The following is a 54,932-nucleotide window of genomic DNA, read 5'->3' on the forward strand; positions in this document are numbered from 1 at the left end:
GCCCAATCCCCCATTGTATTGTATATTCAAAAAATTGCATTAAGTAGAGAGGAATTTTTCATATATTATGAAGCCCGTAATGGCACTAAATAGTAAAAACCAACCCCTTTTTGGACAGCTATGAGCTAAATTTGATTATTTCCAGTATCTTTTTCATAATAACACCCTCATCTGCCTTTTTCTCAAATGAGACCAAAAGTAGCAGGTGAGAATCAATTGGAATGGTTGCTCTTTTTACATTTTCATATGATGTGATAGAGTACTCTGGCTTTCCGAGATTTCCTTCTGGATCCAAACGTGTGGCATGTCTTATGGATGACTTCATTACTGAAAATTGTAATCCAGAATCAGAAAGAAGTGGTGATATTCCATTTCTGTATTTTGCATCCAAGAGTTGTCCATGAGTTGTACATATTCCAACAAATCTTATAGAATCAGAGCACTCAAAGATCAAATCAAAATCTAAATCATGAACTAGTTGTTTTTTTGTCTGCTGTGCCATATGGTAGATAGTTTTTTTGCTAATTTAAGGAATTGCTTCCAAAAATGGAAACTATTACCACTAGAAAAAATATATTCAAAAAAAATTTTCTATATAGTGGTACACCGACAGAAGTATTATTCAAAAAATAATAAAAAAATTAGTTGCTTCCGATAATGAATACAACTGTTGCAGTTGTAGATACATCTTGATCGGAAGAGAACACAGGTGTTGGTGCAGACTTCATTGCCATTCCTTCAGCCATGTCAAATGCTGCATACATTGGCATTGGTGAAGGCATACCAAATTCAGAGAGACTCACATACTTTACACCAATGATGTGGTGTTCAAGTGGTGAAAGTGCCTTTTCTGCCTTTGATTTTGCATTTAGAACTGCTTTTGCCAAAAGATCATCTTTTACTTGTAGATGTTTTGCAGGAGACAAAGTAAAGTATACGCTATCAACTCTGTTGACACCGGATGACACAGCACTATCAATGATATCTGCTGCTAATCCAAGTTTTTTTGTATCAACATTTAGTATGTTTGATACTTTGTAGCCTACCAACTCTTGCTTGTAATGACCTGTAAGCTTTTCTTGATAGCTCTCATAGACAGGATAAATGTTCAAAGATGACGTACTAATTTCATCTTCTGAGATTCCTGCAGACTTGATTGCAGTAACTACAGCATTCATCAATGAAGAGTTTGCTTCAAGTGCTTCTTTGGCAGTTTTTTCTTGAGTCTCTACTCCAAATGATAGGTGAAGTAGATCAGGTTCTACCTGTGTTGCTGCAGTACCAGTAACTGAGATTGTCTTTTCACGTGAAGGAAAAGGAGTAACCTCCTGTGCACTAGCTTCTGTTGGATATACAACGCTTAGTGTAACAGCTATTACAAGTACCGCAGTTATTGTTGCGATGAGTTGTTTGCTTTTCATCGATTAAGAGTAGATAGTTTTGAAGATAAGGTTTGATTAAAGTTCGATTTAATCAAAATCCTTAATAAGACATCGGGGTTTTCCACTGGTTTAATGGCCTCAGAAGTAAAAGACGAAACAATGTCTATTTCAGACAAAGTAGAGATTCTCACCACAGAGGATGAAAAGATAAAGGCCATAGGCGAGATACTAAGTTCTGATCCCAGCAGACAAATTCTCAAACTTCTCTTCAATGATTCATTGACTGCAAATCAACTTTCACAAAAGACAGGCTCCTCCTTACCGCTAACAATCTACCACCTTAAAAAAATGCAAGAGGCAGGTGTTGTAAAGATTACAAATGTTGGTAAAAACACAAAATCCCATGACATGAAATTTTACACAATTGACAAGCTTGCAATAGTGATTTTGCCAACAGAGATGAAGGATCCTGCAAAGAAAAGCAAGTCATTGTTTAACTCATTTAATAGAATTCATAGGTTAGCTACTTTGGGTGCTGCCTGTGTTGCAGCATGGTTCTCATCTCAGTTCATTCAGAGCACAAAGACTGTTTCTGTAGATACAATTTCAGATGAAACCATGCAGTTTTCTGCACCAGAGATGGCTCAAAGAGGCATGGAGGAGACTGCAATTGCAGGCTCTGAGATGGCAATTGAGAGCACCGAGATGGCAAGTGCTAAAATGGCACCAGCAGCTCCTGCACCACCAACAACAGGCGAACCAGTAATCGATATCTTTTGGTCCGTAATTGTTGTGCTATCCATTGTAATTATCGGACTGACAATTGAGATCGGAATAAAAAGTAGAAAATAATGTTTCCAGTTTTTGGTATCTGTTGTGAAATTTAGTTAATTCATCTCTGTTTTATCCCAGTAATTTGCTTACGGAAAGAATGGCAGCAAAGAAAAAAGCAGCAGCAACCAAGAAAAAAGCAGCAGCAAAGAAAAAATAAACGAGATCATAAAACTTAGATCTCAGTTTTCCTTTTTTCAATAATTATTTTTCAATTTACAATCCAAATAATTTTCCACATAGTCCAGTAATCTCAGAAACACTACTATCAGGCTCTGCTGAAATTATGATGAGGTGCTCACCCATTGGGATGCTGATCATGAGAACCTTTTCTCTTTTTGAGGCAATAAAGGAAATTGAACCCAAAATTTCATCATCCTCTTTTCTCATAGAATGCTCTAAAACCAATTCGTTAAATCGCATCTTTCTTCGGGCATCAGTATCATACAGCTTTATTCCAGTCTTAATATCACCTGCAACCATATTTCCACGATCATTTATGACTCCTGCAAATCTTACTTTTGGATGTTCAACAAGCTTATCACATGCTTCATCTAATTTTTTTACTTCTTCGGCAGACAGCACAGTATAAGAAAATTCGTTTTAAGATTAAAGTATTTTTCAAAATATCAAGAAAAAGAATTAGATAAATTATTCTGATGCATCTTTCATGCAATCTGATGAGCAATAATTTTCATCATAACCCAAATCATACTTTTGTCCACAAAACTGGCATGTTTTTTGCATTTTATTTTTAAAATAATTTCCAAATAATTAAGCAAAATCTTCCAAAAATGGAAATTGCTTCCTAGAAAAATGAATTATCCAGAAGATACTTAACCAGAAAGAAAAAACCTCCATCATGACACAATTAAAGCTCAAAGGTTCCGGAGGTTATGTCATAGCTGATGTAACTGAGATTCAGGCAAAGAAGGCAGATCTAGGCGTTGGAGAGTTATTTTTGGCACCGCTTGGAAGAATAGAAGAGAGTAAAATTTCAAAATATTTTTGCAAGAATTGTGACGCTGAATTTGATAATTCACCAAAAATTGAATTTGAGAATCCGAATGAGACTGTTGCAGAAGGAATGATTCTAAAAGAAAGAGGACATTATGCATGTGAAAAATGCAATGGTGTGATTGGTGAGTATAGAGAGTTTTCAAAGACAGAATGAAAAGCTAGTTGAAAATTTTATTTTGTATTAAAAATTCCAAAGACTGTGTAAACTCTTCATCAGTGATTAATCCTTGCGACCACCAACCTGCAGAATTTTTGAACCATTTTGGAATTTTAAAATCTTGATCAGATTCTGTGTTAATGAAATCTTCTTCAATTAAAAAGTCGACACCATTGATGAAACTTTTTTCATCAATCATTCCAGAGGACCAGGCAGCAGCTCTATCTTTTACCCATAGTGGGATAACTGTGTTGTCAAACTCATAGTTTTCACTGAACCCATTTATTTTTAAAACTCCGTTTGAGTATGGTTCAACAGTATATGCCACATGCCAGTTTCCCATCTCATCAATACTTTGTAGAAATTCAACTTGCTCACCATTTAGTGTAACATCGAATTTTTCATCCACAGATGAGACTGGAAACTCAAAATTTGCATATGTCTCAATTGGGTAGCTATTCTGCATTCTCATCGTTAGTTCTGTTCCTTTATCGTTAAACTCTGCATAAGCATACCAAGCACCAGAGTCATATCGGAAAAAGAAGCGCTCATCATTACGAGTTGTGGATACAGGAATTATTGTATCATCAGCTGGAGCAAAGCAACTGTAGTACAAAACTTGAGATGATACAGATGGGTCAGGATACATGGCAAATTCAGCAATTTCACCAGGCCCAAGATTTGTTATCGGTACTGCATTTTGTCCTACATCTAGAACAACGTTTCCTTTACCATGAATTACAGCAAGCAGTTTTACATCAGAAATTGTTTTTTCACTAGTGTTAATCACTCTCCCTGTTACGTGACCATCATCATGCACAACAAGGGTATTATCATAAATTACTTCTAACCCAGGGGCTTCATTGAAACCTACAATAAAATCAATTTCAGCCTCGTTTAGGATAGGATTAGCTGTTTTTACCTCAGGAAATTTGAATTTGAAAGGCAAGTCTTTTGATGGCATGATATTGACATATGGAAAATCCCTTTTGATAATTTCATCACCATCAAGAATTGTAATAGATATTGTTGGAATCACAGGATATGATTCCCAGTTTCTAATAGCCCCAACAACAGTGTAGATTCCATCACTATCAAAATAACCAACATATTCTTTTTCAGGAATGAATACCTCTGCATATGCAAATTGCGAAAAAAAGAATATGCCAAATACAAAAACGATAATGATTGAAAGTGATGTCACAGTGTTATTTGTTATAACGCGTTAATAATATCTTCCAGTCCGGTTGCAGGCTTATCTAATAGTCCAGGCTGATAATCTTCGATAAGCTTATCTACAGATTCCCTGTCATTGATAAGAAAAATTTTCTTTCTATCCTGTAATGACAATGATAAGATTCCCTCATCAACTAGCTGTGATACATAAAATGATACCGTAGATGGTGCCTTGTTTACTTTATCTACAATTTCATTAAATGACAAACCCTCTTTGTTAATCATCAAGCTGTGAATAATTTTTCTTGTAGTGGTACGTCTTAGATTTTTGATAATCTTGGAATCTGTTTCAGATACTTCTAATGGATAGAATCTAGTCTGTCTTGGTTCACGAACAACCTGCACTAGTCCAGATTTTACAAGTTTGTCCAAATAGTGACTCAGTACACCGTTTTTTAGACCAGTAAAACGCATAATCTCTCTGTACTTTATTCCAGGGTTTTTTTCTATAACCTGAATCAAATGTGTGGTTCTTTCATTAGTCATTTCTAAATACACCCATAGCCAACAAGCCCAAGCTCATTATCATTAAAAGGTGGCCAACCTCTAATAAAGCTAGATCACCCAAGTTATACACATTTGGCCATGTTGCATCAAGCAAAGTAACTATTTCTGCCACAATAAAAGTGGAGAATGCAAAAATTGTTATCAATAGTCTTTTTGAGTGAAGCCTGACATATGCCATGACACTTAGTATTGTAAGAAAAGTAGCCAAAGTTATTCCGCCAACGTGCAAGAGAATGTGTGCAATATGGAAACCATGAAAGATATGAGGCAAGATTACAGGTGCTGCAAGAATTCCTACCACTCCTGCAACCACAATACTAAACAGGGTTGATTTTCTCTCTAAGATCTGACTGGGCCTAAACAAGTAATTACAATGACTCTTCTAGGAATTTAAAAAAACTGGTTCAAATATCGAAAAATCTGGCTTATTGACTAGCTTCCTACCCTTATGATCCCGTTTGTTATCATCCATTCAACCCCCTGCAAAAATTCAGAATTTGACAAAGTTCCATCAGACCACCATTTAGCGTTTGTTCGAAGCCAGCTAGGAATTGTAGTTTCAGTGCTTTCTTGTGTAGTAACAGATGCAGGAACGTTGATAATTTTTTCATTTATCAAATATTCTAATCCAGTTGCAAAGTCTTTGTCTGAGATTTGTTCATCAGACCACCATTTAGCATTATTCTTAACCCATTGTGGGATATCATCTGATGCATTCTTTACAGAAACACTTCCAATCATCCAAGGATGTAATGTACAGAAATAATCAAAACTACCTGCAGATGAAAACTTGTATGAAAAACTTTGTTTGCTTGCGATGATTTCACTATCAAAAACACCTGAAGGTCCAGATGACGGAATTCCGGATGTTACAGTATGAGCAGCATTATCATTGTTTTTCCAAACTACAATTTGATTTTGTTGAACTGTTAATGATGTTGGCTCATAACATGAATCATTTCTTTCACATCCAGGAGATGAGGATCCAGATCTGATTGAGACTTCGTGATCTCCTGTTGTAGTAGTTTTAGCTTCGGATACCCTAAATGAAAATTCTCCAGAGGTATCAAAATTGTTTACATTAGAAATTTTTACTATAGCTGCACCTGTAGTGTCAAAATTTACCTTAATGGAATCCTTGCCATCGGGTGTCTCTCTTTGTGTTTGAGATTTTACAGTTTTACCATTTAGTAACACATCTAGATCGTATGATATCTGTGGTATCAATGCATTAGATACAGGATCATGAAATTCAATGTTCAATGTAACATCATTATTTGGATTGATTTTCCCCTTTGGATTCAACCAAAAATGAAACTTCCAGTCTTCTTGAGATGATAGTTTGATTGATTTTTCTCCTTCTTCTAGAATTGCATCGCTCTTTTCTACTTCTCGTGGATTCCCAGATTCAATTCCAAAGACTATTCTGTCACGCTGATTTGCAGGGATTTGGTCATAGAGTTTGAGTAATTTTTGAGTAGGAATCAAAAAATGAACTACTATTTCTTCATCACCTGAACGATCTATTGTTCCTAGAATCGAAATATCATTTACAGTCATCAAGATATCGTGATTGTTAAATTCAGTAATTGACTTTGGGATGTAATACTCTGCATGAACAAAGGGTATCTTTTCAATGAATTTTTTGTCCCAATTAAAGGGCATGAGTGCAGTTAATTTTTTATTTTTCTCATCAAAGGAAAATTCTTCAATCTTATCAAAATATGTGGCAAACATTAGGTGATATTTTTTATTTTTAATGTCAATCTCGAATGGAATATACTCACCAATCGTAAGTAAAGTTTCAAAAGTTCTATCATTACCAGAGATAGTTTTTCCGTTAATTGAGAGAATTGTGACTTTAACGTTTACTAATCCTCCTTCTAGAAATAATGGGCCGTTAATCACAAGCGGATTTGCATTTGTTCCAATCAATTTTCCGTTAGGGGTTTTTTCTCCAGAATAATTTAGCTTTGAATCTGGAATGATCTTTATTGGTAATTGTTGTTCTGGTGAGAATGCATCAAATGATGCAATTATGTCATTTGACTGTCCATCATGTATTTCTATGTTATACTCTATGGATGAGATAGAATTCATAGAGTTTACATTGATAGTAGTAACAGAAAAATCGATCTCATCCTCATCTCCCTTTAGTACATCGGGATTAGTTTCAACTTTGACTTTGAGATAGTCATTTCCTATCTTTATTGATTCACTCTCAACACTTCCCAACCCATGTCCATATACCTCACTGGTTCCAGCTATCAGAATTAATGAAATAATTCCAAGAAGAAAGTAATTTTTCAAAGTTATCAATTTAGAATGATTTCAAGCTCACAAAAAGGTTTAGACTTTGATTAAACCAGATGAAATCAGAAACTGGATTCCATTTGTAAACTCAACATCAGAGATTTGACCTTCTGACCACCATACTGCATTGTTTCGTACCCAATCAGGGATTGATGTTTCAGTGATTACTTCTTCATCTGTTACTTCTTCTGATGTTGGAATTTCGATTATTCGTTGCTGAATTAGATACTCGATTCCACTTGCAAACTCTTTGTCATCAATTTTAACATCGCCCCACCAAGCTGCATTCTTCTTTACCCAATCAGGTATGATTATATCAGTAGCGACTGGAGTAATTAGAACTTTGTTTGGTTTTGTTTCTTGAGTAGGAGTAATAGAGGATTCTTCAGATGGAGATGTCAAGTCTGCATTTCCATTGATTATTCCATTGCTGTATGGTAAATCATAGATTATTGCTTTGGAAGTAACATCCACTTGATCTAGACGTGAGAATGGTTTTGGTAATGTCAAGTCAGTATACTCGATGTAGATAGTGTCTTGATCAGATACACGTAATCTGTCTAATTTTTGTGATGAGTCATCCGTAGTAACACGAAATTCTCCTTTAAGGACATCAATATAGTGTCCGTGTGCACGACCTTCAAACTCTGGTGTTTGTCCTGCCTTTTTGAAAGCACTGTGTTTGCCAACTACTTGTTGCAATACAGCCTCAGGAGCAACTTGGAAAGAAAAGTCCTCACCTAAACCAGAATTAAACACGTTCTTGACTACAACTTTAACAGAACCACGTTCATCAAATCTGATTGGCTCAATGCCGTGTCCATCATCAAAGTATCGATTATTTCTTGTTTCGATGAGCTCGCCGTTAAAGTAAATTTCCATATCATAGCTTAGCTTCTGTTGATGAATGTCGGTCTTGCCGGTGTGCACCATTAGATTTAGATTGTAATCTTGGTCAACACCAATTACTCCTCCTGGTTCCCACCAAAAGTAGATCTTCCATTTTCCATCAGGAGTGTATTTTGTAAGTGATGATGCAGCTGGCTCTGATAATGGTTCGCTGATTCCTTCATATGCAGTGGGTGAACCGTGATCATGATTTGGAATGAATTGTACTGGGACGTAAATTCCGGCTTCATCGGATTCAGACCATGCGCGAATCCAATATGTGAAGAATTCTGCATGATGCACCCATAAATCTGCATCATGTAAGGTAAACGTAACTGGTTCATCAGTGGTAAAGGTATCTTTGTCAAATGATATCTCACCCATTCTCCATGTCCATGTTGCAGTCTTTGAAACTACGATGTTATCATTAGCCTCCCATGATACTGTAACAGCACCGTTTTGGAAGTTTGTTGTAAGTCTAGCTGCAACATCATATGCACTACCAATAATATCATCAGAACATGCTGGTTTGTGCATCATATGTTGAGCATAGGCAGAAGGTAGGAAAGTATCAAGTAATCCAGTAAATAGTAATGAATGTAATTTTATCAGTGGGAAAATGAATCCGTGACCATGTCCGCCACTAGTAGAAGGCCTACAATTATCAAATATGTCTTCACCGTAATTGGATGATGTGTGACCATGTGCCTTTACAGTTTGTCCATTTTCATTATGAACGATAAAATGTTGGCCATTAAGTTTCACAACACCAAAGAAGAGTCCTGTATCAGGACCAGTTTCTGAAAAGACAGCAGTTGTTACCTTGTAATCTCTAGTTGCAATGGTTAGTTTACTTCCATATGCTTCACCAATATGATCAATTAAGAGTTCATCCTCATTCCAGCCAGGTGCATAAATTAAGACGTTTACTCTGTCAGTCCATGTGTATCCTTCGTATTTTTCATCACATTCCTGCATGGTCATTGCCTGATTTGAGCAAAATTTTATGATTACACCAGTTGCTTTTTTAGTATTAGAAAATCCAGATTCAGAAAATGCGCTTTGCACTGGAATAGACACCACCAAAGTTGTCATTAGAACAAATACCATTAGTTGTAATGCCTTTACCATTGTACTATTTTTTTAGAAAAAAAATTTATTAAAAGTAGAATGGTTCATTCGAAGAATGTACCAATTATCTATTAATTTTTTTTTAAAATAAAAAATTATGACATATGATGAATTATTTTTAATTATTTTCAGCATGCTGATTGTTTTTCCACCTGCATCATCTGTATTTGGTGAAGAGGAATCAATTTTTCCAGATTGGATTAAACAAGTAATAGAACTGTGGGTCAATGAAAAAATTTCTGACCAAGAATTTATCGATTTGATTGAGAATGTTCTAAATAGTCAGATTATTCCTTCCGAAGTTACTTTAGATGAATCATCGGTTTTGCTTGTTCCAAAAAGTGAAATCAATGAAAAGACGGGTGTATTTGTAGGAAAAGACAATCACAGTATCCCTACTTGGGCAAAAGAGAGAGCTGCATGGTGGGTTGAAGGAAAGATTACTGATGAACAGTTTCTCCGAACACTTCATTATTTGAGAAACATGGGAATTATGGAATACAATCCTGAAATCAGTATATTTTCAGAAGAAGATACGCATGACTCTAGTCTAGAAAAATATCTCTTGACCCAAGAGGAAATATCTAGATTCACTCAAGGTACAATTTGGAGATTTGTTTCAACCGAATATGAATTTGAAGAAAAAGAAGGAGTTGTTGATTCTGTGAAAATTATTCTAAAAGACATTAAGCGTATGCATGATCCAATATTCAACAAATACAAAGTTCCATCAATGATGATGCAGATTACAGAATTTAATAACAAAAAGGATTTGGAAAATTATTGGAATTCTTTTGAAAAAGATAGTGAAGGAAGTGTTTTTTCAAGAGCATACATGGTAGGATCACCAAGTGACAACTCGGATTGTTTTTTTAGTTATACATATGAGGGCGCAGTATCATCATGCACTTATGATAGCATGGTAATTCAAGTTGTGATTTATGATGAGTATAACGAACATTATGAGTACAGCAAAAAGGATCTCCTACTAGATAGAAGTGAACCTACAACAAGATTCATGGGGGAAATTCTACAAAAGATTGGTAAATACAAAGATCAAAAAGTAAATGACAGATTAGATTATGTCTTGCAAAAAAATTCATCTGATGAAACTCAAAAAATAATCAATTCAGAGCCAGAAAAATCAAAGATTTATGGAATAAAGAATTTTTCATGCCAACGTGATGATTTTGGATTGGTAAAGATTACAGGACAATACAACAATGATGAAAGGCAAAAACAAAACGTTGATTTGCAGATTACATTTTTTGATGGAAATAATTTACCAGTAGGAAAAAACACTGTTAGTCTTCATGATGTAAAAGAATTTGAAAGTAGGAAATTCATAGGATACACAAAGTGGACTGGTCAATTTTTATCCTGTGATGCATCTGTATTGGACTCAAAAAATCCTACTTGATCAAATGGGCAAAGTTTGACGTAATATCGTTAAATCTAGTTGTACTAGGCTCTAATTTTGCAAATTCCACACTAGCACAATGCATTAACCATTGTTTTACAGTGCCAGATTCTGCAATGTTGGATTTTCGAATAATTGAGATTAGCTCAATACTAGTCATTTCATAAGTAATACCTAATCTGTTGCAATAGTAGTATCTTATTGCCTGACTGAGTTTTTCATATGCATCCTTTCTTAGTCCACCGTTGAATAGCGACATAGACTCACCAAGCATCACTGCTGTTTGCTTTTTGTAATCAACTGGAATTGAAACGGTTTGCAGTAATGGTGCCTCTAATTTTCTTATCCAAGGTTTTTTGTGCATTAAATAACCTAATGCAATCAGTGCAACGACTACGGGTATCATGATCAGTATCACATAGTAATCAATTGATGTTGGTGGCTGTAGCTCAAAGATTGGTTTTTCTTTTAGCACATCTCTGATATGCTTTGTATTTTCAAATTGCGGTCTTTCCAATTTGAGATTATCAAATATGTTGCTATCAGAGTCTTGTGGTGTGGAAACCATTACCTCTAATTCTTTTAGTGAACCATCAGGTTGAAGTTTCTTACCAGTAAGTAGTTCTTCAAATATTTGCTGACTCTGAGCAGTTAGATCCTCAATCATGCGTTCACGCATTTGGTTTTGATCTAATCTCAAGTAGTTAGGTGACAATTCATTTAGATCAAACTCTCCACCGTACTTTTGGCTGTTTGCAATAATCTCTCTTGCCTTGTCTAGTGCAGCAGGTGAGAAGACCCCATTTGGAATTGCTTCCAGGTCATCAAGATCATAACCACGTTCAAGCAAAAATAATTCCAAGTTAGAATTTGGATAATAATCAAATGCAACTCCACGAATAATGTAACGTTGTTCCCCTACTGGATCTAAAAGTGCTTCGGCAACTTCAACATAACCATCCGAATATCTATCATGATATTTTATTTTGTGTAACCAGTTTTCGTCACTCAGGTCTCTTTGATCAATTAAGACTTTGTTTAGTATCTGGCCTTCTTCGGATTCTATAGTAATCACATGATCACCAATGCTGTAACCATTTCCTGTGACAAATTTATCATAGTATACTTTTTCAGATTCTTTTTTTTGCTCCTCTATGATGTTTTCATAATTTGAGATGATTTGATTAGAAGATGTTTGTAATCCAGAATCCAGCTGTCCCTCTATCATCCAGTCAATTTGGATATCAGGATGCTCTGCATAGATTGGATTTGCATAAAGTAACAATGGTAGTAAAAGCAGGCAAAGTAGTAATTTTTTGAATTGAATAATTTGTTGCATGATAAATCACTAAAATCAAGTTCCCACGTGTGAATCATGAAAAATGGACAAAAATGATTCCCGTATAGTCAATTCCAAAATTTCAAAGACAAAAAACCACTATAATGAAAATTGGTACATTCTTCGAATGAACCACTTTGCTATTAATTCAAAAACCCAGAAAATACATCATTGGCACTAAGAGAGTATGAACCCGATTTTCAAATATCAAACAAGGACATTGAAAATCTAAATCAGAAATCACAAGAATATGCTCAAAAATTATCCACTGTACTAGAAGAGTCCCAGAAGGTAATAGTTGGACAACAGGATGTAATAAGAAAAATTCTCATTTCAGTTATTTCAAATGGTCATGTACTGCTTGAAAGCGTACCAGGTTTAGCAAAAACACTCATGGTAAAGACAATGGCAGATATATTCAATGTAGAAGATGTCAGAATACAGTTTACACCAGATCTATTGCCTGCAGACATACTTGGAACAAAAATTTACAAAAATGTTTCAGGAAACTTTGTAACACAGAAAGGACCAATCTTTCATAATTTTGTTTTAGCCGATGAGATTAATCGTGCACCACCAAAGGTTCAATCAGCATTGTTAGAGGCAATGCAGGAAAGACAAGTAAGCATTCATGGTGATACATACAAGCTACCAAAACCGTTTCTAGTTCTTGCAACACAAAACCCAATAGAGAATGAAGGAACATACAAACTTCCAGAAGCACAAGTAGATAGATTTGCACTAAAGATTTTGATTGGATACCCCTCAAAAGAAGAAGAAGTATCAATAATTGAAAGAAATTCAAACGGTGGTGAAGTCTCAGTCAAGTCATTAATTCAACCAGAAGAGATTATAGATATTCAGAAATTTAATGAAAGCATCTATGCTGACAAAGTAATTACAGAATACATTGCAGACATAGTAAACGCAACAAGGAATCCAAAAGAGTATGAACTTGATCTAGCTAGCATGATAGAGTTTGGAGCATCGCCAAGAGCATCTATCTGGTTAATGAGAGCTGCAAAGGCAAATGCATTACTCAATGGAAGAGGATTTGTAATTCCTGAAGATGTTAAGGAAGTTGCACATGATGTACTCAGACACAGAGTCGTTCTGACATTTGAAGCAGAAGCAAATGGAATCAACACAGATAAGATAATCGACTTTGTTTTGGAAAAGATTACCACGCCGTAGCAATGACTCAATTATCTGAGCTCCTAAAGAAGATAAAAAATCTTGAAATCAATACAAAGACCCTAGTTGAAGGAATGGAGTCAGGAGGGTATCGCTCCCGATTTCGTGGAGGAGGAATAGAGTTCTCAGAAGTGCGTGGTTACATTCCGGGAGATGATGCCAGGAGAATAGACTGGAATGTTTCTGCTCGATACGATAACCTCTTTGTCAAGGAATTTGTTGAAGAAAAGGAGCTCAATGTCTATGTAATAGTGGATTTGTCTGCTAGTAACGATTTTGGCTTTGAGAAGAGCAAAAAAGAGCTTGCCTTTGAAATTACTGCCTCCCTGATATTTTCTGCATTAAAAAATAACGACAGAGTAGGATTAGGGATTTTTACCAATTCCCTGGAAAAGTTTGTTCCAGCCAAGAAGGGAAAAAGACACATGTTGCAAATGCTTCAGCAGCTTTTAGATCACAGCCCTGCAAGTAAGGAGACTAACATCTTTCAGTCAATCTCAGATCTCTACAAAAAATTAAGAAGACGTAGCGTAGTCATAATTATTTCTGATTTTTTGTCTGATTCATTCTCAAAGCCGTTGCAGCTCTTAAAATTACAACATCAAGTAATCTTGGTAAGCATTTCAGATATTCGTGAGAGAGTCATTCCAGACATCGGACATGCGTACTTTGAAGATGCCGAGTCTGGAGAACAAATTTTAGTAAATACTTCGGATAAGAAATTTCAAGAGCAATATGCAAAGCTAATTGATGATGCATTAAAAAAAATTCAGTATGATGCAAGAAAGTTAGGCATTGATATGTTGAATTTAACAAATGAGGAGTCATTTGACATTACGTTCAACCGATACTTTAGAAACAAGATGAGGTCACACTTACAATGAACATTCAGTTTGAGTTCTTGCCAGCATTATTGTTACTTGTAATAATTCCAGGATTGTTTTTCTTGTATTCAAAATACAACTCTAGTAAAAAAGAATCAATTCTAAAATTTAGTTCATTGAATATAATAAAAAAATCAATTTCTGGAAAAAGTATTCTTAGAAAACATCTTCCATTTGTGTTATTGCTGATAGTGGTATCTTTGATAATCATTGCACTGGCAAATCCTCAAATACCATCATTTTCAGTTGAAAAAGGAATTAATCTAAGTATTGTAATCGATGGTTCTGAAAGTATGTCTGCAAAAGATTACCAGCCAACCAGAATGGAGGCAGCTAAAAGAGCAGTCACTAACCTAGTAGGAAAATTAAATCAAAACGACAATGTTGGAATAGTTCTTTTTGAATCAGGAGCAACTACAATCTCATACATGACACCTGTCAAGGAGAAAACCATTGATGCCATTTCATCAATACAACAAAGTCAGGGGGCAACTGCACTTGGAGATGGAGTATCTTTGGGTATTGATATGGTATCATCGATTCCAGATAAGAAGAATATTGTCATTCTGCTTAGTGATGGCGTTCATAATTCTGGTTTTATCACGCCTGATGAGGCTATAGAATACGCAAAGATGAACAATGTTCAGATTCACACAATCGGTCTAGGTTCTGATGAGTCAGTTTTTCTAAGAAATGATGTGTATGGAGAGCCACAATATGTTGAGCTAGACGAGCAGACTCTGAAGAAAATTTCAGATGAGACAAATGGAAAATACTTCAAGTCAGTAGATGAGCAAACCCTAAAGGAAATATTCACACTCCTTAGCTCAAACTTGGAGTATCAAATGGAGTGGTCTTCAATTAGTCAGTGGTTTATTGGTGCAGCTATGGCTTTACTTTTGGCTGATGTCTATATCATCTACGGCAGATATAGAATTGCAGCTTAGTGTGTTACTTAGAAACTAAAAATAAAAAGAAAAGAAAAAATGAAAAAAACTTAGTCGTCTTTCATTTTGTGTTTCTTACCTGGAAATTTTGTATCTTTGATGTCACCAATGCAACCGAAGCCACCAGCAAATCCTGGAGAGTTGAATTTAGCTGCATCACTACAGAATCCTGTAAAGTCTACAGGAACGTTTGTTCCATCAAAGTATGTTACTGTACCATATACACGATATCCGTAAATTCCATCAATTACCATTTGTCTGGCAAGGAATTTTCCTGGTTGACCAAATACAGCACCAGCTGTTACACCCAAGTCTTTTGCATCTGCATCAGCAGGGCTAGAAGCTTTGTCTACTTTCTTTTGATTTTTGAAAAAGTATTTGTCTACTTTGAGACTTGCTGTTTTGATTGGTAATTTAGTGTCAGCATCCCTAACTGTGATATCAACACCGTGAATACCGTCCCATGTACCTGGTTCATTTCCGTAAGATGGTTCATTAGTATGTCCTAAAACGACTTGAACAGTTCTTGATTCTCCGTTTGCGATTGTTAATGGTATTTTCATGTTACCATGTGCATATGCTTCTTGTGAAGCAATAACTGAGATTATGGTAACTGCTGCCATTACGCCAAGGAGGCTTAGAGTAGTATGTTTCATTTTCATATTCCTCCTAAGAGTGTCCTAGACCATCGTTCATGTGGTCATCATCGTTGAGGTCATATACTGGGTTATGATCACCTGGACCAAATCCTAATACTGGACCGTCATGGTATTGATCAGTTCCGATGCTTCCTAGTACTTGCTGTATGTTAATATCAACAACATCAACGTCGCCAAATGAGATTGCCTCATCTGAGAGGTTAATCAAGTCAATATCAGTTACTCTTGGGGCACCACCATTGAGTGGGTCTGGGATGTGTGCGTGCCAGATACAACTACTTGGTTCAGTAGTTTTTGATATTGCGTTGATATAGAACAATGGAACTAACTGCATGTTTGCGTGTTCGAGGTTTTCATCTACATGACCAGCAATTAATGCAACTGTTGGTTGGTAGGTGTCATCACCCTCTTCTACTGGCTCACAAGGTGCTTTAAGCAATACATGTCCTGAGACATAGTTTGGACTGGAATCATACAATGGGAAAATATCCCCGGGTTGCATTGTGATATCGTTAAGCCTGATGTGTGTGTTATCAGGAATGGTACCTGCTGAAGTTCCTAGTTCAAAACTGTGACTTGCAAAGACTGTTCCGCCATAAGCTATTGTGATAGCCAAAAATGCGGTTCCAAGTAACAATGGAAGTTTGTTTTTGTTTAGATTAGTCATTAAACAGGAATTATGTCATGTATTAAAAATCAAATTGGTACATTCAAAAATTATACCAGTACAATCATAGAACAAGTATGATGTGTATCAAAGGGAGTATTTATTTTGAAAAGTATTCGTTTAGTAAAAAATTAACAGTGTCGGAAAAGCTATACCAGTATTGTTCTTCTTGAACTTTTTTTGCTTGAATCTGTCGAATTTTTTCTTCCAAGGAGATATCAATTGAAAACGTAACTCTTTTTCTCATGTAACATCATCCAATACGGGATTTAATGGATGAGAAACAAATGACAACAATGAATAAGCGTGTTAGTAGTTTCTCATCCACTATGATCTGAACAACTAGTAGTAGACGGTTCAGGATAAAAGACAAATTGGTACATTCGAGAGTTGTACCAAGATTTTTGATAATCTTAATACAATGAATACAAGAATTCCCTCATGGAATTTCTGTACATAGTTGCACATCTTGTAGTGTTGTGTGGCGGAATGCATTTGCCATAAAATTTTTGGTAAAATGGTTTTATTGTAATAGAACATGAAAAAACTATGTTCAAAGTAGCACTCATTGTTGGCTCAGTCAGACGCGACAGAAACGGAATAAAGGTTGCCAAATGGATGGAGCAAAAACTAAAGGAACGAGGACATGAGGTTTTTTTCATAGATCCAATGGAATTGAATTTACCACTACTAGATAGGATGTACAAGGAGATGGATAACCCTCCTGAAAATTTAAAAAAATTAAGACAAATGATTGTAGATGCTGATGGCTATCTTCCAATTACTCCTGAGTACAATCATAGTACATCATCAGCTATGAAGAATACTTTGGATTACTTTTTAGAAGAATATTTCTTCAAGCCTTCTGCAATTGTGTCATATTCTGTTGGTGGCTTTGGAGGAGTAAATGCTGCAGCACACTTGAGGCAGATATTATCAGAGATGGGGACTCCTGCGATTTCCTCTACATATCCCATATCTAAGGTTCAAACAGTCTTTGATGATAATGGAAGGCTCCTTGATGAAAAGCACGACAAGCGAGTAAAACGATTCTTAGACGAGTTTGAGTGGTACATGGAAGCTATGAAGAAACAAAGAGAGAAAGGAACTCCATACTAAACAAATTATAATAAATTCAAAAATCTAGTATAGTGATGACTCAAAGTAAGCCCACTGCGATTGTGATTGATCCCTATCCTGATGCGGCAACACTATTATCAGAATTATTAGAAATTGTAGGACTCGATGTTTTAGACGAAATTAAAAGTTATGACCAAGCATTATCATCATTTAGAAAACATTTACCTCAAATTGTATTCATGGATGTTTCAACGACTGATCAAAATAGTATTTTTGCAATCGAGGGAATAAAAAAAATAGAACCGACATGCAAAATTGTAGCCCTAGTTGCAGATGCAAGTCATGAAACTATAGAGCTATTAGACACAGCCAAGCTAGATGCTGTTTTGATAAAACCATATACAGTAAATTCGGTATTACAAGTATTACGTCAAGAATTAAAGATTAATGTTTCAAAATCAAAAAAATAAATAAAAATTAATTTGTAATTTTCTTTGGAAGTATGATAGTGAATTTAGCTCCTTTTGAAGAAAGATTTTCAGCTTTAATTGTTCCTCCATGTTGCTCTACAATTGTTTTACAACTTACCAAACCTAATCCAGTTCCAGATGATTTTGTAGTAAAGAGTGGATCAAATATGCTATCAATAGATTCGGAGGGAATTCCAGGTCCAGTGTCAGATATCTGCAGTACAATGTTATCATTATCTTCAGATGCATCAATGATTATGCTTCCCTGAGTGACATCCATTGCGTCGATTGCATTAGAAAATAAATTTTGAAATACCACGAGCATTTGGGTTGGATCACAAAATATGGTTAATGTTTTTGTTGGAAGAATAATTTTTATGTTTTCTGGGATTTTTAGATTCTCTTGGGATTTTTTTAGTAATTCCAAAAGATCAGTTGATGTAATTTGCGGAGGCCTTGTTCTGACAAAATCAAGAACATCTTTTATGATGTAGTTCATCTCTTCTGTTGCATTTTTTATCATAGGGAGGTATTTTTTCAGCGTAGGGCTGGAATTTTCATTTTCATGCTTCTGGATGATAAATATTGCATTGTTAATCACACTTAGAGGATTTCTAAGATCATGAGAAATTCTTCCTGCAAGCTCTCCTATTGAAGATAATCTTTCTGATTTGATTATATTATCTCGTGATTTTTTTAACTTGGAGACCATTATTTCAAGATCTTGTGAAAGCTGTCTTAGTTCTTCTGGTTCTGTAATATCAATATTGGATGAAAGTTTGTCTTCAGCAATTTCGTGTGTAACATGTTGTAATTTTTTAATTGGTTTTCTAATAGATAATGACATCAAAAATGCCACAATTAACGAAATACTTGTAACAATAACAAGTACGATTGACATAGTCAAGAATGACGACTCGATGATTGGTTGTACTTTGGATAGTGAGTAATCTAATTGAATAATTCCAATTTTTTCAGTTATAACTATAGGAGAAGATACTCTAATGTGTGTATCAGTGTGTAGGATTACAATTTCATTTGATACAATTGCATTTTGGATGAAGGGATCATCAAGTATTTCTCCATAATTAGGATTCTTTGATGTTCCATCTGAGAGAATTTTACCATCTGCAGACATCACATAGATGTTATCTACAGGGTATGTTTCTTTCCATTTTTTGAGATGTTCATCAATTACATCAATGTCTAAAAAATACACAAAGTTAGCAAGATCTTCTGAAGCAAAGTCTGCAAGGGCAACGGCATCCTGTTTACTTGATTCAATTAGTTTGTCTGTAACAATATATGAAAAGGCGATAGGATAAACTATCATTATCACTGCTATTGGAACCATCACAAGGAGAATTAATTGAGTTGAAAACTTCATTACTTATCATTGAATTATTTTGTATAATTCCCTCATCTGTTCCGTAAATTTTTCTGTGTTTTCTAGTTCAGAATATTTTTTTGTTTCTTTAAAATCCTCTAGAATTTTTTTTCCTTCACTGTCTTGGTTCATCTCTAGTAAAATAGACCTAATTTTTGATACAGTATCTGAGTTTAATTCTGATCTATGAGAGACTATGTATCTTGGTACATCTATTGTTTTTTCAACGATTACAAGTTGTGACTTAATTCCTTCAGGAAAATCTTCAAAATCAATATTACTTGTCACCCCAATGTCAGCCTTGCCATCTATGACTAGATTGGGTGTATTTTCATCATCATAACTAAAGACAAATCTCAGTGAATTTGCATCATCACCAAGGGATAATCCATTTTGAGATAAATGGGAGACTGGCAAAAGATATCCAGTAGTAGAATCGGGTGATTGAAAAGCGATGGTTTTTCCTCCAAAGTCATCTAGTGAATCAATCATTGAAGTAGATTTGACAAAGAATACGCTGTGGTAATTCTCAACGTTTTCTTTCCAACTAATTAAGAATGGAACAGAGCCACTATTTTCAGATATGGAATATGTTATCAATGGACTATCATAGAACAAATCAATCTCCTGTTGCTTTAGGAGAATTTCCATCTCCATTGGAGTTTTGGTGATTATTACCTTTCCATGGTATTTTGTAGTGTAATCAGAAAGATTTTTCGCCAAATAATCTGCACTCGGTTGGAATCTTTCTATCATTTTTTGTGCATCTCGGTGCACCGTACCAATTCTTAGTGGGATAGAATCTTCACTAACTTCTACAACAGTATTCTTTGGAGAGATCGTCTCAATGTCAGATGTGTCTAAAAACGAAATAGTTCCTAAAATAGCAAGAGACGGTACGATTACTATTACAAGAATTTTCCAATATTCCAACTATTTTAAAATGGTGTAATCCTAAATAAAATCAGTTCAATGTTCTTGGTTTGATCATTTACTTGAATCTTTTTAAGACGAGTCAACATAGTGAATTCATGGAACTAAAATCAGAAGAATCAGTCGTATCTTATCTAAAGACGTTGCCTGATGATACAATAATCAGGTATTATCTTGATGTGGAATATTCTCCATTTCCAGTGTTGATTCTCAGGGAATATCAAAGAAGATTCAAAGAAAAATCCAAAAATGAGATCTTACAGAAATTAAAAGTTCAAGCAAATCTTGCAAGAAAGAAAACGAAGGAATTAGGATTTTTGGCAAAAAAGAAAACGGGAATTGATGAGATTTCAAAACAAAAATCTCAAGAAATGATAAAGCAGGCTACTAACAAAGGATACAAAGTGAGTGATTCCCTACTCAAGAAAGGAGCACAGTTTAGTGTAAAGATAAGAAAAGATGTTTCAAAAGGAGTCAAAAAGACAAAATCTATCAAAACATCTTCAAAGGATCAACTTATCCTGTTAGAGAAGCTTGGAAAGCTGCGAAAAGAAGGAATTATTACCGAGAAAGAATTTCGTGAAAAGAAGAAAAAGATACTGAGTAAAATTTAGTTTGTAAAATTACGGAAGTTCTTCCTCTAGATCACAGCATGCTTTGTGGACCCAATTACCTTTAGAATTTTTTAAAATTTCCTTGCCGACTTTGATTGCTTCGCCACATTCAACACATTTTCCATTAAATCTTGCTTTCATTTCACGCTAATGATTTATTCATCAAATTAACGTGTTGCTATGTGAAATGGATCAAAATTAGAGAGTTTGCGGATACACAAATTTTACATAGACGTTTCCATTTCTATGGATCCAGATAGATTTTCTGCTTCTACGCATACTAGTCACTCCAATCATCTAGCATTATCCATGATAATCCTTGCAGGTCTTGCCAGGTAACGTTTGAGGGTAGAGAAAGTTTTGTGCCTTCTTGAGCTGGTGTTCTTTCAACCAGTGTTTTTGTTGGCTCAGGTTGCCAATTTTTGTGAATCTGTACTAATGACATAAAGTACCTTATTCAAAATATTATATGGAAATAGCTCTGCTGTTGTGGTATGCCTCAAATCTGATCGCTATACCCTAGGCTTTAATTTACAGCAGATTCTCTTTTTTCTGAACTAAATTGGATGATAAAAACAAGCTACCAAGTTGGGACACTTACTACAAAGAAAATGAGGTAAAAAAGATGCCATGGTATGAGGAAAGTCTTGATGCAGACTTGGCAGAAGAGATTAAAAATCAAAGACTCAGTAGAGGAAGGTTTTTGGATCTAGGAACGGGACCAGGCACCCAAGCAGCACAGCTAGCAAAGTTAGGCTTTGATGTAGTTGGTACAGACATTTCAGAGAATGCCATTAACAAAGCAAAAGAGACATCAAAAGATGCAAAATTTTTTGTAGATGACTTTTTGCATTCTAGATTACCAGATCATTCATTTGATTATGTACTAGACAGAGGATGCTATCACGTCTTTGATCAGTTACAAAGACGTGATTACATGAGAGAAATCAGAAGAATAATGCGCGACGGTGCAATATTATTTCTCAAAGTAATGAGCAAAGAGGAAAAAGATCTTCCACAAGACGAAGGACCGTATAGATTTTCAAAAAATGACATCATCAATGCGTTTGAAAACGGATTTGAGATAAACAGCATAAAACCAACAGTTTACTATGGTACACTTGATCCTCTGCCAAAATCATTATTTGTAGTAATGACAAAGAGGGCCACTTTTCTTTAGGATTATTTTTTGAATAATATATACAAACGTGTTCCAATAAAGATTCCAACGGCTGATGCAATAACTATTGGAACGATATATTGACCAAGGTTATCAATCATGGAATCACCTTGTTTTTCTTTGAGATTCGCCACATCTTGGGCACGACATTCCGTTTGTAGGATAGCCGCAACGTCTACATCCTGCGTTAATGCTAAATCGCTCATATTTTCCTGATTTGAAAATTTTACGTAAGAGTATAATTCCTATTAGAATTCCCATTGCAATTCCAATCCATATCAATACCATACAATACTATAGGTCATCATAGGTAAAAAACTAATCAATTGTCAGATGCTTCTTTGTACCAGTTTGCCATAACCGGGTTTACCAACAACTTGGAAATCTTCTGCAATAATCTCTCCACGAACAATCGTTTTCACAGGCCATCCCTTTAGATTCCATCCATCATAAACCAAATAATCAGAGAATCCACCAAATAGTTCAGTTGTAACTTTTTTCTCTTTTTTGAGATCTATCATGGTAATGTCTGCATCAGAGTTTTTCTCAAGAGATCCTTTTTGCGGATACATTCCAAAAATTTTTGCAGCATTGTTACTAGTTAGCTTTACTAGTTGTTGGAGGTTAATTCTATCTTTGTTGACTCCTTCACTAAGCAGAATAGGCAGTACAGTTCCAATCCCTGGAAAGCCTGCAAGTGCACCCCAGACATCAGAGCCGCCAAGTTTTAGCTTTAGTTGGTTAGCTACATGATCAGTCCCTACAGTATCCACTTCGTTTTGTTTGATGGCACCCCAAACATGCTCAACATCAGATGATGATCTAATTGGCGGCATGACCTTTGCAAGGTATCCCTTTTGTTTATCGTGTGATAGTGTAAGATAGTGGGGGCATGTCTCGACAAAAATTTTTGTTCCGTTTTTTCGCTCTATGCGAATCTGCTTAAGGGCTTTTGAGGAACCAATATGAACAAAGTAAATGGTACAGTTGTACTGTCTTGCAAATTCTGAAACAGTCTTGATTGCTTTTGCTTCATAGTCAGGTGAGCGGCTCTCAGACCAGGCACCTAAACCATCCTGCTTCTTTTCTTTTGCAGTTTTGATTCCACACGCACATGATTCATAGTCTTCTGCATGAACCAAAACTGGGCATTTTAGCTGAGCAGCCTTTTGGACAACTTTTCTTACAATTTCAGAGTTTACTTCAACTCTGGCATCATGGAGTCGTGTAGAGCCTGGAGCCATGTCCATGTATACATGTCCCACATCACCTCCAAGATTCATGTAAAGCTTGAATGATGTGACTCCTTTTTGGGTGCAAAACTCCATCTCGTTGATTTGTGAATCATTGAAGATTGAAGCATGAATTGTATAATCAACATAGTGTACTCTAGAGCTTGCATCAAGCTGTACTGGCAGGGATTTTTTGTAGGAGTCACCCAGTCTGAGCATTCTCATCATTGTTGTAATGCCACCTATTGCTGCTGCATGGGATTCTGTAATGCCTGCCTCATCTATTGGGGAATATACTCCATAGTGAACATGTGTGTCAATTGGTCCTGGAATTGAGACTAGACCATTTCCGTTAATTTTGTGATCAGAGCTTGGCGTGTCATTTGTAATTTGCACAATTTTGCCCTCATCAATTACAATGTTTTTTTGAACCATTCCTTGCGGCAATATTACATGCGAATCAGTAATCACTAGATCATATGTCATGTCTGTTAGTTTTTCTTAGGATATTTTAGTTTGAGTAAATGAATAAAAGCAGATCAGAAATCTGTATCTAGAGGGCCGGTGGTTTAGGGGTATAATGCCGCGTTCGCAACGCGGATGTCGAGGGTTCAATTCCCTCCCGGTCCACCAAACTAGAAACTATTATACATAATTCATTATTACTGCTCTCCATGAAGGTTCTAAACGGAAAGCAGGCTGCAGAAGATTACATGTCAAGTCATACTCTAGCATTTTCCACACCAGAGTTAACACTGATGAGATTTGCATTTTGGCTAGGAGATACTATTCCAGATCCAGAAAACAAAGAAAAAACGATTCCCAGAGTGTACACATATGTTGAAGAAAAAGACTTTGAGCCTGTCAACATTATTGATGAAGAGCATTACGAGCCAACTGGTGCAGTAAGAACTTCTGGCATGTATGGAAATCCAAACAAAGAATCCAGCGGTGGTGGAAAGTTTTGTTCTGATTGTGGTGCAAAAATTTCTGCTTCAGCCAAGTTTTGTCCAGAGTGCGGAAGCACACAGGATTAGTTATTGAGCTTTAGTACCACATTTGGTACAGAATTTAGCATTTGGTCTTAGTTGTGCTCCACATGCAGAGCATGCAGGGCCTTTAGGTCTTGAGACTAGTGATGGATCAGGTGATGGTAGTGTTCCAATGTCACCAAATCCTTGTTTTGCAGAGACAATGCTTGGTGGTGCGCCTGCCGGATTTCCCGCAGTTCCAACTCTAGCTTGGTTTGCTGCTGCCATTCCGCCAGCCATTCCTCCACCCATCATTCCAGAACCCATTCCGGGCATCAATCCTGGAGATTGTGTTCCGCCTGGGGCCTTACCACCGGAGATTCTATCAATTGATTTTTTTAATTCCAAGATAACCTTGATTGATAAAAATTCCAAAGCAGAATATGCTACTACGTAATCACCAAGTTTTTGAAAGAATTCAGAATCAGATAGTTTTCCATTCTTGTAGAGATTGTTTGCATCAAGAAAACTTTCATAGTAACCTTGAGAATCATTGAACAAATTTTCAAGCTTCTCAGTTAACAGGTTAAGTGTATCAACTTCACCAAGTGACATGATACAATTCTATGAATTGTATTATTAATTACTTTAGATTAAAAAAGAATAAAATAAGAAAAAAGGTTCTATGCTTTCTCTAGTGCTCTCTCAATCATATTTTTGTATGATTCCTTAGAAGCAGCACCCACTTGTTGACTGACTACTTGACCTTTGCTAAATATGGCCAAAGTTGGAATGCTAAAAACATTGTATTTTGATGCCAATTCGTTGGCCTCATCTACATTTACTTTAACAAAATTTACTTTGCCTTCGTATTCAGCTGCAAGTTCCTCTACAACTGGACTAACCATTCTACAAGGACCACACCATTCGGCCCAAAAGTCAACAAAGACCGGTAATGAAGAATTCATGACGTCGGTTTCCCATGTTTTGGTATCAGAAATTTGAGTAATTCCCATAGCAGTTATGCCTTATTCGAACACACCTAAATATGTTCACCAGAATTTGTGCGCTTGGAATTGATAACTTTCTAAATATTACTTTGTGAAATATACTTAAATTCCCTTTGAATGAATCTGAATTATGAGTTCTGATCTCCGAATAAAGAAATTGAGAGGATCAGGAGGCTACATCATGGCAAGTGTCAATGATGACCAACAAAGAAAAGGGAATCTTGGAGGCCCTGATTTGTTTTTGGCACCCATTGGGAGATTAGATTCAGATACAATTTCAAAATATTTTTGCAATACATGTGAGAAAGACTATGAAGGTAGCCCTAGAATTGAATACGAAAATCCAAACGAAGAAGTTGCTGAAAATTTAATTTTACTTGAAAAAGGACAATACATCTGTGCTACTTGCGGTTCAACACTAGCAGAGTACAGGGAATTTAGAAAACCAGATGAGATGACAGATGTTGGTAATGCAAGACCAATGGAGCAATCAAATCCATTTGAATCACCAGAGCAAACATTTACTCCGCCACAAACCACAACAGAGCCACCCTCATTTACAGAGCCAGAACCAGAACCACAAAGTATTCCAGAACCTCCAATGTCACCACCAGCTCCAAGCTTTTCCACACAACAAAGTGCACCACCAGCTGTTGAATCTCAACCTGTTGGTTCTGTTAGCTCAATAGTTGGAATGGCAGTATACAATGAAGAAGCAAAGAGAATTGGTACTGCAAAACAAATTGGCATTGATTCATCTCAATCACTAGTTTTGGTAATTAGCAATAACGACGGTTCTGATCAAACCATTCCTTGGAGTAATATCAAAAAAGTTGGAGAAATTGTTTTGGTTGGAACATCCTCTGCTGCAACTCAAGTACCACCCACAGTTGCTCCACAGGTACAGACTTCAAGCGACTCTGGAAAATGTCCTAGTTGCAATTTTGTTAACAAATCAGGTTCAAAATTCTGTGAAGAATGCGGAACAAAGATCTAGTCTATCTTAAGATTTATCTAATGAAAGAATAGGCTGGAATCTAGTTGACTGCAATCTCAATTTCAAAGGGTGTCATCAAAGACATTATCATAGTAGTCGTTGGCGTAATTATAATTTGGATTGGATTGCAGCTAGTATTTGGAACTCAGAATCCATTCTATGTGGTATCTAGTGGCAGTATGATTCCAGTTTTGCAGGTGTATGATGTTTTAGTTGTTCAAGGAAACGAGCCGTTTGAAGAAGTTGAGGTTGGGGACATTATTGTCTTTAATCGTCCATCAGATCATGACAGAGTGATTGTTCACAGGGTAGCTTCAATTATCAATGAGGATCCGCTTACAATTAGAACCAAAGGAGATGCAAATCCTGCTTCAATACCAGGCACTGACTTTCCAATAACAGAAGAAGAGTACATCGGACAAGTAGCATATGTAATTCCGCAAGTCGGATACATTACAAGAATACTACAGCCTCCAATCAACTACATCATTATTGTCATAATCATTGGAGTCATGGTTGCAAAACAATTCTCAAAAAAGAAGAATGAAAAGGCAAAAGATGCACCAAAAGAAATCGATTCTAAATTTACTGATTTGACTCAGCCAAAGCAAGATATACAGAACTTGGCTGATCTTGATAACATTCCAAAAGATTCTGAATACTCTAAAGAGTCAGGGTTAGATTCCAATGAAAAATCAGACGTACCTCAAGACACTAAAGATACAAAATTAGATAAGAAAGAGTAGATTAATTTTCAGAAGGTAGTTTGAACACTCGCTTAAAGTATTCAGACTGTTCTTTTGGTTCCTCAAAGTCATCTTTTATTTTTGCAAGATGTTTTGCCAAGTTTTTCTTGTATCCAAGCTGCATCTGTCTTGCAATCTGAATTCTCTGAGCTTGTGGTGAGCCTGCACCATGCATTGATTCTGTAAGATATCCTACAGCGTTTCTACCCATAGTCATGTTTTCAATTAATCGCAATACTCTCATTCTATTTTCAACATCTACACCTTTTCTTCCTGCAAGATATTTTCGAAGCATTGGTCCGGCCTCTGGATGTCTAAAATCCTTCTCGGATGGTAGAGTTACAACAAGACCACCTGCAATGTCTTGTGCTAGTCGTCCAATCTCATATGGAAATCTAGTAACGTTGTGTTTGCAAACTTGTGCAAGCATATCATCATTAAGATAAACACCAGACTTCATTTTTTGTCCCTGATATGAAGATGCGATTCCTGCAGCAAAGATTGATTCGTTAAGATGTGTCATTTCAATTAGTTTATCTTTGATATGAGACACCTTTGGAATTCCGTTATAATCTGCTATGGTTGCAGCAGCTCCAATTAAGACATCACCTAATCCAGTTTTGCACACATAACTTCTTCTATGATAACAGGTGAATCTCTCCACCAGCATTGAGGCAAATTCGTATTCGCCGTGCATGAATACCTTATCCCATGGAATAAACACATTATCTAAAATTATCATGGCCTCCTGACCAGCATACATAGAGTTTCCTGCATCAAGATCACCTTCTTCCATACTTCGTGTATCACATGACTGTCTTCCATAGATGTATGTGACACCTTCTGCATCTGCTGGAATTGCACCTACAATTGCATAGTCCTTGTCGTTTTCTGTTAGTCTAATTGTTGGCATCAAGATAATCCAGTGAGAATTAATGCATCCAGTTTGGTGTGCCTTTGCTCCTGTAACGTAAACTCCTTTGTCGTCCTCTTTTACAATATGAACAAACATGTCAGGATCAACTTGCTCTGATGGTCCAAGACTTCTATCACCCTTAGGATCAGTCATTGCTCCACCGATTACAAAATTTTCTTCTTGCATCATTTTGATAAAATCAACCAATCGCTTGTGATAGTTTGTTCCATGCTTTTCATCAATTTCATATGTTGTAGAGTGTAGAGAGTTGATTGCATCCATTCCTACACATCTTTGAAAACATGTTCCAGTGTTTTGTCCAAGCTTTCTTTGCATTTTATTTTGCATTACCAAATCCTGTGCGCTTTCTGCAATGTGTAAAAAGCGGTTTACACGTTTTCCAGAGATTGATGATTGAGCAGATGCAAGCTCTTCTTCACGAACAGCTAAATCATATGTTTCAGCAAGTGCATTAATGGATGGTCTAATCATTGGATGATCTACATAATTCTCAATTAATTCGCCAAACAAGAAAATTTTCAGCTTTCTGCCCCTAAGACTCTGAATGTACTCTTCGCCAGTCCTAATGCCCATCAGAAATATCTCACTCTAAGTTGTATAAATATTCTAAAGATCCAGGCAGGAATGATGTTTTTCTCATCTAAAGTCCTATTCGGACATCAAGGATCTTGCATCCTTTGCCTTTTTCCATTACCAAGACTGGATTCATGTCAAGCTCCTTTATTTCCTTGAAATCAGTAACAAGTTGGGAGAGTCGTTGAATGCATTCAGACAGTTTAGCTTTATCAGATGGCTTTTCTCCCCTTACGCCTTCAAGAATCTTTTTCATCTTAATTGAAGAGATCATGTCGTCTGCTTCTTTGTTTGTTACAGGTGCTAGCTTGAATGTCACATCTTTGAGTACCTCAACATAGATTCCACCCATTCCAAGCATGATTACGGGTCCCATTCCGGGTTCAAGCTTAGAGCCAATAATCATCTCCTTTCCTCCTTTGACCATTTCGACAATCAAAACGCCTTTGATTTCGGCTTTTTTGTTGTATTTTTTAGCATTTGATACGATTTCCTTAAAGGCAGACTTTACTTCTTGTTCATTTTTGAGATTAACTTTGACTCCCCCTGCATCTGATTTGTGAATAATTTGTGGTGATGCAATCTTCATTACAACAGGATATCCAATCTTTTTTGCATTCTTTACAGCCTCTGCCTCATTTTTTGCAAGAATACTCTTTGGTAAAGGAAAGCCATATGCACGTAAAACCTCTTGGCCCTCTTCCTCTAGAAGGTTTGGTCGTCCCTCCTTCTTTACATTATCAAAAATTTTCTTTACCTTTTCCTTGTCTGCTTTGAATTTTGTAACAGTACCCAATGGAGAGTTTACAGATTTTGAAAAGGTCAACATTGCATTTAGTGCACGAATTGCGCCCTCTGCATAGGTAAAGTATGGAACTCCACCATTTGATAAGACTTCACGATTTGTAACTCCTTCATCTAATCCCATCAAGCTGGCAAGCATCGTCTTTTTGTATTTTTTTGACATTGCAACAATTACTTCAGCTAGTTGATCATAATCTAGAGTGCCAGATGGAGTACACATTGAAATTACAGAGCCAACTTTTGGGTGAGCTAAGACAAGATCCAACACATGATGGAATCTATTAAAATCAGCATCACCTACTATGTCAACTGGATTTCGTGAGCTGCCCCAAGGTGGAATTACTGCATCAATTTTTGGCCTAATGTTTTCAATCTTTGCCATCTTGATTCCCATCTTTGAGCATGCATCTGTAGAGATAATTGCGGGACCACCTGCGTTTGAGACAATAACTAAATCACCTTTTGCGGGAAGTGGTTGCTTTGAGAATGCAACAGCATAGTCAAAGAGCTCTTCCATGGTATCAACTCTGAGTGCACCAGATTGTTTTAGTAGTGCATCATAGATTTCATCAGAACCCATCAGTGCACCAGTATGTGACATTGCAGCTTTTGCACCTTCAGGACTACGACCAGATTTTAAAATTATAATTGGTTTTTTGAGTTTTCTTGTGATATTTCTGCAAACCTTGAGAAATTGCTGGCCATTTCCCATGTCCTCAAGATACATCACAATAACTTTGGTTTGTTTGTGGTTTGCCAACATGTTTAAGACATCAATTTCGCTCATTGCTGCCTTGTTACCCATGCTAACTACTGCTGAAAATCCAATGTCTTGCGCACTTGCGTCTTCAACTAGTGCTGCACAAATTGCACCACTTTGGGAAACAAGAGCAATACTACCTGATTTTGGAGTAACTTTGAGAAAGGTAGAGTTCATCATAGTTTTTGGATCTAAATTCATTACACCAAGACAGTTGGGACCAATAATTTTGATATCGTATTGTTTTGCAATGTCTTTTAGTCGTTGTTCTAATTTTGCGCCTTCCTCATCTACTTCTTTGAATCCAGCTGTGATTACAATTGCGCCCTTGATCTTTTTCTTACCACATTCTTCTAGTACAGTTGGAACAATTGTGTTTTTTGTAACAATAACTGCAAGATCAATTGGTTTTGGTACATCTAAAACTGTCTTGTATGCTTTTTTGTAAAATACAGTTGGTCTAGTTGGGCTAATTGGAAAAACAGTTCCTTTGAATCCATTCATAATATTAGAAGTAATGGTTCGTCCTACACTTCCTCGTTTATCTGATGCACCAATTATTGCAATTGATTTTGGTGATAGAAAAACAGATTCAGACATTAACGAAAATGGATCAAAACAATTTCCATAATAAAGTTATTCATCAGAAGCCGATCTAGCTTCCAAGCATTTTGCCAGCTAAGTTTTCTTTCCTTGGAACCCAAGTAATTTTCAGATTAGGAAATCTTCCTATTAGCGACCATGCCTCACGGGCCAGCTCCCTAAGCTGCTCATTGTTTATTGCAAATTCATGATTAAGTTGTGATACAGTATTTTTTGAATCACTGAAAATTTCAAGAGGTTCCTTGGAATCTACAAATTTTTTTAGAGCTGAAATTATTGCCAAATACTCTGCTTGGTTATTTGTAATGTTAGGTTTTTTTTCATAAAATGATTCCCCAGTCTCTTTTACAAAGAATCCATACCCAGATTCAGAGCCTCCGGAACCATCTACATAAACGCTAATTGTCATCCTTATACAACCTAGTCAACTTGACACTCAAATTTATTACGATCATGTAAACAATTGTAGAAATTCCCTGTGAAACTATAGATGCAATGTATGGATCATATTCAATAGTTAACAGATAATATTGTAAAATCCATCGAACTATGGTGTAGACAACTTCCCCGATTCCTAATGATGAGATAATTTTGATTAGGTCAGACTTTAAGCGAGTTTTATCAGTTTCTCCTGATTTTAGCTTGTATTTTTTTCTATTATCTAAATAAAATAATCCGCCAAAAACTGAAAAAAACACAGCATAATCGACAATCAAAGTATACGTGGTGTTAAGATAGTCCTCTTGGCCAGCAAGTAGTTGGGCCACAACTGCAGAAATTGTAATAGATGCGGCAAATGCAATGAGAATGTTTTTGTTTAATCCAAAGTATTCCTTGTATTTTTGTTTCATAGAATTTTGTTATTAATCCAGCAAATAAATCAAGTCTAGTCCAATGTAATTTTGAGGAATATTATCAATCCAATAAGTTCTGCAATACCTACTCCTAACATGTATGGAAATATTTCATGAGAAAATATTTCATCCATTGAAAAGTATGCCATAGAACCAATGATGTTGTGCAGAAATAACATACCTGCAACAACAATCAGACCCAACGGTAGCTGTGCCTTTGTTTTAACATACATCTTTCCAAATATTCCAATCAAGATTCCAAGAACGACCATATTTGCAATGGACACAATAGAAAGAATAGCTGAGGTAGGCTCCATTAGAAAACTTTCGACCTCGTAGATTTATGTACTTTTATCCAATTTCCTTGCAATTTCCTCAAACGTCTCCATGTTTACTTCTAAAAAAGGAGATACAAAATATGTGATTGCATATTTTTCACCCTCCTTGATTATCATGTTATTTTTTTCTAAAACTTTGATGTGGTGCTGAATTGCTTTGTAATCTAATCCAAATTCTTTTGCCAGTTGATTCGTATTGGATGGTTGATTTTTCAATGATTGAATAATTTTTAATCGATTAATTCCGCCTCGAGAGCCTGCAAAGACAAACCACAAAAGACGTTTGGCATGAGGATCATTGGCCATAAATAATTCAAGATTTCTTAAGTGACTCTACTAAAAGGTATTTTGGGCTTAATTGATCAAAAAATCCATAGTAAGAATAAATTAATGTGATAACCAATGTAGTATTATGATGCTAAATTATGACTATCCATTATACAGACCACCATCTGAAGCAAGATCATTAATCTTTCAAGTAACACTAGGATGTTCTTTTAACGAATGTTCTTTCTGTGACATGTACAGATCAAAAGAGTATGGCGAACGTCCTTGGGACGAAGTAAAATTAGAAATTGACATGATGGCAAAACAGCTTCCAGATACTCAAAGAATCTTTCTTGCTGATGGGGATGCATTAAATCTAGATACGGAATACATGGTCAAAGTTGTAAAATACATCAAAGAAAAATTTCAGAATCTTGAAAGAATATCATGCTATGCAATGCCAATGAATATCTTGAAAAAAACTCCAGAAGAGCTAAAAAGAATTCATGATGCTGGCTTGACGATGTTTTATCTTGGAATTGAGAGTGGCTCTGATGTAATACTAAAAAAAGTAACAAAGGGTGCAATAGCTAAAACAATAATCAAGGCAGTCAACAAAGCAAAAGATGTAGGATATACAATGTCATGCATGGTAATATTGGGACTGGGAGGGTCCAAGTACTCAAAAGAACATATTCGAGGAACTGCCGAAGTAATCAGTGCATGCTCTCCAAATTATGTTGGAGCATTAACATTATACTTGGAAAATGGAATCAAGAATGAGTTTCTAACAAAGTTTGGTGAGGAGTTTGTTCCAGTATCAGACGGACAAGCACTAGTTGAGCTTGAGGATCTAATTTCTCAGATTGATGTTAAAGATGATGTCGTCTTTAGGGCAAATCATGGTTCTAATGCTTATACGATAAAGGGTACGTTCCCACAGGATAAGCAGGATATGCTAGATAAGATTTCATGGATGAAGAAACATCCTGAAGTAATTAGACCAAAAGGACTGCGAGGATTTTAGGCAGTATCCAAGTTTGGATGCAGATATACTACTTTGTAAATCACAACAGTATAGTCGCCTGTAAATGAGCGAGTAACCTGTCCATCATCCACACTTCTTACTCGAAATTTGTATTCATATGTTCCATCTTCATTTACTTCAGCCTGAGCAAAGCGTGCAGGTTCACCATTCTGATACATTTGGATAATCACAGGGTAATCCTTTACATGATTTGCAATTTTTCCTTCAACAAATGCCCATGGAAGAACGTTGTCAGTAGGTGCGTGAAAGAAAACAGTTGACTTTTCAACTCCCATGGTAGCATCAATTGGAAAGATTTCAGTTTGTGGAGTATGTGTATGGCCGTTAACCCCAATCATTCCGGGGTGTGGATGCGCAAATGATACAGATGATAAAGGTAAGATTAGAAAAGCAATCAAAATGCTTGATAGTACGAGTGTTTTTTGCATGGTTGTTCTAAAAGGATTCAAGATTAAAAATGTTCACTAGTTTATAATCCATCAATTATTGGTTTTAGTTTTTCAGGAAGATCAGGCAGTTCGGTATGGCTTTCGTTGTTTTGAATTATTTCAGGTCCAATTCGTCTGACTCTTTGAGTTCCAATCAAAGTATCGATGTTTCTTTGGACGTCCTTTTCTGGCAAAATTGTTTTTAGCTTTGAAAGTACCTCTTCTTCATTTTCGTATTTTTTTATGGCATACTGGATTAGAATTATTTTTTCATCAGCGGTAAAGTCTACCATATTTTGAGTACTAGGTTTGTGGCTAAATATCTTTACAGAGTAAAAACGGTTAAAATAGCAGATTTGGTAATTTAGTGTACTTGGCAACAAAATTACAATTAATTTCAAGTGTATTGAAGATTAAAAAATATTCAATGATTGCCATAGTAAGTGGTCTTGGATTGGGAATAATTTACTATTTCTTGACAATGTCAATGCTGCCAATCCATTTTAATTCTGAATTAGAACTTGCACCATCATATGTTATTACATCTGTTGCGCTTACAGTAGTCATCTCTGCATTAGCTGGAATAAATTTTGCAATGATTGCATACAAAATGAAGAGAATGAAGATGATGAATTCAGTAAAATCAAACTCTTCGGCAGTTTTAGGTGGAGCATTTGCTGCATTTACACCTGGCTGTCCCGCATGTACTGCTCCACTGGCAGTAATCCTTGGCGCAATAGGAGGACTATCATTGTTTCCTATGCAAGGCTTAGAATTAAAATTCATTTCAGTAGGAGTTTTAATTTTTTCAGTATATTGGATAACACGTGGTCTTCAAAACAATAGCTGCTGCAGCATTAAGAAGAGTTAAGAATTATACTTCTTTTAGTCCCTTGTATCGATTTCGTATTGTAACTTCAGTAACATTTGCTGCTTCGGCAACATCCTTCTGAGTCTTGTCTTCACCATTTTTAACACAAGACAGGTATAATGCCGCTGCGGCCAATCCCATGGGATCTTTTCCTGCAGATTCTTCATTTTGTTGTGCAGTTTTTAAAACCTTGATTGCATAACGTTTTGTTTTTTCTGAGATGTTAATTGTACTTGCAATTCTTGCAACACATTGAATTGAATCAGTAACTGGCATTTTTAGATCTAGTTCTTTTACAAGTAGACGATAGCATCTTGCGATGTCTTTTTTCTTAATATTAGATGCTGCTGCAACATCTTTGATAGTTCTTGGTACTGCCGTATCACGACAGGCAGCATATAGTGCAGAGCCAATCATTCCTGAAATGGAACGACCTCTTACAAGTTTTTTATCAATAGCTTTTCTGTAAATGTATGCTGCTTTTTCCACAACTGAATCAGAAAGGGAAAGTTTGTCTTTTAGTCTGTTGAGTTCTCCAAACGCTATTCGAAGATTCCTATCTGATGCATCATGTGTCTGGCTGCGGCTATCCCATGTTCGCAGTCTTTCAATTGTTGTACGCATAGAGGATGTAAGTGGCTTGCCTGTTGCATCACGGTTAACAGGATTAATCACAGTTGCAAGTCCCATATCGTGCATTGTCAATGATGTTGGAGATCCTGCACGGGCTCTATCTCCAGTGTCATCAGAAAATGAACGCCACTCTTGACTTGAATCTACAATAACACCAGAATCAACATATCCGCAGCTTCCACAAAATTTTTCGCCCGTTACGTTATCAGTAACCATTGAATTTTTTCTACAACGTCCACAAGTACTATCTGCTTGATAATTTTTTAAAACCATAGATAATGTCCACTATATCATAGATTTTCAGATTATAAGTACTAGTGTATTGTAGGTATTTTCTAGATTTTAACGTGCTTTTCATTCACTCACGCCTAATTGAATTAAGATAGGCTTAATCACTCATTAAAAGTAGAAAAAAGAAGATTAGTAAAGTTCTGATAAGATATTAAATTTAAAATTAATTTAAACTAGAATTTCTTAAAATCTTTTACTTCTATGTTTTGGTAAACATTCTTGGCAATAAACTGGTCTTCCTTCTTTTGGTTGGAAAGGAACTTGTGATTCTTTGCCACAGTCTGAACATGTACAAGGGTACATTTTTCTGTCTTCTGACATGTCCTGAATGAATTACCCTGTTATAAGAACTAATCACAGAAAACGAGCCTATGATAATGAGGTTTGTGTTTTTGCCAGTATTACAAACTTTAATGTATCCTGTTTTCGCTTAATGTTTATGTTATTTTCAAAGATTTCAATGGGGATTTTTTGAAAGGTAGGCAAAGTCATGAATCGTTACTCAGAGAATTAATTGAGTATTTTGAATCAAAAAAGATCAAAATTCATTATGCAAACTATCCAGGGTACAAAAAACCAATGGAGATAAAAAGACATGCGCCAGACATTATAGGAATTCATACAGAAACTGGTCAGGTGTACATTGGTGAGGCAAAGTTGTGCAGTGAGTTAACTGATCAGATTACAAAGGAAGAATTTTATGATTTTCCAAAAACAGTGATTACAACTGGAAAATCTGCTGGAAAACTAATGCAGTTTTACCTAGCTGTTCCCTCTGATTGCGCTTCAAAAATAAAAGAAGTCTTTAACAAATCAGACATTACATGGAGTGACAACATACAGGTAGTTGGATTCTAAAATGAATATAAAGTGCAAAAATTGTCAGAAGGAGTTCGATCTTTTTACCAGTCAGTTTTGCTGTGACAGATGTGCTGAAGAATACTATATGTCAAACTGACATTGATCGAAGTAAATTTTACCTTACAGAGCAGTATTAACTCACCAACTTCTTCTAATCATCGTGTAAATATATCTGATAGCATGGCTTGCAAAGCAGGATACATACACAATTACACATTTTTCCCATTACAAGGAAAACATCTTTGCATCAATTGTTTACAAGAACAGGATTCGGAAGCTAATTAGCGCCCATATTCAGAAAGTAAAGAGTGAAGATGGAAATATTAGATGAGAAAGTGCAGTTGTGGTTAGATAGTGCGAGATTTGTAAAACCAAAACCAGCAGTTTATGTCCTGTATGATAAAAAATTAAACGTATTATTTATTGGGAAAAGTGAGAATTTACAGAATCAATTTACAAAGTATCTTGATACGAACTTTGAGAATAATGAATGCAAGCAGAAAACACATACGTATCAGAAAGTTTTTGTTGAAAATCCAAGTGAGAGAATGATTCAACTCTTAGATAGATACAAGGTCGAAAACGGTAAACTACCTGACTGCAATGAAGTTTAATCACTAGTCTCATTGTGAAGAATATTTGTCAGATAATATCACGCATACGAATATTCCTTTTCCTGATATAGCCTGGGCACTATGCCTAAGTCCTTTTGGGATAAAGATTGTTGATGGTGAAGTTACTGTGTAAGATTCATCCTCAATTTGTATTTGATATTTTAATTTTGAACTCTCAGAAAGTATGAGATTAATTTCATCATGGTTATGCTTATGCAATTGACTATACTCTGGAAGTTTTTTTGAAGCATCAACAAAATGTACTGCAATATGAGTATTAGATTCTGGAATTATTGATTTGCTAAGCATAGACAGACGTTTTATTGGAGCTTTTTTATGAAATGGAATTTTTTCTAGTGATTCATTGATTCCTTTTTTAATTAAGTTCTGATATTTTTTCAACAAAAATAGTTGTTTTTTCTATTAAATAACATGACTCTTTTGAAGCATCTTATCATATAAGCAATGAATGCCTATTGAATTCATTGCAGGTAGACAGAACATCAGAGTGGTTTGTTCCAAAATTTGGATCTGATAGATTTCGTAAAAGTGTAGGAATTTTATTTTTGCCTTACACTGCGATAGTTACTTGTTTTGCTGCACTTGGTGCAATTTCTGGACCAATGGATATAGAAAGAATTGCTGCAATTTGTATAATCTATTTTTTGGCACTTGGAATAAGCGCTCATTTACTTGATGCAGTAGGAGGAAAGACAAAACCGTGGGGAAACTTACCAAAGAGAAAAGTATGGAGTATTGCTCTAGGAGCTTTAGGAATTTCATTTGCAATTGGAATCTATTATGCATTCTTAGATTCTCCATTACTATTTCCAATTGGAATTTTAGAAGGATTTTTTCTATTTGCGTATAATCTAGAGTGGTTTGGTGGAAAATTTCACAACAAGGCTTCTACAATTATTTCATGGGGAGTATTACCTGTATTTGCAGGATCTGCTATTCAGACAAATTCAATATCATATGAAACCATAATGATAGCGGCAATAACAGCTCTGATTACATTTGCTTTGATATCTACATCAAGGCCCTACAAATTACTAAAACTCAACAATGGCGACATCAATCTCATTAAACGAAAGGAATTAGTCTTGAAAATGCTATCTCTAGGGGTGGTTTTAGGAACGATTTCATACTTTATTTTAAAATTCTATTTTATTTCGTAGATTGAGGCTTTTCTGCATACAAAATAACTGATGAGTTCCATGTCAGATATTGGACTTTGACTTGAAAGTCGTTTTTTTCAAGTTCTTGCTTGTAGGAAAAAACCCAATTACTTGACCTGATAACCTTTGGGAGCTCTGCAAAAGCATACTTCCAAGTAGGGAGGAAAATTCCAAGAGAGTTCAAAAAAACAAAATACGAATTCCAAAGTTTTTTAATTATTTTATTTTTTGGATAAGAAAAATCATGCAGGATGATTTGACCGTTATAATTAAGATGAGTAATGCAATTTTTTACAAGCTTTTCAGGATTACAATACTTTGGAATATATGATGAGCAAATACAATCAAATTTTAAATCAAGATTAAGATTTTCAGCATCTTGATGTAAAAATGAAATATTGGAAAATGTTGAAGAGTTCTTTTCTGCCATTTTTAGATAATCTTGTGATATATCAATCCCAATGATTTCTGATTTTGGGAATTTTTTTGCTAATTTTCTAGTTAAAATTCCTGTTCCACAGGCTAGATCTAAAATTGATTCTGGTGATTTTATTTTGTTTATTATTTCGTTCTTCCAATAGTTATCCTTTCCAAAGGTTGTAAAAAGTACAATTTTATCATAGGTACTAGCAGTTTGACCAAAGAAATACGGTACTAAATCCTTTGGGTATTGATTTGTCATTAAACATTAATCGTAAGAAATGATTTAAACAAATACTAGGAAAATTCAAACATCTCAAGCATTACAGAAAATACTAGATAATATGCCAGATAAAATGCCAAAAGACATACTCCAATCCATAATGAATTTTTTGCCTTTGTAGGATCATCTTTTTTTAAAATATAATACGCGGTGATGGCTCCAACTATACTAAAGACAAGTGGTAAAGCATACCATAATGAGCTTCGCTCTTTTTGTGTCACATTATTCTTTGATCTATTTAATACTAAAATTAGACTGTCCGAAAGTTTTTATTTTTTAGCACTAGGCATAACTCTTAGCACTAGTTAAATATCATTACGGTGTATCTATAATCACAAGGGCTTCAGTTGTCGCCTTCTTCAAACAGAGAAGGCCCTAAACTGCTGCTGTCACTGGCTTACCCCTATCTCGTTGCTGGTCTTAAGCAGGTCCTCTCGTCAGCGTACTTCTCGGTTGCTGACCTTAAGGACAAAGCCTTGTAACAGATTTTAAAAAATTTATTATTCCTATAAGTGGCCAAATATTATAATTCAATCATCCAAAACCTCAATTAAGGAAATCTAACAATTATATCTCAACAAAAAAGGCGAGACGGCATGATCAGGGGATTAATTGCATCAATGAGCATTACAATGGTCTTAGTCTTTGGTTTACTATTTGCATTACTAGCCGGTTTGAGTTTCTATTTTAATCTAGGAGTTTTTGCAACGGTTGGAATGGCCATAGGTTTAGGTTTGTTTCAGTGGGCAATCGGGCCATCTATTGTAAGATGGAGTACAAATATGAGCCCATTGGATCGAGAAGAATTTCCATGGATAGAAGAAACAACTCATGAAATTTGTATTAAAAATAAAGTAAAGATTCCAAAAATTACTATTGCAAATACCAGCATGCCTAATGCATTTGTGTTTGGCAGAACTAGTAAATCTGCAACACTGACACTTACTCGCGGATTACTAAACAGATTGACAGAAGATGAAGTTAAAGGAGTTATTGCACATGAGATTGGGCACATAAAACATAATGACATGGTTGTAATGACAGTCATCTCAGTGATTCCAACTATAGCATATTTTATTGCGCTATCCACAATGTTTGGTGGAAGATCAAGAAATCAGGGTGGAGCTGCAGTGCTAATTGGAGTCGGAGCATTTGTTATTTACTTTATTACAAATCTTTTGATCCTTTACTTTTCACGTCTAAGGGAATTTTATGCAGATAATTTTGCAGGAAGACAGGTAAAGCCATCAATACTTGCAAATGCATTAGCAAAAATTACCTATGGTTTAAGCCTACAAAAACAACAAGCAAAAAATTCCACACTACGGTCATTTTATGCTGTAGATCCTATTTCATCAAGTTACGAAGTTACAAAATTTTCATCATACTACAAAGATCAGCACATTTCAGAAGAGGAAGTGAAAAAAGCCATGGATTGGGAACGTTCTAGTTTTAGTAAATTTGGAGAGATTTTTAGAACACATCCGTTGACCTACAAACGTATAGAAAAACTATACCAGATGGAAAGAGAAAATTCAAAAAATCAAAATTAATTGTTTTTGTATATATCCAAAATCTAGATTAGAAATCATTTTTAGTCATAAAAATGGGCCCACAGGGATTTGAACCCTGGATTTTCGCCGTGTAAGGGCGACGTCATAACCGATCTGGACCATGGGCCCAGCAAACTTCCTTGTTAAAATCCATTTAAACTTTGAGAATGAAAAAGCTAGAAATGTAATTAGTGTAATTTTCTGTCATGACGATTTCATTTTTTTCTAGTCCCATTGGATTAGGACATGCATCAAGAGATATTGCAATTGCAAAATATCTCAATAAAATCACAATCAAATTCACATCAGGGGCTGGTGCTTCAAAATTAATCAAAAAATATGGATTTGGTGTAAATGATGCATATGTGCCACCAAACTTTGATGTCCAAAGTGGTTCATTACAAGGCTCTGCAAAGTGGCTTTGGCAATACTACAAGTACTACAAAAAATGCAAAAACATTTCTTCGGAAATAATCCAATATGAAAATCCAAAGGTTGTTGTTAGCGATGAAGATTTTGCATCACTAACAGTAGCTCAAGAAAGAAAGATCCCAACTGTTCTCATAACTGACATTTTAGCGACAAGATTCACAAATGGAATAGCTGGAATAATCGAAAAAAAGATGAACAAATCCATGAAAGAGATTATAAAAAAATCTGATCTGGTTATACTGCCTGAAACCGGTGCAAACGAAGGAAACATCTACAGAGTAGGACCAATTGTTAGAGAAACTAACCACTCAAGAGAAGAATTAAGAGAAAGGTTTTCGTTTTCAAAAAAGACTATTCTGCTAAGTGTTGGAGGAACAGATGCAGGACTATATTTGATTAAAAAAACTATAGAGGCGACATCCAAGCTTGATGACTTTGAGCTGGTACTAGTTTCTGGACCATCAATTAAAGAAGAGTTCAAAGAGATAAGAAATCTAGGATTTTTAGAAAACCTGCATGAGGCAATTTATGCAGCAGATGTTGTTGTGTCACTTGCAGGCAAGTCTACAATAGATGAGTCAAACGCATATGGCACTCCAGGAATTTTTATTCCAATAAAGAATCACTTTGAGCAGGAAGACAATGCAAAGGAAGCAGGATTTTCCTATGATGACATATTCAAGCTAGATGAGCTGATTCCAAAGTATACAAAAAAGAGCAGAACCCCAATTCAAGCAAAGGGGGCTAAAAACGCAGCAGGGTTAATTGCACAAGTTATCAAATGAACCAATGATTAATAGATGGAGTACTTGCACTCTACTCTTAAAATGGAAAATCTAGTTGTTGCAAAGTTCGGCGGTAGTGCAATAGGTCCAGATGGGCTATCAATACCAATTATTATTCAAAGAATTACAGAACTAAAGAAAAATTCCAAGATTATCGCTGTATTTTCAGCACCACTTACAATTGATGATGGAAAGACAAGGTCCATCACAGATGTAATACTAGAGATTGGCCAAAAGGCCCAAAACGGAGAGAATTTTACGCTAGAGAAGGTCTTAAATGCATATTCAAAGATTCTAGACTTGGTCAGTACTGAATATCAAGAGGCTTGCAAAAAGACAATTGAAGAGTATCTGCAAAAGGCAAATGACGCCTTGGTCCTAGCCCAAGAAAAGAAAGATTTTGCAAATGAAGATCGCTCAAACGCACTTGCATTCTCAGGTGAGATCCTAATGTCACAGGTAATGAATTACATCCTAAAAGGAAAGGGGATAAAATCAGCAGCAGTTGATTTTGAGTCATGGCCAATCATTACAGATAGCAACATAGAGTCTACAAATTTTCTTTATTCAAAATCAGTTGATCGTGTTGCTCCTATTGAATCACTGTTGAGACAAAATGACATAGTATCAATTGGTGGATTTATTGGAAAGACCGCTGATGGAATAACAACAACATACGAAAGAGGTGGATCAGATAGAACAGCAGCTGATATTGGAATTTTATTTCACAAAAAATTCAACACACAGATTGACTTTGAAAAGGATAGCTCTGTAGTCTCTGCCGATCCAAAAATAGTATCAGATGGCTTGGATGAGGTGTCACAGCTTTCATTTAATGAAGCGCGTCTGGCAGGAATGTTTGGAATGAAGATTCTTGATCCTATAGCTATCAAGGAGATCCTTGAAAACGGAGCAGACATGCCAATCATAGTCACTAATATGAAAAATCCTGCAAAGACAACTGTAATCAAAAGAACTCCTGATAAACAAAACGGTCATCCACTAAAAATTGTAACAGGAAAGAAAAATTGTGCAATATTTAGAATTGAGAGTGAGTCTGCAGTAAGGCTGCTAGAATCTCTAGAAAAGCTAAAGCGATACAGCGAATTTATTGTATTATCTCCGTACACAAAAGATGGAATTGAATTTACCAGAATTTTATTTTTGGATGGAGATTATGTTAAGAGAAACGAAAAGTATCTCTTAGGTTTTGATTCCCTTGCAACCATTACATACAACAGGGGAGTAATTACATTAATTGGCGATGAGATGTGGAGAGTACAACAGATTGCATCAAAGGCCAGTGCAAAGATTGGTGAAGCTGGATTAAACATACTAAACATGGATGCACAAGAAGAGACATCAAGAATAATTATTGTAGTTGAGGATTCTGGGGACAACATAAAAAATGCAATCCGTGCAATCCATGATGAAAAATCTAAGATAAAGTTTGTTTGATAATTCTAAATTGGCCCTAATGGTGATATCACCAAAAGTGCCAAGGTGGGTTTTTTCTCGGGCCTAAATCTAGAATCCGCCCTGGCGTTACCCAAAACACGCTCTATCTTGTGTACACAATTCAGCTATTTAGAGATGATCTATATAGATCATGTTTAGGTATAATGAAAAGAAAACTCTAAAACCTGTTTTTTATTCCAATCACACTTTTCCATATTAATTCAATATTCCCAGAATTGTAAATGCGTGGAATCTACATCCCCACTAGACCCACAAAGAAGACATTAGAGGATTCTGAGGAAGATTCTGAAGATTCAAGATAATTCTTTAAATTACTATTATTATTCCAATTTTCTATGAAAGAGATCGGAAAGATTTGGATGAATGGAAAATTTGTTCCATTCAAAGATGCAAAAGTACATGTGTTGACACATGCATTGCATTATTCTACATCAGTCTTTGAAGGAATAAGATGTTATGATACACCAAAGGGTTCTGCTATTTTCCGATTACCTGAGCACATTGACAGATTATTCAAATCTGCAAAGCTATACTCAATGAAGATGAATTTTTCCAAAAAACAAATCTCTGATGCTATAATTAAAACAGTAAAGGAAAGCAAGCTAAAAGAATGCTACATTCGTCCAATTGCATATTACGGTTATGGAACAATGGGCCTAACACCAACTCAAAACAACGTTGATGTTGCAATTGCATGCTGGGAGTGGAAGATGGGTGAATCAAAGGCAGGAAAGTTTTCAGGTGCAAAGTGTAAAATTTCAAGCTGGATAAAGATAGATTCAAGAGCTCAGCCAATGAAGGCAAAGGCTGCATCAAACTATGCAAATGCCGCACTTGCAAGAATGGAAGCTTTGGATAACGGATACGATGAAGCAATCATGTTAAATTATCATGGCAAAGTCTCAGAAGGTAGTGCAGAAAATATTTTCATTGTAAAAGATGATCAAATAATGACTCCACCAATGTCTGCAGGAATTTTAGAGGGAATCACACGGGACAGTGTAATTCAGATAATTGAAGAAAATGGAGGTTATGTTATTGAAACAGATCTTGATAGAGAGGATCTATATGCTGCAGACGAAGTGTTCATGACAGGAACAGCTGCAGAAGTAAAATCAGTTACACAGATTGACAAGATAAAGATTGGAGATGCAAAGCCTGGAAAGATCACAAAAGCATTACAAAAAACTTTCATGGATGTTGCAATGGGAAAAGACGAGAGATTTCTTCCTTGGTTAAAATACATTTAATGATAGTATCTTGCTAGGATAGAAAATGGATAGTTGTTCTCCTGGAAATACAAGTAAAATTTGCTGGTTTTGCCAAAAGGGCAGGCATGTTGACTGTATGAAGGAGATGCCTGTTGATGGTAAATCAGATGGACCCCATGATTGTACCTTTGATACAAAAATGATTCCATGCATGTGTAAACATAATGAATAGAGAGTTTTGGGAAAAATATGCAGAGGATGCAGATTTACATTATAACGAAGAGTTTGCCAAGTTTATCAGGGATCTAGTGGTTTCGCTTCGCTGTTCAAGCGTTCTGGAGGTTGGCTGCAATGCAGGAAATGATTTGAAGCTTTTTACAGAAAATATTGATTCACATGGTATTGATTCAAATGAAAAGATCATAGAGATTGCAAAAAAGAAAAATCCAAATGTGAATTTCAAAGTAGGAAAGGTGACAAAGCTGCCCTATGAGGATTCATCAATTGATCTTGTATTTACTCATGGTTTTTTCAATTATTTGGATGATGAGGAGATTGATGAGGGAATAAAGGAAATTTTTCGGGTATCAAAAAGATATGTAGTAAATTGTGAGATCTATGGGGCAAATAACATCATAGATGAGCAAAATAGTCGAAAAGGAAGGAACATGCTGGAAAGATGGATGAATTACAAGGTAAAGGTAATCAGCAATGTAGAGATGCACGAAGAGATTGATCCTGAAAAATCAAGATTTGTTCTAGTTAGAAAGCTAGCGTGATGTTACTTTTTCAAGAAAAGAATCATGGTTTTCATGATAGAATAGTGTAATTGGATTTGATTTTGACTTTAGGGTATAGTGTATAATGCCATCAGAATCCTGAGAAATTTTTGCAATTTTGTAAATGATGCTGGGGCCTTTTCCAGAATCAATTATCTGGACTAGATCTCCAGGATGAAATTTGAATGAATGGTGTTCTTTTGCAAATCTATGGGAAGAGCCACAGTCTTTGCATGTGATGTGTTTTTCATTAATTGAAATTTTCGTACTTCCACAGTCGACACATATCTTAATCTCCTTGTTTACTGCTTCGCCCCTAATTTTGTTTAGAAGCTTGTGGTGTATCTTTTTTGGTTTCATCTTTGAGCTCTCCTAGGACGGGTCCATAAATACTATTTGTGTATAAAATCTAGACAAATGTTCGATGTTTTTCAAATATCTAGGCATGAATCAGGCATAATAAAAGAAATAGTAAATCTCATCTTTAAATAATCAGTTTTTTTGCTCGAATTTTTGTATTTTATTTGATCGACAGTCTTTACAGTTTTCATCTCCAAGCTTGATTATTCTTCCACATATTGGACAGTGTTTTTCAATTGACAGTTGTTGTTTCCCCCAGTAAAACTTTGAACGATATCATTTAACTGAAGGGCAGAAAAGATCAGTTCCATTTTGTAGCAATTGTTATATGTAAAGATCGATGCGGTTGGTTTTTTGACCGCAAGATCTATAAACCAATTCTCTCTCGTTTGATTGAAATGGCAGAAAGTAAAGTATGGTGGAAAGATCTTCCAAAAGAATTTGAAAATGATATTGAGATTTCATTAGAATAAATTTTTCTTGTCAAATAGCTCCCCATATTTAGTTAGAAATAAAATCAAAATATAGTTTTAATACCCATCAGCTAAACTCAAAGCCTGAGTCTTTTACAACAGTTTCCAAAGGAGTTTACTCCAAGGAATATTCAAAAAGAGATACTAGCTGAGATCGAAGAGAGAATAAAGTCAGGATACAAAAAGATCATTCTCTGTGCACCAACGGGTGTAGGAAAGTCCTTGATCGGGGCCACTTTGGCTCGATTCTTTGATAGCTCTTTTGTGGTGACTGCATCTAAACATCTCCAGGATCAGTATACTAAGGATTTTTCATTTTTAATGGCAGTCAAAGGAAAGCAAAATTTCCCTTGCCTGAAATTGATGGATTCTGAAAAAGTATCCATCCCAAGACGCGCTATGAGATGGGGGCTTACATGCGACAAGGGTCAGTGCGAGGAAAAGACTACAAAAAATGGAAAAGAGATAACGGAAATTTGCAAGTACAAGCCAAAGATATCAAGCATCGAAGAGAATGAAGATTGTTCAGATGCATGTCTGTATTATTTGCAAAAGTATCAGGCTCTAGTATCAGCACATTCCCTATGGAATTATCATTCATACTTTCAAATTATGAAGTATAATCGAAAGTTATTTGCAAAGTATCTAGAAAGAAAGGTTTCAATTTTTGATGAGGCTCATAAGATAGAAGATCAGGTAATCCAGTTTGTAGGAATTGATGTCTTTAAAGGTCAGCTAGAAGAGTGTGGTCTAAAATTCAATGATTATGATTCTAGTGATATTGACTCTATGATAACTATGATTGACACCATGGCAGATTATTATTCTGCAAGAATCAGAGATATCAAAGAGAGTAAGGAATTTCAGAGAAATCCAGATTATGAGCAGATATCAAAGCTTGAGAGAAAGTATGAAAGAGTTGCAAATGCAAGAGTAGATATTGTAACCGATAAGGAAAATTTTGTAATAAATAATCCAGAAAATGACGTTTATGGTGACTTTAGATCAATTTCAATAAAACCAATTGATATCTCCAGTTTTGTAAAATCGTTTTTTACATCAGAATATCAAATTTTCATGTCAGCTACTCTAGATAAGAAAAGCTTTTGTGAAAATACTGGAATGAGTCAGGATGAGATTACTTTTGTAGATACACCAAAATCGCCATTTCCCATTGAAAGTAGAAGAATTAATTTTCTAAATGTTAAGAGATTAAGTTACGGTGCAACACAGGAAGACGAGTTAGAGGTAATTAAAAAAATAGATGAATTGTTAACAAAGCATTCAGAAGAGCGAGGCCTAGTTCTTACATCATCAATTTCAAGGTGCTATAATATTCTAAAACATCTATCACACCAAAATAAAGAACGAGTAAAAATTTGTCACAGTGTAAACGCAGATGGAAAGACACAAGAGCAGGTATTAGCAGAGCATAAAGAGAATAATTCCAGTGTGTTGCTTTCATCTTCTTTATGGGAGGGAGTGGATCTAAAAGATGATCTATCACGATTTCAAATTATTGCAAAGGTTCCATACCCAAATTATATGGAAAAGCGCGTTAATGTAAAGATGAAAAAATTTCCTTTATGGTACACATCACAAACGCTGATGAAGTTATTACAAGGATTTGGGCGTTCTATTAGAAGCGAGGATGATTGGGCAGTGACATACGTGCTAGATACTGCAGTGAATAATGTACTATTCAAAGCGCAAGATATGATTCCAAAATCATACTATGATGTTTTAAATCTGAATTAGTTATCCTTTATCAAGCTCATCTACACTACCGCCCTCTCCGTAAATTACATGCATGGTGTCACTTGCTGTAATCTGTTTGATGGAGCGAATCTTTTCAATTGTTTTTTCAATTCCGAGTAATTCCATGGATGAAATTTTAACAAAAATATCATATTTTCCCCATATTCCATTAACTTCAACTACTGTAGGTATTGCTTTTAGTTCACTAATGATTTCTTTTTCATAACCACTTACACATGATAACAAAACATAGGCCTGCATGATTATCATTATTGTTTCAGGTATTTAGAGTTGGCAGAAAAGTGATGAAAATTTGTTTGAAAATTTGACTAAATTTTACAATTATACGTCGACGATTAATGCTTAAGATGACTCTTTATTGCAGTCACAGAGTATTGAAATTTGTCTTCTGCGCTAGGAATAGGGTTTGAGCATTGTCCACATTTTGGACGAATGATCTCTGCATCATAGTCCACTTCACCAATATTTTTTCCACACTCTATACAGCGAACAGTCTTTGTGTCGTAAATGTTCATCAAATGTATCTAGTCATCATTGTCAATAAACCACACTTGGCAAAAAATGAAAATTTGTTATCAATAGGATATTAAATTAAACGAGTTTAAAGTACGAAGAAATTCTAATTTTTGCCATAACGGAGCGGGTCTAGAGGGATTCGAACCCTCGACAGCCGGATTAAGAGTCCGGTGCTCTACCTGGCTGAGCCATAGACCCACCTACAAGTAGACAAAATGGATTTGTTATTAACGTTAAGATAAGATTAGTTTGAAATTTTTGCTTCGACTTCGTTGTATTTTTCTAAAATTGCAGTCAAAACAGTTGAAACTGGAACGTCGTTCATCTTTTTCTTTTCTGCCAATAGTTTTTGGTATGCATCAAGTGTGATGTATACTGGAATTGAGCCGTTTCCTTCTAAGAGTCCACGTACTTTGAATAGTGCAGTCTCCATTCCTTTTTCAGCAGATTTTGCAAATTTTGCTTTATCCATAATGGTTCCTAGTGGTCCAAATGGCATCTCATAATCAACAGTCATTGTAACTTGGGTCAAGTTTTCACCAAGTGCCTTGAACTCGTTTCGAATCTCCCATCTTTTGAATGGTCCTTCGATTTGTTTTGCTGTGATTAACTCTTCTCTGATAAATTCTGTTGTTTCACAGTCCCACTCTAATCGTTTACCTCCAAAATCACCAATGATTCTAAAGGTGGTTCCAACACCCATTCCTTCTTTGATATCCATTGGAATAACTGTCATTCCAACGCCTTTATCAGACATTTGATCTGATACATGCTCCGGTCTTGCAAAGTATGTAAAGACCGAATCAACAGGAACTTTGATGTCGATTGATTTGCTTACGACTGTCAACGATTCAAGTTCTTGTAGGTCTGGATTTAAAGGTTTTGACAATTTCCTGATGAAAAATTCCTTTACAATATATTCGCCAAACGGCGTAGATCTGTCATGTCCAAGTACTCTTTGGTTTTGATTTTAGTGGTTTTCTCAATTTTTGCGATCTCTGAAATTTCTAGTGTCAATGCCCATTCTCTGTTTAATTCAGCAGAGCAGACGATTGGAAACAACAGGGTGCAGATTGCCACACTGCCAGAATTTCCTCAGATCAAAGAAGAGTCCACTATTTTATTTAGAATAACTGATCGCGATTATAACGAGGTAGACCGCTTTACTATGGGAGTTAGGATATTTTTCAATGATGAGCAGATTACTGCCTTTAGACCAGAAGTTCATGAAGGAAGTCACTGGGAAACAAAATTTGTCTTTGAGCATCCTGGCAATCATATCGTAAAGGTAGATCTCTACGATGTAGAAGGAGAGGACGGAGTAATCACCTATACCTTTAACATGAGTACTCAAAGTCCATTTGGTTACATTTTCATTGTAAGTATAACTATTGGTGCAACAATTTTTGCAATTGTGGTAGGATACATCTATGTGCCGAGAATAATTCGCTCAAAGTTTAAGCCTTAGTTTCAATTGACTTTTGCTTACCCATTCTAAAGGCAAATAGAGTAGTGAGTAGGACCATTGCAAACAACAATACCCCAATACCCAAATGTATTGCCACTAAAACTGCATGAAGTTTCATGTCTATTACAAGTGCACCCAGTGTGATTTGTGTAATGACAAATACAGTTGCCAAAGCACTAGTGATTTTAATTTTAAGATAAGAATCCTTTGAAATCCATGCACCAACAGTTGTTGCAATAATCAAAGCACCGGTAGTAGCTGCAATTAGTCTATGCATCCACTCAATAAAGTATTCATCATCTGGAAGCAATCCATTTGGGCAAAGTGGCCAGTCAGGACATGTTAATCCTAATCCAGCTGCAGATACATAACCACCTACAAACATCAGTGAGTAAAGTATTATGAGACTAGCTAAAGAGAGATATTTTAAAATCAATATTATTCAACTGTGAAAGTGCCCTGCATGCCTTGTAATGCATGGCCTGGAACTGTACAGATGTAATAGTATGTTCCTGGTGCTCCTGCAGTAAATGTTACCTCACCAGATTCCCCAGGCTTTAATGGATTATTTGGAGATGCAATTTCTGAATTCCATAAAGTATTTCCAAAGTCTTCTGGATCAGACACTATACCAAATGAATGAAATGATTTTCCGTTGTTTACTGCAGTAAATGTTACTTGATCACCAGAGTTTACTGTAAATGATGGATTGTGTCCTTCTTCACCTGGTAATGCATTAAATGCCAAAGTCATAAAATCAGATGATTCAACAAAGTCAACTGAAAAGTCATGACTAACACCTGTTGGTGCTGCTGCCTCTGCTGGGCCTTCTGATGGGCCAACTACAATCTTTCCTACCATTCCTTGTTCTCTGTGTCCTGGAACTGTACAGATGTAATAATAAACACCTTCTTCGGTTGGAACAAATTCAGATGTACCTGATTCTCCTGGTTTGAGGGGGTTATTTGGAGATGCAACTTCACTTCCAGAGAATACACCAGAGAATCCCTCTTCTTCTGCAGTAACTCCAAATGCGTGGAATGATTTACCTGCATTAATTACATCAAAGATGATTTTATCGCCAACGTTTGCTTGGATATCAGGATTATTTCCAGGCTCACCAGGTAATGCGTTAAATGCCAAAGTCATAAAATCAGATGATTCAACAAATTCTAAAGTAACTGGAATGTCTTTTCCTGTTGCTTGAGCAGGAGCTTCTTTTTCTGTTTGACCCATCAAAGCTACTGGAGGTGGGGCAGATATCCAATAGTCCCACATTCCAAAGAAGATGGCACCACCTGCAATACAGATGCCTAGCATGATGACCATCATCTTTCCAGTTCTTGCTGGTGATGTTCGGTAAATTGGATCTTGGTGTGTTTGACTCATTTTAATCTCCTAATCATGATGCGGGTTCTTGTTTTGGTAAGGGTAATAGTATTTGCCTCCAAGCTTCCATGGGTCATCCATGTCTGCTGGCTTTCCTTTGGCTGCGCTGTAAATCATGTTACCTAAGAATATTGCCATGCTAATTCCAATCAACATTGCACCAACTGTTGCAATTTGGTTCATTGCAATCCATTCTGGGATTGGTGGATAGTCGTAAATTCTTCTTGGCATTCCAAACAATCCAAGTACATGCTGTGTAAAGAATACCATTACTGCTCCGATAAATGACATGATAAAGTGAATATTTCCTAGTTTTTCATTATACATTCTTCCTGTTACGTACGGGAACATGTAGTAAAGATAACCAATGGAACCAAATGCAATTGTTCCCATCACAAACAAGTGGAAGTGCCCAACTACCCAGTAAGAGTCATGAGTTGTAAAGTCCAAAGGCATTGCACTGTTAACTACTCCCCCTGCACCTGCAGAGAAGAATAATGCAATTCCACCTACAGCCCACATCATTGGTGTTGCAAACCTGATTCTACCACCCCACATTGTTGCCAAAAAGTTAAACACGTGCATTGCTGATGCTGGAACTGCAGCAAGTGTTCCAACCATGAATACTGTCTTTTCGGTAAATGACATTCCTGTGGCATACATGTGGTGAGCCCATGATGAAAAGCCTACGATGGCTAGTAGTACAAATGCAAAGATACCAGAACTATGACTAAAGATTGGTTTTCTAGAGAATCGCGGAATAATTTCATACATCATTCCAATTGCTGGAATTACCAATACGTAAACTTCGGGATGGAATGTAAACCAGAAGAGATGAGCATATGCAATTGGGTCACCACCCATTGCCGGATTGAAGAATCCAGATACGCCTAATCTGTCAGTTAAGAGCATCAGTAAGGCTGCTGCAAATGTTGGTAAAGCGACTATAATAATTAATGATGAAGAAAGGAATGACCATGCCAAGAGTGGGACTTGGCCAAGTGACATGTCAGGGTGTTTGCATTTCATTATAGTTACAACAAAATTGATTGCGCCAAGTATTGATGATACACCTAAAATCTTTAATCCAAAAATCCACATGTCTGCTGCTGGACCAGGTGCGCTGATAATAGAGTATGGCGGAGTTGCATACCAAGTAAAGTCAGCAAATCCCAACCAGATTAGAGCTCCTGCTGGCGGAATCATCCAAAATGCAATAGCATTTAGTTTTGGATATGCCATGTCTTTGTATCTAACCATTATTGGAACAAAGTAATTACCAACTGCGGATGCAAAAGGCAAGATGAACAAAAAGATCAGCGTTGTACCATGAACAGTGAAAATTCTATTAAATGTCATCGAGTCTGCAATGAATTGAGATCCTGGCAAGAATAGTTCTAGTCTAATTGCAAGTGCAAGTGCACCACCCATAAAGAGAAATGCCAATGACATAATAAGATAAAGTAATCCAACATCAGTGTGATGAGTGGAAAACATTATTTGCCAAATTGGTCTTGGTTTTTGTAATTCTAGAACCATTAGAATAACCTCACATTGAATGTAATATCAGTATAACTCAAGATGATGGTTCCTCGACGATTAGCTTTCCTCGCATGTTATAGTGTATTAATCCACAGAACTCTTTGCATTGAATATCATGTTCTCCTGCCTCCATTGGTGCAAACCAAACTGTGTTTACTCTACCCGGAACAGCGTCCATTAAAACAACATAATCATGAATGTTAAAGGAATGATTCACATCCTTTGATGTAATTTCAAACTTGTAGGCTTTGCCTTTTTCAACATGTAATTCACCAATCTCTTTTGTTCCGTCTTCATGTTCAAATGTCCAGAACCACTGTTGACCTGTTACTTTGATAATTTTTGCATCTTCTGGAACGTGTTCAATTAATCGTTCTACATTCCATGCTTCTGCTCCTACCCAACATAGTAATGCAATTACTACACCAATGTAAACCCATTCAGGCCAGTTAGAGTGATGTCCCATTTTCTACCATTCTCCCTTTGCTTCATATTCTGTTGGTGAAGCTTTTGGATGAGATTCTCTAAATCTCCAGCAAAGCCATACTATAGTACCTGATACTACTGCTCCAATTGTAAATGCCACAGTCATCATTCTAAAGAAAAGGTTCCAAATTTCTACACGTCTATCCAGATATTCTCCAGGCTCATTTTCAGCTGCAAATGCATATTGAACTGTTGGAATTACTACTAGAATCGTCAAAACTAGAAATACTGCTGTTATACTCCTCATATCCCGGTTGATTTCACGTGGCCCAAACTTTCTATTTAAGGGTTTTGAAGATTTGCAGTTACCAATCCTGATCGAATCTTGATGGATTCATTACATTAATAGCTTTAAGTGATAATTTTCCATCATATTCCTTGAATACATTAATTGATGCATTTGCAACAATTAATTCAAACATTCTTTCAGGAGATAATCCAAGGACTGAAGAGATCATTGCCTTGATTGGATCCATATGTGTTACTAAGACAACATTTTTTCCAGAATGTTGTGAAACCACATGATCTACAATACTTTGAACTCGAGATTTGACTTGGGCAAATGTCTCAACTCCCTGATGTGCAATTTCAACATTACCTTGATAAAATTTCAAAAAAACATTTCCATGACTAGAGAAGATGTCATCATATTTCATTCCGGTAAATTTTCCCATGTCTAGCTCAATTAATCGTTCATCGACAATTGGATCAATGGAATTATGATTTCCAACAATTTCTGCAGTGTGCTTTGCACGCTGAATTGGGCTAGTATAGATGTGATCAACTTTCATCTCCTTGATGAATCCTGCAATTGACTCTGCTTGTTTAATACCAGTGTCTGTTAGAGGAACGCCTTCTGTTCTTCCTGCCAATAGACGTTCGGTATTATTTTTGGCCTGACCATGTCTGAGAAAAATGATCGAAGTCAAGATTTTACTCGAATGTCAAATAGAGATAATAATAACATTGCCAGAGTAGTTTTGTGAAGATAGGCATTATTGGTGGAACAGGTGGAATGGGAAAAGGATTTGCCCTCAGATGGTGTATTAATCATGATGTTTTAATTGGCTCTAGAGATGCAGAAAGAGCTTCTGCTTCTGCAAATGAATATTCACAAACAGCAAAAGAAGAATTCGGGAACATAAAAGGAAGTATTACTGGCAATGACAATATTACAATCTCAAAAGAAAGTGATGTCTTAATTTTATCAATTCCATATGAGAATATTGATTCTGTATGTTCCCAGGTCTTACCTGTGATAAAAGATTCCTGTACGGTTATTTCCCCCATAGTTCCAATGACAAAAACTGATGTAGGCTTTGAGTTTATTCCACTAAAAGACAACAAACCATTTTCATACCAATTAGTATCAAAACATATGAAAGATAAATCAAAACTGGTTTCTGCCTTTCATGTTATATCAGAAAAAAAACTCATCAATCCTAAACTAGTTTTAGATTATGATATTTTTGTATGTGGAGATGACAAGGATTCAGTAGATGTTGTAAATGGTTTGATTAATGAGATTAAAGGGCTTAGACCCATATATCTTGGACCTGGCTCACTGTCATATCTTGCAGAGATTGCAACTCCATTATTGCTTAATGCAATGATCAAAAACAAACTAAAGAATCCTGGAATTAAAATCATCTAAATGAGTCACGAATATTATCGTCGTGGCAGAAATTGGTATACAGCCATTGGTGTTTTATTCATTAT

General features: G+C 35.9%; 71 protein-coding genes and 3 tRNA genes (1 of these 74 running past the window's edge). 29 read left to right on the forward strand and 45 right to left on the reverse strand.

Annotation, left to right across the window (positions count from 1 at the left end):
- Positions 1-118: 118 nt before the first annotated feature.
- Entirely contained in the window at positions 119-502 is a 384-nt protein-coding gene (locus C6988_RS00480; RefSeq protein ID WP_182132502.1) for a hypothetical protein, read from the reverse strand.
- Positions 503-641: 139 nt separating this feature from the next.
- Positions 642-1,421 carry an SIMPL domain-containing protein gene (locus tag C6988_RS00485; protein WP_182132504.1) on the reverse strand — a complete coding sequence of 260 codons (780 nt, stop codon included), beginning with the start codon at positions 1,419-1,421 and terminating at the stop codon, positions 642-644.
- Positions 1,422-1,514: 93 nt separating this feature from the next.
- On the opposite strand from C6988_RS00485, the gene C6988_RS00490 reads away from it, so the two are divergent.
- The gene (locus C6988_RS00490; RefSeq protein ID WP_182132506.1) at positions 1,515-2,234 is read left to right on the forward strand and encodes an ArsR/SmtB family transcription factor; all 720 of its coding nucleotides are present in this window, start codon (positions 1,515-1,517) and stop codon (positions 2,232-2,234) included.
- 195 nt (positions 2,235-2,429) lie between these two features.
- Here the strand turns inward: C6988_RS00490 and C6988_RS00495 are convergent, their stop codons facing one another.
- Positions 2,430-2,798 carry a DUF6659 family protein gene (locus C6988_RS00495; RefSeq protein ID WP_182132508.1) on the reverse strand — a complete coding sequence of 123 codons (369 nt, stop codon included), beginning with the start codon at positions 2,796-2,798 and terminating at the stop codon, positions 2,430-2,432.
- A gap of 277 nt (positions 2,799-3,075) precedes the next feature.
- On the opposite strand from C6988_RS00495, the gene C6988_RS00500 reads away from it, so the two are divergent.
- The gene (locus C6988_RS00500) at positions 3,076-3,387 is read left to right on the forward strand and encodes a hypothetical protein (protein WP_182132510.1); all 312 of its coding nucleotides are present in this window, start codon (positions 3,076-3,078) and stop codon (positions 3,385-3,387) included.
- Positions 3,388-3,391: 4 nt separating this feature from the next.
- Here the strand turns inward: C6988_RS00500 and C6988_RS00505 are convergent, their stop codons facing one another.
- The 5 genes from C6988_RS00505 to C6988_RS00525 all read right to left on the reverse strand — a co-directional run bounded on the left by C6988_RS00505 (position 3,392) and on the right by C6988_RS00525 (position 9,465).
- Positions 3,392-4,594 carry a peptidase gene (locus tag C6988_RS00505; protein ID WP_182132512.1) on the reverse strand — a complete coding sequence of 401 codons (1,203 nt, stop codon included), beginning with the start codon at positions 4,592-4,594 and terminating at the stop codon, positions 3,392-3,394.
- A gap of 11 nt (positions 4,595-4,605) precedes the next feature.
- A complete protein-coding gene (locus tag C6988_RS00510; protein ID WP_182132514.1) occupies positions 4,606-5,112 on the reverse strand; it encodes a winged helix-turn-helix transcriptional regulator in 507 nt (168 codons plus the stop codon).
- A complete protein-coding gene (locus tag C6988_RS00515; RefSeq protein ID WP_182132516.1) occupies positions 5,105-5,497 on the reverse strand; it encodes a hypothetical protein in 393 nt (130 codons plus the stop codon). The genes C6988_RS00510 and C6988_RS00515 overlap by 8 nt, the downstream gene beginning before the upstream one ends.
- 68 nt (positions 5,498-5,565) lie before the next feature.
- Positions 5,566-7,443: a cupredoxin domain-containing protein gene (locus tag C6988_RS00520; RefSeq protein ID WP_182132518.1), complete on the reverse strand. Its 1,878-nt coding sequence runs from the start codon at positions 7,441-7,443 to the stop codon at positions 5,566-5,568.
- Positions 7,444-7,482: 39 nt separating this feature from the next.
- On the reverse strand, positions 7,483-9,465 hold the full coding sequence (locus C6988_RS00525; RefSeq protein ID WP_182132520.1) for a hypothetical protein: 1,983 nt from the start codon (positions 9,463-9,465) through the stop codon (positions 7,483-7,485).
- Between the two features lie 133 nt (positions 9,466-9,598).
- Here C6988_RS00525 and C6988_RS00530 point away from each other — a divergent pair, with 133 nt between their 5' ends.
- Complete coding sequence (locus C6988_RS00530) at positions 9,599-10,885, forward strand: hypothetical protein (RefSeq protein WP_182132522.1); 1,287 nt, start codon at positions 9,599-9,601, stop codon at positions 10,883-10,885.
- Here the strand turns inward: C6988_RS00530 and C6988_RS00535 are convergent.
- Positions 10,878-12,224 (reverse strand): hypothetical protein, encoded by a 1,347-nt coding sequence (locus C6988_RS00535; protein ID WP_182132524.1) that lies wholly within the window; start codon positions 12,222-12,224, stop codon positions 10,878-10,880. The two genes, C6988_RS00530 and C6988_RS00535, sit on opposite strands and share 8 nt — an antisense overlap.
- A gap of 171 nt (positions 12,225-12,395) precedes the next feature.
- On the opposite strand from C6988_RS00535, the gene C6988_RS00540 reads away from it, so the two are divergent.
- The 3 genes from C6988_RS00540 to C6988_RS00550 are packed head-to-tail and all read left to right on the forward strand — an operon-like array spanning position 12,396 to position 15,249.
- Positions 12,396-13,418: an AAA family ATPase gene (locus C6988_RS00540; RefSeq protein WP_182132526.1), complete on the forward strand. Its 1,023-nt coding sequence runs from the start codon at positions 12,396-12,398 to the stop codon at positions 13,416-13,418.
- 2 nt (positions 13,419-13,420) lie between these two features.
- On the forward strand, positions 13,421-14,302 hold the full coding sequence (locus tag C6988_RS00545; protein ID WP_182132528.1) for a DUF58 domain-containing protein: 882 nt from the start codon (positions 13,421-13,423) through the stop codon (positions 14,300-14,302).
- Entirely contained in the window at positions 14,299-15,249 is a 951-nt protein-coding gene (locus C6988_RS00550; protein ID WP_182132530.1) for a vWA domain-containing protein, read from the forward strand. Before C6988_RS00545 ends, C6988_RS00550 begins: the two co-directional genes overlap by 4 nt.
- A gap of 50 nt (positions 15,250-15,299) precedes the next feature.
- On the opposite strand, the gene C6988_RS00555 is transcribed toward C6988_RS00550, so the two are convergent.
- The 3 genes from C6988_RS00555 to C6988_RS00565 all read right to left on the reverse strand — a co-directional run bounded on the left by C6988_RS00555 (position 15,300) and on the right by C6988_RS00565 (position 16,822).
- Complete coding sequence (locus C6988_RS00555; protein ID WP_182132532.1) at positions 15,300-15,905, reverse strand: hypothetical protein; 606 nt, start codon at positions 15,903-15,905, stop codon at positions 15,300-15,302.
- 13 nt (positions 15,906-15,918) lie between these two features.
- The gene (locus C6988_RS00560; RefSeq protein ID WP_182132534.1) at positions 15,919-16,575 is read right to left on the reverse strand and encodes a hypothetical protein; all 657 of its coding nucleotides are present in this window, start codon (positions 16,573-16,575) and stop codon (positions 15,919-15,921) included.
- Between the two features lie 100 nt (positions 16,576-16,675).
- Positions 16,676-16,822, reverse strand: a complete 147-nt coding sequence (locus C6988_RS00565; RefSeq protein ID WP_182132536.1) for a hypothetical protein — start codon at positions 16,820-16,822, stop codon at positions 16,676-16,678.
- Between the two features lie 302 nt (positions 16,823-17,124).
- On the opposite strand from C6988_RS00565, the gene C6988_RS00570 reads away from it, so the two are divergent.
- Complete coding sequence (locus C6988_RS00570; RefSeq protein ID WP_182132538.1) at positions 17,125-17,694, forward strand: NADPH-dependent FMN reductase; 570 nt, start codon at positions 17,125-17,127, stop codon at positions 17,692-17,694.
- Positions 17,695-17,729: 35 nt separating this feature from the next.
- The gene (locus C6988_RS00575; protein WP_182132540.1) at positions 17,730-18,125 is read left to right on the forward strand and encodes a response regulator; all 396 of its coding nucleotides are present in this window, start codon (positions 17,730-17,732) and stop codon (positions 18,123-18,125) included.
- 7 nt (positions 18,126-18,132) lie between these two features.
- Here the strand turns inward: C6988_RS00575 and C6988_RS00580 are convergent, their stop codons facing one another.
- The gene (locus C6988_RS00580) at positions 18,133-19,512 is read right to left on the reverse strand and encodes a HAMP domain-containing sensor histidine kinase (protein WP_182132542.1); all 1,380 of its coding nucleotides are present in this window, start codon (positions 19,510-19,512) and stop codon (positions 18,133-18,135) included.
- A 6-nt stretch (positions 19,513-19,518) separates the two neighbouring features.
- Positions 19,519-20,445 (reverse strand): phosphate/phosphite/phosphonate ABC transporter substrate-binding protein, encoded by a 927-nt coding sequence (locus C6988_RS00585; protein ID WP_182132544.1) that lies wholly within the window; start codon positions 20,443-20,445, stop codon positions 19,519-19,521.
- A gap of 98 nt (positions 20,446-20,543) precedes the next feature.
- Here C6988_RS00585 and C6988_RS11125 point away from each other — a divergent pair, with 98 nt between their 5' ends.
- Positions 20,544-21,059, forward strand: a complete 516-nt coding sequence (locus tag C6988_RS11125; protein WP_182132546.1) for an SHOCT domain-containing protein — start codon at positions 20,544-20,546, stop codon at positions 21,057-21,059.
- Positions 21,060-21,068: 9 nt separating this feature from the next.
- Here the strand turns inward: C6988_RS11125 and C6988_RS11130 are convergent, their stop codons facing one another.
- The gene (locus C6988_RS11130; protein ID WP_255464104.1) at positions 21,069-21,200 is read right to left on the reverse strand and encodes a hypothetical protein; all 132 of its coding nucleotides are present in this window, start codon (positions 21,198-21,200) and stop codon (positions 21,069-21,071) included.
- A 139-nt stretch (positions 21,201-21,339) separates the two neighbouring features.
- Complete coding sequence (locus C6988_RS00595) at positions 21,340-21,504, reverse strand: hypothetical protein (protein WP_182132548.1); 165 nt, start codon at positions 21,502-21,504, stop codon at positions 21,340-21,342.
- 117 nt (positions 21,505-21,621) lie between these two features.
- Between C6988_RS00595 and C6988_RS00600 the strand changes: the two genes are divergently transcribed.
- On the forward strand, positions 21,622-22,239 hold the full coding sequence (locus C6988_RS00600; protein ID WP_182132550.1) for a class I SAM-dependent methyltransferase: 618 nt from the start codon (positions 21,622-21,624) through the stop codon (positions 22,237-22,239).
- 105 nt (positions 22,240-22,344) lie between these two features.
- Here C6988_RS00600 and C6988_RS00605 read toward each other — a convergent pair whose 3' ends face one another.
- Positions 22,345-22,527, reverse strand: a complete 183-nt coding sequence (locus C6988_RS00605; protein WP_182132552.1) for a hypothetical protein — start codon at positions 22,525-22,527, stop codon at positions 22,345-22,347.
- 41 nt (positions 22,528-22,568) lie between these two features.
- Entirely contained in the window at positions 22,569-23,957 is a 1,389-nt protein-coding gene (locus C6988_RS00610; protein ID WP_182132554.1) for a dihydroorotase, read from the reverse strand.
- Positions 23,958-24,029: 72 nt separating this feature from the next.
- On the opposite strand from C6988_RS00610, the gene C6988_RS00615 reads away from it, so the two are divergent.
- Both C6988_RS00615 and C6988_RS00620 read left to right on the forward strand, forming a co-directional pair.
- Positions 24,030-24,104 (forward strand) — tRNA-Ala (locus tag C6988_RS00615).
- Positions 24,105-24,145: 41 nt separating this feature from the next.
- The gene (locus C6988_RS00620) at positions 24,146-24,508 is read left to right on the forward strand and encodes a zinc ribbon domain-containing protein (protein ID WP_182132556.1); all 363 of its coding nucleotides are present in this window, start codon (positions 24,146-24,148) and stop codon (positions 24,506-24,508) included.
- Here the strand turns inward: C6988_RS00620 and C6988_RS00625 are convergent, their stop codons facing one another.
- Entirely contained in the window at positions 24,509-25,057 is a 549-nt protein-coding gene (locus C6988_RS00625) for a zinc ribbon domain-containing protein (protein ID WP_182132558.1), read from the reverse strand. It abuts the gene before it with no gap.
- 68 nt (positions 25,058-25,125) lie between these two features.
- Entirely contained in the window at positions 25,126-25,458 is a 333-nt protein-coding gene (gene trxA / locus C6988_RS00630; protein ID WP_182132560.1) for a thioredoxin, read from the reverse strand.
- Between the two features lie 124 nt (positions 25,459-25,582).
- On the opposite strand from trxA, the gene C6988_RS00635 reads away from it, so the two are divergent.
- Positions 25,583-26,449, forward strand: a complete 867-nt coding sequence (locus C6988_RS00635) for a PRC-barrel domain-containing protein (protein WP_182132562.1) — start codon at positions 25,583-25,585, stop codon at positions 26,447-26,449.
- Positions 26,450-26,493: 44 nt separating this feature from the next.
- On the forward strand, positions 26,494-27,195 hold the full coding sequence (locus tag C6988_RS00640; protein ID WP_182132564.1) for a signal peptidase I: 702 nt from the start codon (positions 26,494-26,496) through the stop codon (positions 27,193-27,195).
- A gap of 1 nt (position 27,196) precedes the next feature.
- Here C6988_RS00640 and C6988_RS00645 read toward each other — a convergent pair whose 3' ends face one another.
- The 6 genes from C6988_RS00645 to C6988_RS00670 all read right to left on the reverse strand — a co-directional run bounded on the left by C6988_RS00645 (position 27,197) and on the right by C6988_RS00670 (position 32,370).
- Positions 27,197-28,705 carry a 4-hydroxyphenylacetate 3-hydroxylase family protein gene (locus C6988_RS00645; protein WP_182132566.1) on the reverse strand — a complete coding sequence of 503 codons (1,509 nt, stop codon included), beginning with the start codon at positions 28,703-28,705 and terminating at the stop codon, positions 27,197-27,199.
- 67 nt (positions 28,706-28,772) lie between these two features.
- Positions 28,773-30,869, reverse strand: coding sequence for a 4-hydroxybutyrate--CoA ligase (locus tag C6988_RS00650; RefSeq protein ID WP_182132568.1), 2,097 nt, complete (start codon positions 30,867-30,869; stop codon positions 28,773-28,775).
- 55 nt (positions 30,870-30,924) lie between these two features.
- Positions 30,925-31,281 carry a reverse transcriptase-like protein gene (locus C6988_RS00655; protein ID WP_182132570.1) on the reverse strand — a complete coding sequence of 119 codons (357 nt, stop codon included), beginning with the start codon at positions 31,279-31,281 and terminating at the stop codon, positions 30,925-30,927.
- A complete protein-coding gene (locus C6988_RS00660) occupies positions 31,271-31,723 on the reverse strand; it encodes a hypothetical protein (protein ID WP_182132572.1) in 453 nt (150 codons plus the stop codon). The genes C6988_RS00655 and C6988_RS00660 overlap by 11 nt, the downstream gene beginning before the upstream one ends.
- A 35-nt stretch (positions 31,724-31,758) precedes the next feature.
- A complete protein-coding gene (locus C6988_RS00665; RefSeq protein WP_182132574.1) occupies positions 31,759-32,043 on the reverse strand; it encodes a DUF8036 family membrane protein in 285 nt (94 codons plus the stop codon).
- Positions 32,044-32,067: 24 nt separating this feature from the next.
- Positions 32,068-32,370 (reverse strand): ArsR/SmtB family transcription factor, encoded by a 303-nt coding sequence (locus tag C6988_RS00670; protein ID WP_182132576.1) that lies wholly within the window; start codon positions 32,368-32,370, stop codon positions 32,068-32,070.
- 106 nt (positions 32,371-32,476) lie between these two features.
- Here C6988_RS00670 and C6988_RS00675 point away from each other — a divergent pair, with 106 nt between their 5' ends.
- The gene (locus C6988_RS00675) at positions 32,477-33,358 is read left to right on the forward strand and encodes a radical SAM protein (RefSeq protein WP_182132579.1); all 882 of its coding nucleotides are present in this window, start codon (positions 32,477-32,479) and stop codon (positions 33,356-33,358) included.
- On the opposite strand, the gene C6988_RS00680 is transcribed toward C6988_RS00675, so the two are convergent.
- Together C6988_RS00680 and C6988_RS00685 are read right to left on the reverse strand one after the other, a co-directional pair.
- Positions 33,355-33,807, reverse strand: a complete 453-nt coding sequence (locus C6988_RS00680; RefSeq protein WP_182132581.1) for a hypothetical protein — start codon at positions 33,805-33,807, stop codon at positions 33,355-33,357. The genes C6988_RS00675 and C6988_RS00680 overlap by 4 nt on opposite strands.
- Positions 33,808-33,848: 41 nt before the next feature.
- Complete coding sequence (locus C6988_RS00685; RefSeq protein WP_182132583.1) at positions 33,849-34,100, reverse strand: hypothetical protein; 252 nt, start codon at positions 34,098-34,100, stop codon at positions 33,849-33,851.
- Between the two features lie 80 nt (positions 34,101-34,180).
- Between C6988_RS00685 and C6988_RS00690 the strand changes: the two genes are divergently transcribed.
- Positions 34,181-34,678, forward strand: coding sequence for a hypothetical protein (locus C6988_RS00690; RefSeq protein ID WP_182132585.1), 498 nt, complete (start codon positions 34,181-34,183; stop codon positions 34,676-34,678).
- Between the two features lie 3 nt (positions 34,679-34,681).
- On the opposite strand, the gene tfb is transcribed toward C6988_RS00690, so the two are convergent.
- Positions 34,682-35,584 carry a transcription initiation factor IIB gene (tfb, locus tag C6988_RS00695; protein ID WP_182132587.1) on the reverse strand — a complete coding sequence of 301 codons (903 nt, stop codon included), beginning with the start codon at positions 35,582-35,584 and terminating at the stop codon, positions 34,682-34,684.
- Between the two features lie 201 nt (positions 35,585-35,785).
- Entirely contained in the window at positions 35,786-35,923 is a 138-nt protein-coding gene (locus C6988_RS00700) for a CxxC-x17-CxxC domain-containing protein (protein ID WP_182132589.1), read from the reverse strand.
- Positions 35,924-36,073: 150 nt separating this feature from the next.
- Here C6988_RS00700 and C6988_RS00705 point away from each other — a divergent pair, with 150 nt between their 5' ends.
- Positions 36,074-36,460, forward strand: a complete 387-nt coding sequence (locus C6988_RS00705; protein ID WP_182132591.1) for a hypothetical protein — start codon at positions 36,074-36,076, stop codon at positions 36,458-36,460.
- A gap of 317 nt (positions 36,461-36,777) precedes the next feature.
- Entirely contained in the window at positions 36,778-37,077 is a 300-nt protein-coding gene (locus C6988_RS00710; protein WP_182132593.1) for a GIY-YIG nuclease family protein, read from the forward strand.
- Positions 37,078-37,086: 9 nt separating this feature from the next.
- On the opposite strand, the gene C6988_RS00715 is transcribed toward C6988_RS00710, so the two are convergent.
- A complete protein-coding gene (locus C6988_RS00715; protein ID WP_182132595.1) occupies positions 37,087-37,479 on the reverse strand; it encodes a cupin domain-containing protein in 393 nt (130 codons plus the stop codon).
- Positions 37,480-37,553: 74 nt separating this feature from the next.
- Here C6988_RS00715 and C6988_RS00720 point away from each other — a divergent pair, with 74 nt between their 5' ends.
- The gene (locus tag C6988_RS00720; protein WP_342752353.1) at positions 37,554-38,258 is read left to right on the forward strand and encodes a UbiA prenyltransferase family protein; all 705 of its coding nucleotides are present in this window, start codon (positions 37,554-37,556) and stop codon (positions 38,256-38,258) included.
- Here C6988_RS00720 and C6988_RS00725 read toward each other — a convergent pair.
- Both C6988_RS00725 and C6988_RS00730 read right to left on the reverse strand, forming a co-directional pair.
- The gene (locus C6988_RS00725) at positions 38,248-38,940 is read right to left on the reverse strand and encodes a class I SAM-dependent methyltransferase (protein WP_182132597.1); all 693 of its coding nucleotides are present in this window, start codon (positions 38,938-38,940) and stop codon (positions 38,248-38,250) included. The two genes, C6988_RS00720 and C6988_RS00725, sit on opposite strands and share 11 nt — an antisense overlap.
- A 35-nt stretch (positions 38,941-38,975) precedes the next feature.
- Positions 38,976-39,182: a hypothetical protein gene (locus C6988_RS00730; RefSeq protein WP_182132599.1), complete on the reverse strand. Its 207-nt coding sequence runs from the start codon at positions 39,180-39,182 to the stop codon at positions 38,976-38,978.
- Positions 39,183-39,557: 375 nt separating this feature from the next.
- Between C6988_RS00730 and C6988_RS00735 the strand changes: the two genes are divergently transcribed.
- Positions 39,558-40,514, forward strand: coding sequence for a zinc metalloprotease HtpX (locus tag C6988_RS00735; RefSeq protein WP_182132601.1), 957 nt, complete (start codon positions 39,558-39,560; stop codon positions 40,512-40,514).
- A 54-nt stretch (positions 40,515-40,568) separates the two neighbouring features.
- On the opposite strand, the gene C6988_RS00740 is transcribed toward C6988_RS00735, so the two are convergent.
- Positions 40,569-40,643 (reverse strand) — tRNA-Val (locus C6988_RS00740).
- Positions 40,644-40,720: 77 nt separating this feature from the next.
- Between C6988_RS00740 and C6988_RS00745 the strand changes: the two genes are divergently transcribed.
- From C6988_RS00745 to C6988_RS00765, 5 genes are all read left to right on the forward strand, one after another.
- Positions 40,721-41,731, forward strand: coding sequence for a glycosyltransferase (locus C6988_RS00745; protein ID WP_182132603.1), 1,011 nt, complete (start codon positions 40,721-40,723; stop codon positions 41,729-41,731).
- A 42-nt stretch (positions 41,732-41,773) separates the two neighbouring features.
- Positions 41,774-43,189: an amino acid kinase family protein gene (locus tag C6988_RS00750; protein WP_182132605.1), complete on the forward strand. Its 1,416-nt coding sequence runs from the start codon at positions 41,774-41,776 to the stop codon at positions 43,187-43,189.
- Positions 43,190-43,545: 356 nt separating this feature from the next.
- Positions 43,546-44,460: a branched-chain amino acid transaminase gene (locus tag C6988_RS00755; protein ID WP_182132608.1), complete on the forward strand. Its 915-nt coding sequence runs from the start codon at positions 43,546-43,548 to the stop codon at positions 44,458-44,460.
- 25 nt (positions 44,461-44,485) lie between these two features.
- The gene (locus C6988_RS00760; protein ID WP_182132610.1) at positions 44,486-44,653 is read left to right on the forward strand and encodes a hypothetical protein; all 168 of its coding nucleotides are present in this window, start codon (positions 44,486-44,488) and stop codon (positions 44,651-44,653) included.
- Complete coding sequence (locus C6988_RS00765; RefSeq protein WP_182132612.1) at positions 44,646-45,200, forward strand: class I SAM-dependent methyltransferase; 555 nt, start codon at positions 44,646-44,648, stop codon at positions 45,198-45,200. Before C6988_RS00760 ends, C6988_RS00765 begins: the two co-directional genes overlap by 8 nt.
- On the opposite strand, the gene C6988_RS00770 is transcribed toward C6988_RS00765, so the two are convergent.
- Positions 45,192-45,560 carry a hypothetical protein gene (locus C6988_RS00770; RefSeq protein WP_182132614.1) on the reverse strand — a complete coding sequence of 123 codons (369 nt, stop codon included), beginning with the start codon at positions 45,558-45,560 and terminating at the stop codon, positions 45,192-45,194. The two genes, C6988_RS00765 and C6988_RS00770, sit on opposite strands and share 9 nt — an antisense overlap.
- A gap of 557 nt (positions 45,561-46,117) precedes the next feature.
- On the opposite strand from C6988_RS00770, the gene C6988_RS00775 reads away from it, so the two are divergent.
- Positions 46,118-47,791: a helicase C-terminal domain-containing protein gene (locus C6988_RS00775; RefSeq protein WP_182132689.1), complete on the forward strand. Its 1,674-nt coding sequence runs from the start codon at positions 46,118-46,120 to the stop codon at positions 47,789-47,791.
- Here C6988_RS00775 and C6988_RS00780 read toward each other — a convergent pair whose 3' ends face one another.
- The 4 genes from C6988_RS00780 to C6988_RS00795 form a co-directional block, all read right to left on the reverse strand.
- Positions 47,792-48,052, reverse strand: a complete 261-nt coding sequence (locus C6988_RS00780; RefSeq protein ID WP_182132616.1) for an Lrp/AsnC ligand binding domain-containing protein — start codon at positions 48,050-48,052, stop codon at positions 47,792-47,794.
- A 95-nt stretch (positions 48,053-48,147) separates the two neighbouring features.
- Complete coding sequence (locus C6988_RS00785; RefSeq protein WP_182132618.1) at positions 48,148-48,327, reverse strand: hypothetical protein; 180 nt, start codon at positions 48,325-48,327, stop codon at positions 48,148-48,150.
- A gap of 125 nt (positions 48,328-48,452) precedes the next feature.
- Positions 48,453-48,526: transfer RNA gene (locus C6988_RS00790), tRNA-Lys, on the reverse strand.
- 46 nt (positions 48,527-48,572) lie between these two features.
- Positions 48,573-49,175, reverse strand: a complete 603-nt coding sequence (locus tag C6988_RS00795; protein ID WP_182132620.1) for an SRPBCC family protein — start codon at positions 49,173-49,175, stop codon at positions 48,573-48,575.
- A gap of 96 nt (positions 49,176-49,271) precedes the next feature.
- On the opposite strand from C6988_RS00795, the gene C6988_RS00800 reads away from it, so the two are divergent.
- Positions 49,272-49,796, forward strand: a complete 525-nt coding sequence (locus tag C6988_RS00800; protein ID WP_182132622.1) for a hypothetical protein — start codon at positions 49,272-49,274, stop codon at positions 49,794-49,796.
- Here C6988_RS00800 and C6988_RS00805 read toward each other — a convergent pair.
- From C6988_RS00805 to C6988_RS00830, 6 genes are read right to left on the reverse strand one after another with little or no spacing between them, the layout of a single operon-like run.
- Positions 49,786-50,232, reverse strand: coding sequence for a COX15/CtaA family protein (locus tag C6988_RS00805; RefSeq protein ID WP_182132624.1), 447 nt, complete (start codon positions 50,230-50,232; stop codon positions 49,786-49,788). The two genes, C6988_RS00800 and C6988_RS00805, sit on opposite strands and share 11 nt — an antisense overlap.
- Positions 50,233-50,234: 2 nt before the next feature.
- Positions 50,235-51,185, reverse strand: a complete 951-nt coding sequence (locus C6988_RS00810) for a plastocyanin/azurin family copper-binding protein (RefSeq protein WP_182132627.1) — start codon at positions 51,183-51,185, stop codon at positions 50,235-50,237.
- Positions 51,186-51,194: 9 nt separating this feature from the next.
- Positions 51,195-52,724 carry a cytochrome c oxidase subunit I gene (locus C6988_RS00815; RefSeq protein ID WP_182132629.1) on the reverse strand — a complete coding sequence of 510 codons (1,530 nt, stop codon included), beginning with the start codon at positions 52,722-52,724 and terminating at the stop codon, positions 51,195-51,197.
- Positions 52,725-52,761: 37 nt separating this feature from the next.
- Complete coding sequence (locus tag C6988_RS00820; protein ID WP_182132631.1) at positions 52,762-53,193, reverse strand: cupredoxin domain-containing protein; 432 nt, start codon at positions 53,191-53,193, stop codon at positions 52,762-52,764.
- 3 nt (positions 53,194-53,196) lie between these two features.
- The gene (locus C6988_RS00825; protein WP_182132633.1) at positions 53,197-53,460 is read right to left on the reverse strand and encodes a heme transporter CcmC; all 264 of its coding nucleotides are present in this window, start codon (positions 53,458-53,460) and stop codon (positions 53,197-53,199) included.
- Positions 53,461-53,518: 58 nt separating this feature from the next.
- Entirely contained in the window at positions 53,519-54,142 is a 624-nt protein-coding gene (locus C6988_RS00830) for a histidine phosphatase family protein (RefSeq protein WP_182132635.1), read from the reverse strand.
- A 53-nt stretch (positions 54,143-54,195) separates the two neighbouring features.
- Between C6988_RS00830 and npdG the strand changes: the two genes are divergently transcribed.
- Together npdG and C6988_RS00840 are read left to right on the forward strand one after the other, a co-directional pair.
- A complete protein-coding gene (gene npdG / locus C6988_RS00835; RefSeq protein ID WP_182132637.1) occupies positions 54,196-54,867 on the forward strand; it encodes an NADPH-dependent F420 reductase in 672 nt (223 codons plus the stop codon).
- Positions 54,868-54,932, forward strand: the beginning of a protein-coding gene (locus C6988_RS00840; RefSeq protein ID WP_182132639.1) for a hypothetical protein. The gene runs 169 nt beyond the window's last position; only the first 65 of its 234 coding nucleotides appear in the window; it begins with the start codon at positions 54,868-54,870; the stop codon falls past the right edge of the window. It begins immediately after the preceding gene.

It is taken from the genome of Nitrosopumilus sp. b1 (genome assembly GCF_014078545.1).
Classification (GTDB): domain Archaea; phylum Thermoproteota; class Nitrososphaeria; order Nitrososphaerales; family Nitrosopumilaceae; genus PXYB01.

Bases quoted from the DNA above. Each gene is read 5' to 3' on its own strand.
- C6988_RS00480 (WP_182132502.1), bottom strand. From the start codon at position 502: ATGGCACAGCAGACAAAAAAACAACTAGTTCATGATTTAGATTTTGAT.
- C6988_RS00485 (WP_182132504.1), bottom strand. From the start codon at position 1,421: ATGAAAAGCAAACAACTCATCGCAACAATAACTGCGGTACTTGTAATA.
- C6988_RS00490 (WP_182132506.1), top strand. From the start codon at position 1,515: ATGGCCTCAGAAGTAAAAGACGAAACAATGTCTATTTCAGACAAAGTA.
- C6988_RS00500 (WP_182132510.1), top strand. From the start codon at position 3,076: ATGACACAATTAAAGCTCAAAGGTTCCGGAGGTTATGTCATAGCTGAT.
- C6988_RS00510 (WP_182132514.1), bottom strand. From the start codon at position 5,112: ATGACTAATGAAAGAACCACACATTTGATTCAGGTTATAGAAAAAAAC.
- C6988_RS00525 (WP_182132520.1), bottom strand. From the start codon at position 9,465: ATGGTAAAGGCATTACAACTAATGGTATTTGTTCTAATGACAACTTTG.
- C6988_RS00530 (WP_182132522.1), top strand. From the start codon at position 9,599: ATGCTGATTGTTTTTCCACCTGCATCATCTGTATTTGGTGAAGAGGAA.
- C6988_RS00535 (WP_182132524.1), bottom strand. From the start codon at position 12,224: ATGCAACAAATTATTCAATTCAAAAAATTACTACTTTGCCTGCTTTTA.
- C6988_RS00545 (WP_182132528.1), top strand. From the start codon at position 13,421: ATGACTCAATTATCTGAGCTCCTAAAGAAGATAAAAAATCTTGAAATC.
- C6988_RS00550 (WP_182132530.1), top strand. From the start codon at position 14,299: ATGAACATTCAGTTTGAGTTCTTGCCAGCATTATTGTTACTTGTAATA.
- C6988_RS00555 (WP_182132532.1), bottom strand. From the start codon at position 15,905: ATGAAACATACTACTCTAAGCCTCCTTGGCGTAATGGCAGCAGTTACC.
- C6988_RS00560 (WP_182132534.1), bottom strand. From the start codon at position 16,575: ATGACTAATCTAAACAAAAACAAACTTCCATTGTTACTTGGAACCGCA.
- C6988_RS00565 (WP_182132536.1), bottom strand. From the start codon at position 16,822: ATGAGAAAAAGAGTTACGTTTTCAATTGATATCTCCTTGGAAGAAAAA.
- C6988_RS00570 (WP_182132538.1), top strand. From the start codon at position 17,125: ATGTTCAAAGTAGCACTCATTGTTGGCTCAGTCAGACGCGACAGAAAC.
- C6988_RS00575 (WP_182132540.1), top strand. From the start codon at position 17,730: ATGACTCAAAGTAAGCCCACTGCGATTGTGATTGATCCCTATCCTGAT.
- C6988_RS00580 (WP_182132542.1), bottom strand. From the start codon at position 19,512: ATGAAGTTTTCAACTCAATTAATTCTCCTTGTGATGGTTCCAATAGCA.
- C6988_RS11125 (WP_182132546.1), top strand. From the start codon at position 20,544: ATGGAACTAAAATCAGAAGAATCAGTCGTATCTTATCTAAAGACGTTG.
- C6988_RS11130 (WP_255464104.1), bottom strand. From the start codon at position 21,200: ATGAAAGCAAGATTTAATGGAAAATGTGTTGAATGTGGCGAAGCAATC.
- C6988_RS00595 (WP_182132548.1), bottom strand. From the start codon at position 21,504: ATGTCATTAGTACAGATTCACAAAAATTGGCAACCTGAGCCAACAAAA.
- C6988_RS00605 (WP_182132552.1), bottom strand. From the start codon at position 22,527: ATGGTATTGATATGGATTGGAATTGCAATGGGAATTCTAATAGGAATT.
- C6988_RS00610 (WP_182132554.1), bottom strand. From the start codon at position 23,957: ATGACATATGATCTAGTGATTACTGATTCGCATGTAATATTGCCGCAA.
- C6988_RS00620 (WP_182132556.1), top strand. From the start codon at position 24,146: ATGAAGGTTCTAAACGGAAAGCAGGCTGCAGAAGATTACATGTCAAGT.
- C6988_RS00625 (WP_182132558.1), bottom strand. From the start codon at position 25,057: ATGTCACTTGGTGAAGTTGATACACTTAACCTGTTAACTGAGAAGCTT.
- trxA (WP_182132560.1), bottom strand. From the start codon at position 25,458: ATGGGAATTACTCAAATTTCTGATACCAAAACATGGGAAACCGACGTC.
- C6988_RS00635 (WP_182132562.1), top strand. From the start codon at position 25,583: ATGAGTTCTGATCTCCGAATAAAGAAATTGAGAGGATCAGGAGGCTAC.
- C6988_RS00645 (WP_182132566.1), bottom strand. From the start codon at position 28,705: ATGGGCATTAGGACTGGCGAAGAGTACATTCAGAGTCTTAGGGGCAGA.
- C6988_RS00650 (WP_182132568.1), bottom strand. From the start codon at position 30,869: ATGTCTGAATCTGTTTTTCTATCACCAAAATCAATTGCAATAATTGGT.
- C6988_RS00655 (WP_182132570.1), bottom strand. From the start codon at position 31,281: ATGACAATTAGCGTTTATGTAGATGGTTCCGGAGGCTCTGAATCTGGG.
- C6988_RS00660 (WP_182132572.1), bottom strand. From the start codon at position 31,723: ATGAAACAAAAATACAAGGAATACTTTGGATTAAACAAAAACATTCTC.
- C6988_RS00665 (WP_182132574.1), bottom strand. From the start codon at position 32,043: ATGGAGCCTACCTCAGCTATTCTTTCTATTGTGTCCATTGCAAATATG.
- C6988_RS00670 (WP_182132576.1), bottom strand. From the start codon at position 32,370: ATGGCCAATGATCCTCATGCCAAACGTCTTTTGTGGTTTGTCTTTGCA.
- C6988_RS00675 (WP_182132579.1), top strand. From the start codon at position 32,477: ATGATGCTAAATTATGACTATCCATTATACAGACCACCATCTGAAGCA.
- C6988_RS00680 (WP_182132581.1), bottom strand. From the start codon at position 33,807: ATGCAAAAAACACTCGTACTATCAAGCATTTTGATTGCTTTTCTAATC.
- C6988_RS00685 (WP_182132583.1), bottom strand. From the start codon at position 34,100: ATGGTAGACTTTACCGCTGATGAAAAAATAATTCTAATCCAGTATGCC.
- tfb (WP_182132587.1), bottom strand. From the start codon at position 35,584: ATGGTTTTAAAAAATTATCAAGCAGATAGTACTTGTGGACGTTGTAGA.
- C6988_RS00700 (WP_182132589.1), bottom strand. From the start codon at position 35,923: ATGTCAGAAGACAGAAAAATGTACCCTTGTACATGTTCAGACTGTGGC.
- C6988_RS00710 (WP_182132593.1), top strand. From the start codon at position 36,778: ATGGAAATATTAGATGAGAAAGTGCAGTTGTGGTTAGATAGTGCGAGA.
- C6988_RS00725 (WP_182132597.1), bottom strand. From the start codon at position 38,940: ATGACAAATCAATACCCAAAGGATTTAGTACCGTATTTCTTTGGTCAA.
- C6988_RS00735 (WP_182132601.1), top strand. From the start codon at position 39,558: ATGATCAGGGGATTAATTGCATCAATGAGCATTACAATGGTCTTAGTC.
- C6988_RS00745 (WP_182132603.1), top strand. From the start codon at position 40,721: ATGACGATTTCATTTTTTTCTAGTCCCATTGGATTAGGACATGCATCA.
- C6988_RS00750 (WP_182132605.1), top strand. From the start codon at position 41,774: ATGGAAAATCTAGTTGTTGCAAAGTTCGGCGGTAGTGCAATAGGTCCA.
- C6988_RS00755 (WP_182132608.1), top strand. From the start codon at position 43,546: ATGAAAGAGATCGGAAAGATTTGGATGAATGGAAAATTTGTTCCATTC.
- C6988_RS00760 (WP_182132610.1), top strand. From the start codon at position 44,486: ATGGATAGTTGTTCTCCTGGAAATACAAGTAAAATTTGCTGGTTTTGC.
- C6988_RS00765 (WP_182132612.1), top strand. From the start codon at position 44,646: ATGAATAGAGAGTTTTGGGAAAAATATGCAGAGGATGCAGATTTACAT.
- C6988_RS00770 (WP_182132614.1), bottom strand. From the start codon at position 45,560: ATGAAACCAAAAAAGATACACCACAAGCTTCTAAACAAAATTAGGGGC.
- C6988_RS00780 (WP_182132616.1), bottom strand. From the start codon at position 48,052: ATGCAGGCCTATGTTTTGTTATCATGTGTAAGTGGTTATGAAAAAGAA.
- C6988_RS00785 (WP_182132618.1), bottom strand. From the start codon at position 48,327: ATGAACATTTACGACACAAAGACTGTTCGCTGTATAGAGTGTGGAAAA.
- C6988_RS00800 (WP_182132622.1), top strand. From the start codon at position 49,272: ATGTCCAAGTACTCTTTGGTTTTGATTTTAGTGGTTTTCTCAATTTTT.
- C6988_RS00810 (WP_182132627.1), bottom strand. From the start codon at position 51,185: ATGAGTCAAACACACCAAGATCCAATTTACCGAACATCACCAGCAAGA.
- C6988_RS00815 (WP_182132629.1), bottom strand. From the start codon at position 52,724: ATGGTTCTAGAATTACAAAAACCAAGACCAATTTGGCAAATAATGTTT.
- C6988_RS00820 (WP_182132631.1), bottom strand. From the start codon at position 53,193: ATGGGACATCACTCTAACTGGCCTGAATGGGTTTACATTGGTGTAGTA.
- C6988_RS00825 (WP_182132633.1), bottom strand. From the start codon at position 53,460: ATGAGGAGTATAACAGCAGTATTTCTAGTTTTGACGATTCTAGTAGTA.